This window comes from Kribbella sp. NPDC051620 (assembly GCF_044453825.1).
Classification (GTDB): Bacteria; Actinomycetota; Actinomycetes; order Propionibacteriales; family Kribbellaceae; genus Kribbella.
The window spans coordinates 477,840-534,673 of sequence record NZ_JBITDB010000003.1 but is presented as its reverse complement, the minus strand read 5'-3'; the positions used below and the strand labels follow the sequence as shown (position 1 = coordinate 534,673).

Here is a 56,834-nt window from a genome sequence, read left to right as displayed (position 1 = left end):
GTCTCCTCGGACAGCTCGCCGGCACTGTCGAACCCGACCAGCACGTACGCCGCCATCAGCGCCGAGATCAGCAGCGGTACGACATACCCGGTGCTGTTGTCGAGCCCGGTCGTGTGCAGGACGACCGACGGACCGCGCTCGGCGTGACCGGTCAGCAGGATGACCATCAGGACGACGCCGACGAGCTCGCAGGTGACGCCGACCGAGTTCACGATCGCCGTGACCCGGACGCTGACCGCGTTGAGCGTCGTCGTGACGACGAGCAACAGACAGCCGAGCAGTACTGCGTTCGAGGCCCCGTCGCGGGAGGCGAGCGAGGGGTCGGTACCGATCAGCTGGAAGCCGCTCCACACCGCCGGCAACACCACCTGCAACGCGATCGCGGCCGCCGCGACCGTGATGATCTGCGCGACGATCATCGTCCAGCCGGCGAACCAGCCGACGACGGCACCGCCCAACCGGCGTGACCACTGGTAGATCGCGCCCGACAACGGGTACCGCGCGGCCAGTTCGGCGAAGCACAGCGCGACCATGAGCTGCCCGGCCAGGACGGCCGGCCAGGTCCAGAAGAACGCGGTACCGCCGAAGCCGTACCCGAGACCGAACAACTGGAAGACCGTCGTCAGGATCGAGACGAACGAGAACCCGGCCGCGAAGGACGCGAACGTCCCCACCCGCCGGGACAGTTGCTGGTCATAGCCGAAGCTGCCGAGATCTTGGGCGCTGGTCCTGGAGCTGGCACTGTCGACCGCGGCGGGGTCGAGCGTTGCGGACATTCCGGCCTCCCGAAAGAGTCAGCCCGGAACGCGCACGGCAGCCCGGGGCCATCAAGGCCTCCCGGGCTTTTGTCCCGCCGTGGAACGGCTCCGGCGGACCGGTGCCGTCTCCCCTCTCGGACCAGTCCTCCGATGTACTGCCGGAGCGGAACCCTAGGGGCGCCCCGCCCTCGTCGGCGGGTCGTTTACCAGTCCACGACGGCCGTGTTTCACCCCAAGCCATCGCTCGTAACGTCCTGATGAACACAACCTCACGCCCGTCGCCCGGTCCTGAGAGCAGGTGTGAGGAGTGACGTACACGGACAGCGTCATCTGACGGGCGCGAAGCCCGCGGCCCGGCTCCTACCTTCCAGCTATGGACATGAAACTTGAGGTAGTGGTCATCCCCGTCAGCGACGTCGACAAGGCGAAGGCCTTCTACGAGCAGCTCGGCTGGCGGCTCGACGCCGACTTCGCCACCGAGAAGGGGTTCCGGGTCGTCCAGGTGACGCCGCCGGGCTCGGACGCCTCCGTCATCTTCGGCGACGGCGTCTCCAACGGCGAGCCCGGCTCGTTGCAGGGGCTGCAGTTGGTGGTCAAGGACATCGAGGCGGCGCGGGAAGAGCTGATCGCGAAGGGCGCCGACGTCAGTGAGGTCTGGCACGACGCCGACGGTGTCTTCCACCACGCCGGCGACGCGAACCGGGCAGCCGGCCCGGACCCCGACCGGCGCAGCTACGGTTCGTGGCTCTCGTTCAGCGACCCCGACGGCAACGGCTGGGTGGTACAGGAAGTGGTCACCCGGCTGCCAGGGCGCTGACCGGGGGCTGGGACGATGGGCGGCATGGCAACTACGGAGTACGACGTCATCGTGCTGGGCGCCGGCGCGGTCGGGGAGAATGTCGCCGACCGCGCGGTCAAGGGCGGTCTGACCGCGGTGATCGTGGAGAGCGAACTGGTCGGCGGCGAGTGTTCCTACTGGGCCTGCATGCCCTCGAAGGCGCTACTGCGTTCAGCCCAGGTACTCCGGGCCGCGCGACGCGTGCCGGGTGCCGCCCAGGCCGTGACCGGTGAACTCGACGTCCAGGCCGTGCTCGACCGGCGCGACGAGTTCACCAGCCACTGGAAGGACGACGGCCAGGTCGAGTGGGTCGACGGGGCCGGTATCTCGCTGGTCCGCGGTCACGGGCGGATCACCGGTGAGAAGCAGGTGACCGTCGGAGACCAGGTACTCACCGCACGGCACGCGGTCGTCATCTCGACCGGTTCCGACTCGCTCATCCCCGACATCCCGGGTCTGCGCGAGGCCGACCCGTGGGTGAGCCGGGACGCGACCAGCGTGAAGACGGTCCCGAGCAGCCTGGCGATCATCGGTGGCGGCGTGGTCGCCGTCGAGATGGCCTCGGCGTACGCAGGCTTCGGTACTGCGGTCACGGTGATCGCCCGCAGTGGGCTGCTCGAAGCGATGGAGCCGTTCGCCGGTGAGCAGGTGGCCGACGGACTGCGTGAGCTCGGCGCGACCTTGTTGCTCAACACAGGGACGAAGAGCGTGAAGCGGCTTGATGACGAGGTCGTACTGGAGTTGAGTGACGGTTCGACCGTCTCCGCCCAGGAGGTCCTCGTCGCGACCGGCCGTACCCCGCGTACCGGGGACATCGGCTTGGAGAACATCGGGCTCGAGCCGGGCAGCTGGCTCGACGTCGACGACACCTTGCTGGTTCGTGGCTTCGACTGGCTGTACGCCGGGGGCGATGTCAACCATCGCGCTCTGCTGACTCACCAGGGCAAGTACCAGGCTCGCGCGGCCGGTGATGTGATCGCTGCCCGCGCCAAGGGGAAGCCGGTGTCGGACGCGCCGTGGGGGACCCATGTGGCGACGGCGGACCACCAAGCCGTACCGCAGGTCACCTTCACCGACCCCGAGGTCGCGTCGGTCGGTCTCACCGCGGCCGCGGCGGAGAAGGCCGGCTACCAGACCCGCGTCGTCGACTACGAGATCGGCAACGTCTCGGGCGCCAGCGTGCACGCCGACGGCTACAAGGGCACCGCGCGGATGGTGGTGGACGAGCAGCGCAAGGTGATTCTCGGCGTCACCTTCGTCGGGCCGGATGTCTCGGACCTGTTGCAGGCGGCAACCATTGCGGTGGTCGGCGAGGTCCCACTCGACCGGCTGTGGCACGCGGTACCGGCGTACCCGACGATCAGCGAGATCTGGCTGCGTCTCCTGGAGACGTACGGCCGACCGTGACGTCTGCGGGGGATCGACGGGCGACCGTGAACCAGACGATGACCGCGCACAGCAGACCGGTGGCGATGAAGACGAACGAGCGAGGGTAGGAATCCGTCCGCGCGCCGCCGCAGATCGCGCCGATGGCGTCGCTCGGGCGGTGCCAGGCGAACGTCGCGACAGGTACGCCGAGGCCTGCTACGGCGAGAATCCACTGCCGGCGGAGGAGAGCGACGAGCAGGATCAGCGTCAGGCCGACGACGGTGGTGAGCTCTTCGAACTTGAGCGGTGGTGGGCCGACGGAGTACACGGTGTGGAAGATCAGCGCCGGATCGGCGTACCCGACGAGCAGGGAGTTCTCCGCGGACTGGCCCCAAGGGGTGCAGACGGCGACGACGTAGAGCGCCGCCAGCCGTTGAAGTGGAAGTTGACCGCGTGCGCCGGCGGGTCGATGTGCAGGGTCCAGTTCCAGACGTCTTGCAGATAAGGCGTCAGCGCCAGCAGCGCGAGCCAGAGGGCAGCCAGTTGGAGGCCGCGCCACCGTGGGCATCGCGGTAGGACTTGGGGTAGACGCGGAGTACCAGCCGATTCATGCCTGTGCCGTCCGCGGAGTGCGGTCGATGACGACGTGGGCCGCCTGCTGCATGCGCAGGGCTTCGCGCTGCAGGGCCGCGTTGCCCTCGTCGGTCAGGCGGTAGTACCGACGGGCCCGGCCGTCGACGATCTCCTCGCCGTCGGCTTGTTTGGTGGGGACCAGGGGTCGCGGGCCATTGACGATCGATTATCTGTTAGGTAACTTTCCTAACAATTCTCCCGACCCGCCCCCAGGAGTTGGTCACATGTCCAGACGGATCCGAAGTTCGGCAATCTTGTTGTCGCTAATGCTGGTGGTCGGCGTGAGCGTCAGCCAGGCCACCGCGGGGACCACAGCCGATGTGCTGTTGTCCCGGCAGAAACCAGTACTCACCTCCAGCAACGAAACCACCTCGCTGACCGGCGACAAGGCCGTCGACGGCAACCTGTCGACCCGCTGGGGCAGCACCGAGGGCATCGATCCGCAGTGGATCCGCGTCGATCTCGGGCAGCCGGCCTCGGTGACCCGGGTCAAACTGAGCTGGGAAGCCGCCTACGGCAAGGCGTACCGGATCGAGGTCTCCGATGACGGGACCAACTTCACCACGATCAAGTCGGTGACCAGCGGCAACGGCGCGACCGACGACCTGACCGGTCTGACCGGCCACGGACGGTTTGTCCGCCTGGTCGGGACGCAGCGCGGTACCTCGTACGGCTACTCGCTGTACGAGCTGGAGGTCTACGGCACCGCCGACTCGAGCGGTGACACCCAGGCGCCTTCGGTGCCGACAGGTTTGACGGCTACGGCCGTGACCGCGACAACCGCCAACTTGTCGTGGACGGCGTCGACGGACAACGTCGGCGTCAGCGGGTACGACGTACTGCGTAACGGGGTCGTGGTCACGACGGTCAGCGGCACGCAGTACAACGATTCCGGGCTGACGCCCACTACGTCGTACCAGTACTCCGTCCGTGCTCGCGATCTGGCCGGCAACCTGTCCGCGGCGAGTGCCGCGATCACGGTCACGACCGGCGCGGGTGGTACCGGGGCGTTCGTCCTGGCAGCGGCCGGTGACATCGCGGATCAGTGCACCGCGTCCTCGTCGGACTGCATTCACCCGAAGACCGCGAACCTGGTCGACCTGATCAAGCCGGCCAACGTGATCACGATGGGCGACAACCAGTACGACGACGCGCATCTGTCCGACTTCCAGAACTACTACGACAAGTCGTGGGGCCGGTTCAAGTCGATCACCAAGCCGATCCCCGGCAACCACGAGACCTACGCCGAGCCGTCGTACGACGGGTACGACCGGTACTTCGGGCCGGCGATCGCGAAGCCGCTGGGCAAGCGGTACTACAGCTGGGAGAAGGGCAACTGGCACTTCATCGCCCTCGACTCGAACGACTTCGTCAAGGAGTCCATGGTGGCCGCCGAGCCGGCCCAGCTCACCTGGCTGAAGTCGGACCTGGCCGCCAACACCAAGGGCTGCATCGCGGCGTACTACCACCACCCGCGCTTCAGTTCCGGCGATCACGGTGACAATGCGGGTGCCGCGCAACTCTGGGACGTCTTGGTCGGCGCGAAGGTCGACCTGGTGCTGAACGGTCACGACCACCACTACGAGCGGTTCCTGCCGCAGAACAAGAGCGGAGTGGCCGATCCGAACGGGCCGGTCGAGATCATCGGTGGTACCGGCGGCAAGGAGCTGTACCCGCCGAAGACCGCGCACCCGACGACCGCCAAGCTGCTCGAGACCTTCGGCGTGCTGAAGCTCTCGATGACCGACACCACCTTCCAGAGCCAGCTGATCGACCTCGACCGGCAGGTACTGGACAGCAGCCCGACCTACACCTGCCACTGACAGGCCGGGCTGATGTATCTCGCCGAGACTCGCGGTAGCAGTCCGTCTCAGACAGAACAGACCGGCCGGTTGTGGCGCCGGGTGCCGGCCAATGTGCTGGCCCTCGGTGTGGTCAGCCTGGTCACCGACATCTCCTCCGAGATGGTGACGGCGATCCTGCCGCTCTACCTGGTGATCGGGCTGGGCCTCAACCCCTTGCAGTTCGGTCTGCTGGACGGGCTCTATGCCGGGGCGACCGCAGTACTGCGACTCGTCGGCGGGCACGTGGCCGATCGCTGGCGGCGGCTCAAAGCCGTCGCCGGCATCGGCTACGGGCTGTCAGCGATCTGCAAGCTCGGGCTGCTGGCGGCCGGATCCTCGGTCGCGGCGATCGGGGGAGTGCTTGCGGTCGACCGGGCCGGAAAAGGTATCCGCACCGCGCCCCGGGACGCGTTGATCTCGCTGAGCACCGAGCCTTCGAAGCTGGGCCGGGCGTTCGGCGTCCATCGGGCACTGGATACGTTGGGCGCGTTTCTCGGGCCGCTGGTCGCGGCCGGCGTCTTGTGGGCGAGTCTGGGTGACTTCAACGCCGTCTTCGTCGGCAGCTTCTGCATCGCTTGCTGTGGGGTGCTGCTGTTGGTGATGCTCGTCAAGGATCATCCGCGCCTGGGACCGGCTACTGCTGTGCCTCTGCGGGGGATGCTTGGTTTGCTGAGCATCAAGGCCTTCCGCCGGACTTGCGGATGGGCGGCGATGCTCGGGCTCGTCACTATCACTGACTCCTTTGTCTACCTGGCGTTGCAGCGGCGGTGGGAGGTCAGTACTGCGCTGTTCCCGCTGCTGCCGATCGGTACTGCGGGGACCTTCCTGCTGCTGGCTGTCCCGCTGGGGCGGCTGGCCGACCGGGTTGGGCGGTGGAAGCTCTTCCTGGCTGGGCATGGGGCGCTGGTGCTCGCTTTGCTGTTGCTGTGCGGGCCGGTGAAGAGTCCGCTGCTTGCGGTGGTGGCGTTGGGGTTGCATGGCGCTTTCTACGCGGCTACTGACGGAGTACTGCCTGCTGCGGCCGGTCCTTTGCTGCCTGAGCACTTGCGGGCTAGTGGGCTGGCGCTGCTTCAGACCGGACAGGCGTTGGCCCGGATGGTGTCGGCGGTGTTGGTGGGCCTCGTGTGGACGCTGTGGGATCTGCGGCCGGCCTTGCTGGCTACTACGGCGGCTCTGTTGCTGGTCACGATCGCGGCCGCGGTCGTCCGGCCCTGGAAGGAAGCACGATGAAGAAGGTCCTCACCGGTGTGCTCGGCATCGTGTTGCTCCTGGGCGCCGGGGTCCTGTACGTCGTACAGGCGCGTGGTGGCGGGCCGGCGGTCAACGCGCGGCCGGTGATGTCGGGGCAGATGGCGATTGCCCCGGGCAACTTGTACTTCCGGAACCTTGCGTCGGGGCCGGATGAAGGGAAGCTGGCGGTGGTACCGGCCGGTGATCCTTCTGGTGCTCGGCAGGTCGGGGAGTTGCGTTGCGATCGGTTTGCGACGGCTCGTAGTACGAGTATCTGCCTGCGGTTGAAGCCTGGCTCGTTGCCGCCGTTCACCGAGATGCTGGTGCTCGGTCCGGACCTGAAGGTGAAGCACCAGGAAACCTTGCCCGGTACGCCGAGCCGCGCCCGGGTCTCGCCCGACGGGAACATCGTCAACTGGACCGTCTTCGTCACCGGCGACTCGTACTCGGCGACGGGCTTCTCGACCCGTACCGGGCTCTACGACCTTCGTAGCACGACTCTGCTCAAGAGCATCGAGGAACTGCCGGTCTTCGTCGACGGCAAGCGCTACTTCGCCTCGGACATCAATTACTGGGGCATCACGTTCGCTGCCGACGGCAACACCTTCTACGTGACGATGGGCAGCAAGGGAAAGACGTACCTGATCAAGGCCGACTACCACGGCTACCGAGGCAATGCGGTCGCCCAGAACGTCGAATGTCCGTCCCTGTCCCCGGACGGGCGGCGAGTCGCCTACAAACAAAAGACCGCCGACGGCAGTTGGCGGCTGGCGGTCCTGGACCTCACCAGCCACCAAGTCACCCACCCCGCCGAGACCCGACCCATCGACGACCAGCCTCTCTGGCGCGACAACGGGACGGTCCTCTACGCCCTCCACCACAACACAACCTCAGACATCTGGTCGGTCCCAGCCAACTCAACCGGCACCCCAACCTTGCTAGTCCCCGACGCCTCCTCCCCAGCGTCCGTCTGAACCAAATGCCCGACCGCCGGAAAGCCAGGGAACCTCTGGCCCGGGCCAGGCTGTCTACTAGGTGAGAGAGCCGGGTAGAGCGGGGGAGTTGTGGGCGGGGAAGACGATTTCGGTGACTATGTGGCGGCGCGCTGGGCGAGTCTGGTGCGGGCGGCTGTGTTGCTGGGGTGTTCCGTGGCCGAGGGTGAGGATCTGGTGCAGAGCACGTTGGAGCGGTGTCTGCTCAAGTGGGACAAGGTGCGGGTCGCGGAGGATCGCAACGCGTATGTGCATCGGGTGCTGATCAATCAGTTCATCTCGTCGAGACGCCGTCGCTGGACCGGGGAGCGTCCGGCGGAGGTGCTTCCGGAGTTGGCCGGCGCCGACCAGACCGAAGGGGTCGACGACTCCGATGCGGTGATGCGGGCACTGGACCGGCTGACCAGAGAACAGCGGACAGCCGTCGTACTCCGGTACTACGCACACCTCAGCGAGCAACAGATGGCGTCGACCCTCGGCGTCCCGACCGGAACGGTGAAGAGCCGGCTCGCCCGGGCGCTGAAGACGCTCGCCGAGGACCCGAACCTGGCAGAACTGCGAGGAATCTGATGCACGAATCCCAGTTGACCGAGCTGCTCGAACGAGCCGGCGACCGGACCGTCGTCGGGCCGCCGCCGATCGACGCGATGCGGGCAGGCGCCGCGCGACGCAGGCGCCGTCGTACGGCCGTCATCTCCTTGGCCGCCGCGGTGAGTGTGGTCGCGGCCGTCGGTGGAACCGCGCTGCTGGTGGCGCCGGGAGGGGAGAAGGTGCCGGCGTCGTCCAAGAGCACGTCGCCGAACCACAACAACCCGGTGCCAACGGCAACAAACGGCGTGCCGGCCGGGACCCGGCTGGTCGGGCTCGGGCATGTGGCCATCGCGGTGCCGCGGGAGTGGGGGACGAACCAGGCCCGCTGTGGCACTCCACAGACCGACACCGTCCTGATCAACGCGTGGATGACGCAGCTGTGCGCCGTTCCTCGGCCGGCCGGTGTGGAGAGCGTCGAGGTGGGGGATGGCGAGCCGGGGCCGGCCTACAGGTACGGCTTCAAACCGGACGAGGAGTTCCAGATCAACGGCGTCCGGGCCCAGCGGCAGCGGACAACCTGCAGGCCGAGCGTCGGCGGACCGCAGATCTGCCAGGGGATCGTGCTGCTGCCGTCGACCGGTGTCTGGTTCTCGGCGGAGTCGTCGACCAGCGCGGCCGAGGTCGATCGCATCCTCGAGCGGATCGTGGTGCTGCCGGACCAGGTCGGCGTACCGGAGCAGCACGGCGTGACCTCGAAGGACGACGGCAGCTCCGGACGGAAGTACGCCGATCTGCTGCGTGGGCTCGGATTGCGGGTCGAGACCAAGACCTTGGAGTCCCCGAACTACACGCCGGGCGATCTCCTCAAGGTCGAGCCCTTTCCCGGCACAATGCTGCCCCAAGGGGCAACAGTCACCATCACGGTCGTCGCCAAGCGCTGACCTCTGGGAAAATACAGTGCATGGCTGACTTCGTTCCGGGACTAGAGCTGAGCCGACTGTTCTACTCCGAGGCGGTGCGGCCGATCCTGGAGGCGAAGTTCCCGGTACTCCCGTACAGCGCGGCGTTGATCGGCCGCGGGTCGGAGGTGCTCGGGTTCGACGACGAGCTGTCGACGGATCACGACTGGAAGCCGCGGGTGCTGCTCTTCCTGCGCGAGGAGAACCCGGCCGTCGCCGAGACGTTGCAACGCGACCTGCCCGCGGAGTACCGGGGCCGGCCGGTCGATGCGGCGGCGCCCGGCGTACTGGGGTCGATCGGGGTGCACACGATCGACGGGTACTTCCGGGACGCCCTCAACGTCGACATCCACAACGAGCTGACGGCCGAGGACTGGTTGACCTTCCCCGAGCAGACGCTGCGGACGCTGACCGCGGGCGCCGTCCATCACGATGAGGCCGGGCTGCAGGACGTTCGCGACCGGCTCTCCTATTACCCGCGCGACGTCTGGCTCTATCTGCTGATCGCGGGCTGGTGGCGGGTGCATCCGGAGATCAACCTGGTCGGCCGGACCGGCTCGATCGGCGATGAGCTGGGGTCGGCGCTGATCGGTTCGCGCCTGGTCACCGACCTGATGCGGCTCTGTTTCCTGATGGAGCGGCAGTACGCGCCGTACTCGAAGTGGTTCGGTACGGCGTTTGGCCGGCTGGAGTGCGGACCCGAACTCCAGCCGATCCTGGTCGAGGTGCTCCACGCCAGGACCTGGCAGGAACGCGAGCGGGCGCTCAATGCGGCGTACGAGAAGCTCGGGGCGATGCACAACGCGTTGCAGCTGACCGAGCCGGTCACGATCGGCGTCGAGCAGCTGTGGAACCGGCCGTTCAAGGTCGCCTGGGCCGACTACCCCGGCTTGCTGGCCGAGCAGATCAAGGACCCGGCCGTGCTGAGCATCCTCAAGAGATGGCCGGTCGGCCCAGTGGACCAGTTCCGCGAGTTTCTGTGGCGCCCGCACAACCGCACCTTGTTGCTCCGCGTCTTCGACGAGGAATGACAGGAGCCCAGGCCAACCGACCTGGGCTCCTGCAAGTACTGCACGTTCAGGCGAAGGTCACTCGCCGACCATCGGGTCGCTACCGCTGCCCGTGTAGAGGAAGTGCGCCTCCGCGTTCTGCGTGGCCGGAGCGGTGCCGATCGTGTTGATAACCGTCTTCGAGCCCACAGCCTTGCTCATGGCGTACACGGTGAGTGTGTTCGCCGTGTTGTCGAAGGCAGTCAGCAGCGTGCCGTTGCCGCACCGCGAGGCGACGAGCTGGTCGTAGGCCTTGAAGCCGGTCGTGCGGACCGCCTTCAGGGTGCCCTTCAGCGGAGCGGTCACCGGCAGGTGGACCGTCCACAGGGCGCCGGCCTTGGTGGTGGCCAGCAGGGTGTCGTAGGTCGGCGACTCGGAGATCACGGTGATCGCCTTGAAGCCGTTGTAGCCCGGCGCGTGCCCGGCGGCGACGACCGGACCGGTCGGGCCGTTGACCCGGTACCGGTACAGCGAGCCGTTCGTGTTCAGGGCGTACAGGAAGGTGTGATCCTTCGTGGTGCCCGGCACGTAGTAATTGGCGCTGGTCAGGGAGTAGAAGCCGCCGTAGCCGCCGCCCAGGACCTTCGAGCTGGTCTTCGGGGTGTTCGAGCCGTTGTAGTACGTCTCGGCGCCCGCGTAGAGGTTGCCGGCCCGGAGCACGAAACCGGCGTAGTAGCCGACGCTCGGCGACGGCTGCCAGTAGTACCAGCTGGAACTGGCCCGGCCCGGGAACAGCTTGAACGGCGCGTACTTGGTCACGCCCACCGGCCTGGTGGCGGTGACCTTGTAGTTCCCGTTCAGCCCGTCAGCGGTGATGCCGCCGTAGTACGCGTAGCAAGCTGCCGCCACGGCCTTGGTCTGGGCCTGGGCCTGGGCCTTGGCCTGCGGGCCCTGCGCCGCGGTCCGGCCGGCCGCGTTGCGGGCCGGCTCGGGCTTGCCCTGCACGTCGGCGGTCGCCTGGCCGGCGGCCGCCGCCGCGGCGACCAGGCTCAGCCCGGCCACCACGGCAGCGAAACGACGAATTCTCATGCTGCGGTCTCCCTTTTACTACTCGCCGATCAGCGACGGGCTGCCGCTGCCCGTGTACAGGAAGTGGGTCACCCCGTTGTGCGTGGCCGGCGCGCTGCCGATCGTGTTGATGATGGTCTTCGAGCCGTTCGCCTTGCTCATCGCGAACACGGTCAGCGTCTTGGCCGTGTTGTTGAAGCCGGTGAGCAGCGTGCTGCTGCCGCAGCGCGAGGCGACGAGCTTGTCGTAGCTCTTGAAGCCGGTCGTGCGGACCGCCTTCAGGGTGCCCTTCAGCGGAGCGGTCACCGGGAGGTGGATCGTCCACAGCGCGCCGGCCTTGGTGGTGGCCAGGATGGTGTCGTAGCCGAGCGTCTCGGAGATGACGGTGATCGACTTGAACGACCCGTAGCCCGGCGCGCTCCCGTAGCTGGTGATCGGGCCGGTCGGGCCGTTCACGCTGTAGCGGTACAGCGAGCCGTTGGTGTGCAGGCCGTAGAGGAACAGGTGCGGCCGCGTGGTGCCCGAGACGTAGTAGTTGGAGCTCGTCAAAGCGGTGAAGCCGCCCCAGCCCGTGCCCAGCCTCTTCGAGCTGGTCACCGGCGGCTGGCCCTCGGGGCGCGAGTAGGTCTCCGCGCCGGCATAAAGGTTGGTGCCCTGCAGCACGAAGCCCGCGTAGTAAGTGACGGCCTTCGGCGTGCGCCAGGCGTACCAGGTCGAGCTGGAACGGGCGCCGAACAGCTGGAACGGCGCCAACGGGGCAACCCCAACCGGCTTGGTCGCGGTGACCAGGTAGCTGGAGTTCAGTCCGGTGGCGGTGATGGCGCCGGCCGCGACCTGGCAAGCTGCCGCGACGGCCTTGGTCTGCGGCGTCTGCCCCAAGGACTTCCCGGCCGTGGTGCGCGGACCAGGATCGCTCTGTACGCCCGCTGCGGCCTGACCGGCCGCGGCAGCCCCCGTGACCAGGCTGAGCCCGGCCACCGCAAGAGCAAAACGACGAATTCTCATCTGCAAGATTCTCCCTTAGTACTCGATGCCCCCCGAGGGCCTCTCGCACCGACGAATGTCGCCACACCCTATCGAGCCAGAGGTCTAAACCAGTTCGGGGTTGCCGCAAGCTGCAACGCCGCCACGACTGTTGCGCCCCGGTCGGCCGTTGCGCCGGCTGCCGTTCACCTGCGCTCCATCCAGGCGCAAGACGCTGCAATCCGCCCCATCGGCACGTCTCCCGTCCGATCGTCCGAGGGACACCTGATGCACCCGCCGGTACTCCGCGGGCCCACGGTCCTGCACACCGTGACCCGTGCCATCGCCATCCTCCTCCTCGCCCTGCCCGCGGTCGGTCAGCCGCAGAGTGCGCTCGCGGCTGACAAGCCGCCGTGGGAGATCAAGCCTGCCGCCGGCATCTTCGGCGCGAATCGCTCGAGCTTCAGCTACGCCCTCCCGCGCGGCGGCCAACTGCGCGACGGCCTGCTGATCGTCAACCGCGGCCGGACCCCGCTCACAGCGACGTTGCACGGCGCCGACGCCTTCACCGCCGACGACGGCAGCATCGAGCTGCGAAGCGCTGAGGCCCAGCCGCGAGATGTCGGCGCCTGGATCCAGCTGGCCGACACCACCGTGCGCGTCCCGGCCGGCCGCTCGGTCGACGTACCGTTCCGCCTCGCGCTCCCCGACACCGCCACACCGGGCGACCACCTGGGCGGCATCGTCACCCTGGTGCAGCAGGCCGGTACTACGGACCGCCTGACCACCACCAAAATCCGCCTCCAAGTCAGCGGCGAACTCAAACCGGCCCTGACCGTCGAAGACCTCAAGGTGCACTACTCCGGTACTCCGAACCCCTTCGGCGAAGGCAGCGTCGCCGTCACCTACACGGTCCGCAACACCGGCAACATCATCGTCGCGGCCCGTCAGTCAGCCGCTGTCACCGGTCCCTTCGGCGTCTTCACCGCCGGCCCGGGCCAACTCGCAGATTCACCCCAGCTGCTCCCCGGCGAAACCTGGCAGGTCGCCGCGTCGATCCCCGGAGTACCACCGGCCCTGCGACTGACCGGCACGGTCAGCGTCGTACCCGTCGCGAGGTCAGCCCCGCAACCCACCACAGCCGCAACCGCTCACGTCCTGACCATCCCGTGGACCCTTCTGCTCCTACTGATCGGCTGCGCAGGCGTCCTCACCCTCGCCCTCCTCAGCCGCCGCAACCGCAAACGCCCCGCCCACGCCCGGTGACTTCACTCGCAAAGGCCGCGAACCGCTTCGAGCTCGGCGTCGACAACGGCCAGCTGCGCGGTGACGGCGTCGTCCGGCGCATCGGAGGGGAACTGCAGCGTGAACTGGTACTCGCTGCCGTTGCCGTTCGGTAACACTCGGCTGTAGGCGCCCTGGCTCGGATCGTCGGCCGAGAGGATGTCGACGGTGCCGTGTTCGCGCGAGGACCGGACCACGATTCTCGCCTCGCCCTGGTCGTTCTCGATGATCCAGTGGTCGCCGTCCGGGCGGGCTGAGCGGGCGAACCCGGGGGCCCAGCGGGGCAGGGCGGCCGGGTCGGAGACGAGGTCGAAGACGGTCCCTGGCGAGGCCGCGATGGCGAGGGACCGGGTGTAGCTGCGTTTGAGATTAGTATGCACGTGCAGATCATATGCATCTGCTTACGATTGTTCAACGCCTATCATCCGAACCATGCAGCGCGAAGACCTGGGATCGCTGTTCGGGCGGATCACCCGGCGGCTGTACCTCGCCGAGGAGCCGTTGCTGCGCGCGCACGGGCTCTCGATGTGGGGGTACGGCGTCCTCACCCACCTGGCCAAGGAGCCGGGGATCAACCAGCTCGGGCTCGCCACCGCGATCGGGTACGACAAGTCGCGGCTGATCGCGTTGCTCGACGGGCTGGTCGAGGACGGGCTGGTCGTGCGCGAGCAGGATCCGGCGGACCGGCGCAACCGGCTGGTCCGGCTGACGCCGGCGGGTGAGGCGCGACTGGTCGCAGTACGGGCCGAGATCCGGGCAATGGAGGAGGAGTTGCTCAGCGAGCTCACCGCCGCCGAGCGGCGGTCGCTGATCGCGATCCTGACCCGCCTCGCCGACTAGTCCGGCGGCCGGGCCGGTCGCCCTCGGCCGAGGAATGCGGCTGCCCGGAAGAAGTTCCGGAACCGGGAGAGGGGTGTGCAATGCGTTCCGGGACAGTAGAGTCGCCGCTCGAAGCAAGCGCTTTCCCCGCCCAATCGAGGAGATATCGTGAGGCGATCCATCAGTGCGGCGGTCCTTGTCGCCGCGGCCGCCGGGAGCATGCTCGCGGCCGTCGGCCTGCCCGCGACCGCAGGCCGGCCGGCGTCGACGACGAGCCGGCCCGACCACGGCGCCGCCGTCACAGGCACCTACTCCAGCGGCCCGGCGCAAGCCTGGCAGCCGCTGCCCACCAGCTATGTCACCAGCGACCAGGGCGGTACGACGGACGCCACCGTCGTAGTCGACCCGAGCACGCTGCGCCAGCAGTACTCCGGTATCGGCTTCTCGCTCGACGAGACCAGCGTCTCCAACCTGTGGAAGCTGACGCCCGCCGAGCGCGACCGCGCGATCCGGCTGCTCGTGGACCCGAAGACCGGCGCCGGGCTGGACCGGTTCCGGCTCACCATCGGCAGCCCGGACCTGATCGAGCACCTGCCGTTCTGGTCGTACGACGAGCCGCCCGCAGGCGTCGAGGACTGGAACCTCAAGTACTTCTCGATCAAGCGTGACGTCGACCTGCACATCGTCGAGACGGCCAAACTGATCAAGCGCTACAACCCGCGCGCGACCTTCTTCGCCTCGGCGTGGAGCGCGCCGGCCTGGATGAAGACCAACAACCGGTTCACCGGCGAGGTCGCCCTCAAGCCCGGCAGCACGTCGTACTACCAGGTGGGCAAGCTGCGCGACGACTGCATCGACGTCTTCGCCCGGTACTACGTCAAGTACATCCAGGCCTACGCCAAGCAGGGCATCAAGGTCGACGCGCTGACCCTGCTCAACGAGCCGGGCATCGACGTCGTCTACCCCGCGATGGACATCAGCGTCGAGCAGCAGCAGAAGCTCGCGGTCGCGATCAAGCGCGAGGTGAAGCGGGCCGGCCTCGGCACCGATCTCTACGTGCACGACTTCAACTTCTGGGACTGGCGCGACCCGAACAGCACCGCGACGAAGAACTACTACCGGATCCTGAACGACCCGTTGGCCGCCAAGGCCGCCGACGCGATCGCGTTCCACCCGTACTGGGGTCACCCGACCGTCATGCGGGACGCGTACGAGCAGACCGGCAAGCCGGTGCACATGACCGAGACGAGCGATCTCAACCCGGCCACGATCCTGAACTACTTCCGGCTGGACGCCTCGTCGTACGTGATGTGGGCGCAGACCACCGACCAGGACGGCGGCACCCTGCACTGGACGCCGCTGCGTGACAACAACGTCGACTGGGAAGAGGTCGGCCGCACCACCAAGTGGCCGAACCGGCTCGTCAAGGTCGACACCACCACGCAGACCTTCACCGTTCGCGACGAGCTCTACGCGATGGGCCAGTTCGCGAAGTACCTGGGCAAGGAGCACACCCGGGTCGAGTCGAGCGCGACCTCGAACGGCATCGCCAACGTGGTCTACAAGGATCGCAGCGACAACTTCGTCGCGATCCTCGGCAACAGCAACCCCACGCCGTCGACCGTGCGCGTGGTGCTCGCCGGCAAGTCGTTCACCGCGACGGTCCCCGCCAACTCCTACGCGACGTACCGCTGGAAGGGCGACGTCCCGTCCCAGCACCACAACCACGCCCCGGTACTACGCCCCGTCGGGGACGTAGTCGCGGATCAATACGCCACAACCCAGGTGCAACTGTCGGCGACCGATCGGGACCGCGACAGGCTCGCCTTCTACGCCGTCGACCTGCCCGCCGGCGTCACTGTCGACGACCGCAGCGGCCTGGTGACGCTGCACCCGACGACCGCCGGCAAGCAGGACCTGAAGTTCCGGGTCACCGACGGCGCTGCGAGTGATGAGGTGACCGTCCACGTGACGGTGACGCCGCACGGTACGCCGGTCGGCGAGAAGGTCGAGGCGGAGGCGTACGTCGCCCAGCACGGCTGGACCGATGGCGGCGCCAACTTCGTCGAGAACAACGCGGCCGCGAGTGGCGGCAAGAACGTTGGCTGGACGGCGGCGGGCAACTGGCTCCAGTACCGGCTGGACGTCACCAACGCCGGCACGTACGACGTGGAGCTCCGCGTCGCGAACGGCACCGGCGCGACGGCTCCGGATGCCATCTCGCTGCGGGACGCGTCCGGCGCGGTACTGGCGAAGGTGTCGGTGCCGAGCACTGGCGGCTGGGGAACCTACCAGTCGATCCACACCCAGGTGACGCTGCCGGCCGGCGACCAGCTACTCACCCTGTTCTGCGAGACGGGCGGCTTCAACATCGACTACCTACGCCTGACCGCATAGCTCTCGCACTGGGTCCACCACTCGACGAACCGCGACCATTTGGCTTCCGCGCTTGCGTCGAGTGGTGCCCACGGGGACAGCGTCGGTAGTTCGCTCTTGCGGTAGGTCCAGTGGGCGATCACTCGGTCGTGCTGGATCAGGCTGCCGGGTCGAGTCGGTCTGCGACGGTCCGGGCTTCGGACTTCTTGACGCCGGACCAGTAGGCGAAGTCGTCAACGGTGGCCGGCCCGAAGGCGGCCGCGAACGAGCGCGCGAGGTCGCGCAATCCGGGCTGATGATCGGCCGGTTCTGGGGGCTCGGGGGCGGTGCGCCAGAGCCAGTACTGGCGGAGGGTGAGGAGGTGGACGGTCGGATCGCGCACGGGGTTTGTGCGTTGATGCCGGCGAGCTGTTCGACGAGCGCGACCAGGTCACCGGTGAACGGCTCGTCGAGAGATTGCCCTGACCACGGAAGGCGGCTGCTCGCCTTGGGATCCATGGGGTGATGGTAAGGAATGTGGGGGGCTGACCGATCCGCGGTGGGGAGTGGTCCGAAGTACCGGTATGACTACGAGGAGACGTCGTGCGCTGGCAGCGGTTGGTGGGGTGCTTGCCGCTGGTGCGGGGCTGGGCCTCGGTGAACTGACGGCGGCGCTGGCGGGTGGTACGTCTCCCGTAGTCGGCGTGGGGACGCAGTTGATCGACTTGGCGCCGGGTGCTGCCAAGGACTTTGCAGTCAAGAACCTCGGTACCGCCGACAAGCCGGTCCTGATCGGCGTGGTCCTGCTCGCGGTGACCGTTTTCGCTTTGCTGGCAGGCGCGATCGGAGCGACGAGACCCCGCGTCGCCGTCGCATTGACAGCCCTGCTCGGCATACTCGCGATCCTGGCGGCCGCCACCGGCCGGACACTCGCCCCCAACCACTTCGTCCAAGTCCTGCCCGGCATCATCACGTTGCTAGTAGCAACAATCAGCATCCTCCTCGTCCTCCGCATCCTCCACCCTCGCCCTGAGCTCGACCACCCTCACTCCGAGCTCGACCACCCTCACTCCGAGCTCGACCACCCTCGCCCCAACCAGAGCCGCGGCGAGGTCGATCCGCGCCGCGGCGAGGTCGATCGACCCCGCGTGGCTGGTGCAGGGGCGGCTGAGGGGCCGGTGGGGTTTGATCGGCGGAGGTTTCTTGGCACTGCGATGGCGCTTGGTGTGGCTGGTGCGGGCGGGCTGGGGGCGTCGCTGGTGATTCCGGCCGGCGTGAGTGAGGCGACGCGGCGGGGGATCAGGATTCCGGTGCCGGCCAGCCGGGCTCGGGCGATGCCGGCGGGGGTGGCCTCCGAGGTTCCCGGGGTGAGCCGGTTCGTCACGCCGAATCCGAGTTTCTATCGCGTCGACACGCTGCTGACCGTGCCCAAGGTCGATCCGCGCACCTGGTCCCTGCGGATCCACGGCATGGTCGATCGTGAACTCCGGTTGAGCTTCGCCGACCTCCTCGACCGGCGGCTGATCGAGCGCGACATCACCCTCACCTGCGTCTCCAACGAGGTCGGCGGACCGTACGTCGGCAACGCCCGCTGGATCGGCGTACCGATCGCCGACCTGCTCCGCGAAGCCGGCGTCCGAGGTGACGCCGACGCGATCAAGTCGACCAGCGTCGACGGACTGACGATCGGTACGCCGCTCAAGGCGCTCACCGACGGCCGGGACGCGATCCTCGCCGTCGGTATGAACGGCGAGCCGCTCCCCTTCGAGCACGGCTTCCCGGTCCGCATGGTCGTACCAGGACTGTATGGCTACGTGTCCGCGACCAAGTGGGTCGTCGACCTCGAGGTCACCAGGTTCGCCGACTTCAGCGCCTACTGGACCGACCGCGGCTGGTCCGTCGAGGCGCCGATCAAGACCTCGTCCCGGATCGACGTGCCGAAGGGATTCGCCCGGATCAAGGCCGGCCCGGCCGTCGCGGCCGGCGTCGCCTGGGCGCAACACCGGGGCATCGCCAAGGTCGAAGTACAGGTCGACGACGGCGAATGGCAACCCGCCAACCTCGCCGCCCAGGACACCATCGACACCTGGCGCCAATGGACGTTCCGCTGGACCGCAACCCCCGGCAACCACAAACTCACTGTCCGAGCCACCGACGCCACCGGCGAAGTCCAGACCGCCGACCGCGCAGCCCCCCGCCCCAACGGCTCAAGCGGCCTGCACAACACACTGGTAATGGTCGAATAACCAGATGGACGACAACCCGCGCCGGTTCCCCGAAGCCCTGCCTGTACTACGTGCCGCCGCACTCGACGCGGGTTTCGCGATGTCCTGCGACGAGCGCACCGGCAACCTGCTGACCGTGTTGGCTGCCGCCCGACCGGGCGGCCGGGTACTTGAGCTGGGTACTGGCGCCGGCGAGGGCACCGCCTGGCTGCTTGATGGGATGGATGCGGCATCACGTCTGGTCTCGATCGAGCTCGACCCGGCCGTCCAGGCGATTCCCCGCGCAAAGTTCGACGGCGACCCCCGGGTGACCTTCGCTACCGCTGACGGCGGGAAGTGGCTGGAGGCGTATGACGGGCCACCGTTCGACCTGGTCTTCGCGGACACCTGGCCCGGGAAGTTCACGCATCTCGAGCGGGCGTTGCAACTCGTAGTACGGGGCGGGACGTACTTGGTCGACGACCTGCTGCCGCAAGCCAACTGGCCGGAGGGGCACGGCGACGCTGTCGAGCGGCTCCTCGCTCAGTTGGACGAACGCACCGACTTCCACACCGTCCGGCTGACCTGGTCGACGGGACTGCTGCTGGCTGTTCGGTCTGCTTAGCGTTAAAACTTGGTTCGTGCTGCTGACGTCTTGACCTGCGTCCTGCGGCTTACTAGCGTGCGGGCACGGGTTTTAACGTCAATAATCGGCAGGGTTGGAGGCCGGGATGGCGCCGGTACCGCATGGGCACGTGACGCTGGTTCAGGTGGCCCGCTGGGCGGGGGTTTCGGCGCAGACGGTGTCGAACGCGGTCAACAATCCTGAGCGGGTGGCACCGGCGACTCGGGAGCGGATCCTGGCCGCGGTGGAGGAGCTGGGCTACGAGCCGAACCTGTCGGCGCGGGCGCTGCGCAACCGCAGCTCGTCGCTGATCGCGTTCAAGACCCGGCCGGCCCGGACCGACAAGGCCTCGCTGCTGATGGACGAGTTCCTGTACGCACTGAACGCCGCAGCGGCCGAGGCCGGCTATCACCTGATCCTGTGCCACGCCGAGGACGGCTCGGCGAACGAGATCAAGGCGTACCGGGATCTGCTGAAGATGACGTCGGTCGACGCGTTCGTACTGGCCGAGACGCACCGCAACGACGACCGGGTCTCGGCGCTGCGGTCGTGGGGCGTGCCGTTCGCGTCGTTCGGCCGGTCCTGGGACGGTGACGAGGCCACGTCCTGGGTCGATGTCGACGGCCGCGCCGGCACCCGGGCCGCGACGGAGCACGTCGCGGCGCAGGGTCACCGCCGGATCGGTCACATCGGCTGGCTGGCCGAGTCCGAGATCGGCGCCGAGCGTCGGGAGGGGTGGCTGGAGGGTTGCCGTGGGCGTGAGCTCGAGACGGACCTCCAGGCCGCGGTCCCGGACACCCTGGAGGCGGGCCGGCAGGCCGCGCACCGGATGCTCGACGCATCCCGCCCTGCGACGGCGCTCGTCTGTGCGTCCGACACGCTCGCGCTCGGCGTACTACGTGCGCTGCACGAGCGGGGGTTGCGCTCAGGGGCCGACGTCGCGGTCACCGGCTTCGACGACTCACCCACCGCCGCACTCGTGAGCCCCGGCCTCACCACTTTGCATCAGCCGATCGACGTCGTCGGCCGGCAGTTGATCCAGTCGATCGACAACCTGCTCGCCGGCGACCCCCGTGATCCGCAGCACGTGCTGCTGGAACCGGAACTGATCGTCCGCGGCTCCAGCCTCCCAGGACTATCAATGCAGCCAGGACCACCGAGGCAGTGAGGGGACACCGATGAGGACCCGAATGAAGTTGCTGGCAGCAATCACCGCCGGGGCGCTGCTGTTCCCGGCCCTGACTTCCTTGCCGGCGGCATCGGCCACCCCGTCCAACGCGTTCGTGGTCAACACGGAGAAGCTCGCGGGCGGTACCGGGGTCGCCGGGGTGATGGATCTGACCGCTTACGGCGATCTCGACTGGGTCCATCCGGCTGGTACGGGTACCGACCGCAAGGCCGGGGTAGCGCCGTCGATCACGGTCGACAACCTCGATCCCGCCGCCGCGCAGACCACCCTCGACGACAGCCCGCTGTCGTTCCGGTGGTCGGACGGGACCTCGACGACGTCGAGCACGGGGATCACCACGGGTGGGGTTTTCAACTCGGTCGGCAGCGCGGCTGGTGGCTACCGGATCTCGGTCGCGCCGGCGGATTCCCCGCGTCGGTTGGTGTTCGTGGGCGGCATCTGGCAGGCCCGTGGCACGGTCACCGTCGCGGCGGCGGACGGGAGCGGTTCGGCGTACACGACGCCGATCAGCGCCACCGACGCTGCTGTTGCCAAGCGGTACACGGTGACGATCCGGCCGGGGGAGGGCGTCGTCGTGACGACCAGGTTCACCGAGAAGGTCCAGCCGGCCGGGAACGTGTCGCTGTCCGCGGTGGCGCTGTCGCGGGTCGCCTCGGTGGATGGTCCGAGCTTCGCGGCCACGGCGCCGCCGGTCTCGATGGATCTGACCGGTGAGGGGCCGAGCGACTGGCTGCATCTCGATGGCTCGACGATCAACCGCAGCAGCGGCGTACCGGCCGGAAAGGCTCGACTGGCCGTCGCGAATCGGCAGGCCGGTGCCGCGATCGGTGCGCAGAACGACAACCCGGTGACGTACTCGTGGACCAACGGCACACCGACGGCGACGCAGGCGGGCACTCGGCAGGGCGGCATCTTCTTCGCCGACGGAGCGAACGTCGACGTGGATCTCGGCGGCTCGTACGGCTACGACCTCACCGTCCCCGCGGCAGCGAGCGGACGGACCGTACGGTTCGTTTCCGGCGCCTGGCGCGCGACCGCGACCGTCTCCGTCTACCTCAACGGCGCCACGACACCGAGCTTCGTCAGCAGCGATCTGGTCAGTACCAACGACGCGGTCACCCGGCTGTACGAACTCACCCTCGGCGCCGGTGACTCGGCCCGGATCAGCACGCAACTGCTCCGCAAGACGCATGCCTCTGGCAACGTCACCTTGGCCGGCGTCACCCAGGCGGAGACCTCGGCGGACGGGTTCCGGGAACTCACGCGAGTCCTGCTCGCGCGGGCCGCGTCGGCTGACTTCAATGCAGCCAGCGAGGCGGCACAGCAGCAGCTCGACGGCGAGATCACCTCGGCGACAGCAGTGATCGGAGATGCCTCAGCTCAACGGGACGAGCTGCGGCTGTCCTACCTGCTGCTCAAGGCTGCTTTCGACGAAGCTGGGTCGGCGGCGGCCGGAGCGGAGTACACGAACGTCACGAATCCGGGGCTCACCTCGTCGTTCGGGTGGGAGGGCGACCTAAATGCGCCGATCGCCTTCATCGACGGCAGCTACAAGCTTCGCAGCCGGGGCAATGCGGTGGTGACGTTCGGGGTCCCCAACATTCCCGGCAAGATCAAGTGGTCCAACGCCGAGGGGTATCTGCCCGCGTTCATCAGCGAGTACGCCAAGGACGGGCTGCAGGTGCGGGTCGAGAACTTCGCGGATCTGGTGGTGATCGGCGGGAACCGGTTCGAGGTCGCGTACTCGAGGATGACCGTGACGAACACGACGGCGGCTACCGCCCGGCTGCCCCGGGTGTCGAGCCTGCTGACGCCACTGACCGCGACGGCCGCGCCGACGGTGACGACGATAGGCGCCGGCCAGACCGTGGTGCGCGACTACGCGGTCGCAGCCGATCGGTTCGGAGCGAGCTACGACTGGCCGTCCGCGCTGCAGTTGCAGCAGGCGGGCTCGTTCAGCAAGCACTACAAGGACATGCGGAAGTACTGGAACACCAGGCTGGCGGCGATCGCACAGATCACGGACCTTCCGGACGAGCGGCTCGTCAACGCGTACAAGGCCGGCTACATCTACACGTTGATCATCCGGGACGACATCGACGGCGCGAAGCAGTTGCACGTCGGCGAGAACGGGTACGACGAGATGTTCGACCACGACACGATCGGCATCGTGGCCACGCTGCTGACGATCGGTGACTTCACCTACGCCCGCGACTACCTCGCCACGCTGCCGGCCCAGCTCCAGTACGACGACGCCAAGTGGAAGTACAGCTGGCCGTACGCGCTGTATCTGCAACGGACTGGCGACAAGGCCTTCGTCCGCAGCCAGTTCGAGACGATCAAGAAGAACACCCACATGGTCGAGACGGACCGGATCGACGGTGGTACCGGCATCATCAAGCAGACCTTGGCGATCGACTCGCTGGGCTACTGGACTATCGACAACTGGTCGGCGCTGGCCGGGCTCACGACGTACCGGTACCTGGCCACGGCGCTCGGCGAGACTGCCGAGGCGAACTGGGCCAAGGCGGAGTACGACGATCTTCTGCGGGTCGCGACGGCCCGGATCACCCAGACCATGCAGGAGCACAACCTCGACTACATCCCGATCTCGATGGTCGAACCCAACGAGACCGGGCCGCGCAAGGATCCCCGGGACGCGAACTGGGCGTCGATGTTCTTGTTCGGCCGCTGGGCCTGGGACGGGTACCTGTTCGGGGCCGAGCAGAGCGGGGTGATGCTCGACAAGATCGACGACACCTACACGCACGGCTTCGACCGTCGCAAGGACATCTCCGACACCATCTACAACTTCGGCGGCTACCCGCACGGGTACTACTCGAGCGCCTACAACGCCGGGTACGGAAGCTCGGCGCTGCGTGGTGAGCAGTATCGCGACCTGGGGATCAAGGCGTACCAGTTCATGATCGACAAGGCGCAGAGCGGGCCGTTCGGCTGGTGGGAAGGCGTCGGCTACCCGAGCGCGAACTCGCCCTGGGACATCGACCACGCGTCCGGCGGAGGCGGCTCAAACCAGCACATGTGGGGCCAGTCCACCGCCACCAAGGTCCTGTTCGACTCGCTGATCGCCGAGAAGTCCGACGGCACTTTGATCCTCGGCCGCGGCGTACCGGACGAATGGCTCGCGGACCGGCAGAAGATCGCCATCGACAACTACCCGACCACCGATGGCAAACGCGCCGGCTACCGCCTGACCGCCAACGGCAAGTACCTGTCCCTGGAACTGACCGGCGCCTCCGCCACCAGCTACAGCATCGAACTCCCGGCTCTCCGCAACAACATCGCCGCCGTCTCGCTCAAGATAGCCACCATCAACCAGCCCGCCGGCACCATCACCCTCCCCGCCGGCACGACCCGCGCAACCATCACCCTTCAACGCCCGATTCCGACACCGGGAGGGTGACGCCAACGGCATCCAGGATCGACGCGGTGACGGCCTCGGGCTGGGAAACGCTGAGCGCGTGGGATGCGCCCGGCACCTCGCGAACGCCCTTGGCCGCCGCCCGGTCGGCCAGGAAGCGGTGCAACGCGACTGGGATGTTGAGGTCCTGATCGCTGAAGACGAACCACGACGGGATCGTCTGCCAGGCAGGATTTCCGGTCGGTAGCCCGGCGGTCAGCGCCACCTCGGTGACTGGCCGCTGGGTGGCGCTCATCAGGGCTGCCTGCGCGGCCGGTACATCGGCGGCGAACTGGTGGTGGAAGGCCGATGGGCGGATGGCGAACTCGTTGCCGCCCGTCGCGACCGGGTAGGCGGCAAGGGTCTCGCCGAGAGTGCTGCCGGGGAACTTGCCGGACAGAGCGAGCGCTGATTCGCCCTGCGCGGGCGCGAAGGCGCAGACGTAGACAAGGCCGGCCACCTTGTCGCTTCCGGCGGCCGCTTCGGTGATGACCATGCCGCCGTAGGAGTGGCCGACGAGGATCACGGGCCCGTCGATGCCGGCGATGACGTCGCGAACGTAGGCGGCGTCACCCGGCACGCTGCGCAGCGGGTTCGCGACGGCGACCACCGGTACCTCGGCAGCCTGCAGGCGCTCGACGACACCGTTCCAGCTGGCGGACTCCGCGAAGGCTCCGTGGACGAGGACGACGGTCGGTTTCTGCTGGGTCATGATCGCTTCCTTCTGATCGGTGACGGCCGGGCTCCGCGTCCGGCCTGCTAGGCGTTAAGACCGGACAAGCACGCGCGGTGTGACACCGGGAGGCGCGCGGTGGCTACCATGTCCGGTGATGAACCTGATTAATCGAGAAAGATTAGTCTGGTTTATAGGCGAAATGCCGTCTTCCTGCTACCTTTGCGACGCATTGATCTGATTCATTCGTCGGAAAGAGCTCATGAAGATCACCCATGTCGAGACTCACCGGGTCCGGATTCCCGCCGCGAGCCCGCCGTTCCGCTGGCGTGCCGGTCTTGGCGGGAGCGCTCCGGACGCGACCGGTGCCGTGCTTCGGATCGGCACCGACGACGGCGCGGAAGGGGTGGCGCTGTTCGCCCGTCCCGGTGCTGCCGCCCAGCTGGAGGATCTCGTCGATCGGGTGTTCCGCGACGAGCTGATCGGTCAGGACCCGTACCAGCGGGAGTGGCTCTGGCACCGGATCTGGGAGCTCGACCGGATCGAGGAGCTCCCGCTTCCCACGCTCGGGTTGATCGACGTCGCGCTGTGGGATCTGGCCGGGAGGGTGGCCGGGCAGCCGGTCTGGCAGCTGCTCGGTGGCCACCGGCGCTCGATCCCGGCGTACGCGTCGACCTCGACCTTCGGCACGACCGAGGAGTTCCTCGACGTCGCGACCCAGTGCCTCGAGGCCGGCTACGCGGCGATCAAGTTGCACGCCTGGGGTGACGCACGCCGCGACGCTCAGCTGTGTGCTGCTCTGCGAGAGCACGTGGGTGACGACGTTCCGCTCATGTACGACGGCTCGGCCGGCTTCGACCTGCCCGACGCGATCCGGCTCGGCCGCGCGCTCACGGACCTGGACTACCTCTGGTACGAGGAGCCGATGCGTGAGTTCAGCGTCACGGCGTACGGGCAGCTGGCTCGTACGGTCGGCGTGCCGCTCCTGGTCGCCGAGACGTCGGACGGTGCGCACATGAACGCCGCCGACTTCATCACGGCGGGCGCGGCGACCTTCGGCGTACGGGCGAGCACCACCCTCCGCGGCGGGATCACCGGCGCGATGCGGACCGCCCACCTGGCCGACGCCTACCGGCTCCGCGCCGAGGTCCACGGCTCCGACATCCCCAACCAGCACCTCTGCATGGCCATCTCGAACACGACGTACTACGAGTCGCTGGTCACCTCGACCGACGTACGCCGCGAGGCCTGTGTCGACGCCGACGGTCTGGTCCACGCGCCGCTCGCTCCCGGCATCGCCCTGCCCCCGCACCTCGAATACCCAGCACCACTACGCCATCTCGTCGCCACGCCGTGACGACACCGATCCCCTGACGAAGGACCCGCCATGAAGCAACAACTCACCCTGGTCGCCGCGCTGGCCGCACTGACCGCGTTGGCCGGCTGCGCGAGCGCGGACACGACCGCCGCGCCGGCCACCTCGGCCTCGTTCAAACCGGTCGCGCAGGACGATGCCGCCACAGTCACCGTCTGGACCGACTCCACCCGGCTGCCGGCGGTACAGGCGTACCAGAAGTCGCACCCGGACAAGAAGCTGAACATCGTCACGTACGACGGCAGCGCCGACGGCTCCACCTACCTGCAGACCAAGGTGCAGCTGTTCGACCGGACCGGCTCCGGCTGGCCTGATGTCGTCTTCGCCTCGCCGACCGACGTCACCTGGGCCTCCGCGCCGACCGGTCCGAAGGCCCAGGCCTTCGCCGCGCCGCTCAACCAGGGCCTGGTTCCGCAGACGACGCTGGACAACTTCGCCAAGGGGTCGCTGGCGCCGTGCGAGTTCGGCGGCCAGACCTACTGCCTGCGCAACGACATCGCCCAGGTCGTCGTCTGGTACAACGCGGAACTGCTGAAGAAGTTCGGGTACGAGGTGCCGAAGACCTGGCAGCAGTACCAGGCCCTCGGCGAGAAGGTCGCGAAGGAACACCCCGGCTACCTGCTCGGCGCGGTCGGCGACACGAACTCCCACGAGTCGTACTTCTGGTCCAGCCAGTGCCCGGCCTTCAACCTCAGCGGCCCGACCACCCTGCGGACCGATCTGCAGGATCCGAAGTGCACCCGGATGGCGACCCTGCTCGACTCGATGATCGCCAACGGCTCGGTGAGCAAGGAAGGCTTCTTCGGGCAGAGCTTCGCGGCGCGCAAGGGCCCGAAGGTGCTGATGGCGATCGGCCCGTCGTGGTACGGGCAGTACCTGTTCAACTCCGCCTTCAAGACTCCGGCGGGACAGGTCGCGGCCGCGCCGCCGCTGACCTGGGACGGCGACCCGGCAGTTGCCACCGGCAACGTCGGCGGCGCGGTCTGGATGGTCTCCTCGCACACCGCGAACGTGAAGACCTCCACCGACCTGGTCACTTGGCTGACCACCTCCAACGAGAACCAGGCCGGCGCTCCGACGTACCCCGCCTATGCTCCGGCCGCGACCGCCTGGCTGGCGAACCCCAAGAACAGCCAGTACTTCGCAAGTGATGTCGGTCCCGCGTTCAAGGCTGCCGCCGACGCCGTCTGGACCGGCTGGTCGAACACCCGGTTCAGCGACGCGACCGCCTGGTCCAGCATCGTGCTGCCCGCCCTGACAGCGGGCAAGACCCTCACCGCAACGCTTCCTGCCTGGCAGACCGCCATCGAGAACGAGGCGAAGGCCGCCGGCTACACGGTCACCACGCGATGACCTCGGTCGAACTGCGGGCGGCGCGCGTTCCCACAGCGCGCGTCGCCCGGCGCCGCGGCCGGACCAACGGCTACGCCGGGTACTTCTTCGTCGCGGGGTACGCGCTACTGCTGACGGCGTTCGGAATCGTGCCGACCGGCTACGCGTTCTACCTGGCCTTCACCAACGACCGGGGACAGTTCACCGGACTCAACCAGTTCGTCAAAGTCGTTCAGGACTACCGCTTCGCCCCGGCCTTCGGCCACATCGCCGTTTATCTGGTGCTGTGGCTGGTACTGCTGCTGGTCCTCACCGTCGGGATCGCGGTCGTCCTCCGCGGCCGGATGCGACCGGCCTTGTCGGCAACTCTTCGCTTCTTGTACTACGTACCGGGCGCGCTGGCCGGAGTCGCGAGCGTGCTGGTGTGGCTGTTCCTGCTCGATCCTTCCGTCAGCCCGGCCTCCGGGCTCTTGAAGGCTCTGGGATTCGAGACCTTCTCGCAGGTGATTGGCCCCGGCAACCTGCCGCTGATCTTCGTGCTGATCGCCTTCTGGACCGGCGCCGGCGGCTGGATCGTCGTCATGTACGGCGCCCTCAACAACATCCCGGACGAGATCCTCGAGGCGGCCCGGATCGACGGCGCCGGGCCGTGGAAGTCGGCGCTGTTCGTCCAGATCCCGATGATCGGCCGGTGGATCGCGTACATGGCGATCCTGGCGTTCGCCGGCGGCACCCAACTGTTCGTCGAGCCGCAGATGCTGCAGACCGCCAGCCTCGGCCGCCTCGACCCGGCCTGGTCGCCCAACCAGTTCGCGTACGTGCTCGCGTTCCGCTACGGAGACTTCAACGGCGCGGCCGCGGTCTCCTTGATCCTGCTGCTTCTCGGTCTGATCTGCGCCGGCCTGCTGGTCCGCCGATCGGGCCTGTTCAAGGTGGATGCCTGATGACCGATCACCCGCTGCGGCAGACCTCCCGCGCGCTCTCCGTCGCAGTGCTCGCTCTCCTGCTCGCGCTACTCGCCGTCTTCTTCGTCCTGCCGGTGATCTGGCTGCTGCTGGCACCGACGAAGACAGCGTCGGAACTGGTGGCCGACGGGCCGTTCGCTTTCGGTGCCTTCGGCAACATCGCGACGGCCTGGCGGCACCTGACGTCGTTCGAGGACGGTGTCGTCTTCGTCTGGCTGAAGAACTCCGCGATCTACTCGGCCGGCTCGCTGATCCTCACCCTGGCGACCAGCGTCCCGGCCGGGTACGCGCTCGCCCTGACCAAGTTCCGTGGCCGTCGGCTGCTGCTGTCCGTCACGCTGCTCGTGATGATCATGCCGTCGGCGACGCTGGTACTGCCGTTGTTCCTCGAGCTGAACAGGTTCGGCCTGATCGGCACCGTCTGGTCGGTGATCCTGCCGTTCTCGTTCTTCCCGTTCGGCGTCTACCTCGTCTACATCTACTTCGCGACCAGCCTGCCCACCGAGATGCTCGAAGCCGCCCGGATCGACGGCGCCGGCGAGTGGCGCACCTTCACCACCATCGCCCTGCCGCTGGCCAAGCCGGTCGTCGCCCTGGTCGCCTTCTTCAGCTTCGTCGGCAACTGGAACAACTTCTTCCTGCCCTACCTGGTACTCCCCAGCAGCCAGCAGTTCCCGATCCAGGTAGGCCTCAACCAACTCCTCTCGACCACACCGTCCTTCAACCCGGTCGCCGGCGCAGGCCTCGACATCACCAGCCCCGAACTGGCCCTCTCCGTCATCATCGCCATCCTCCCCGTCCTGATCGTCTTCCTCTTCTCCCAACGAGCCCTGGTCTCCGGAATGCTCGCCGGCGCCACCAAAGGCTGACCACACTTCCGAAAGTTTCGGATCCTCAGTCCCAGCCCATTTCGCGGAATCGTTGCGTGGAGCCTGCCTGAAAGCCCTGACCTGAGGCCTTGACGAGCCTAATCTGGCGCTATTAGGTTCGTCAAAAGATTCAGAAAGTTTCGGCTGGTTCTGATCGGGCGGGCTGGTCTTCAACGAGGAGGTAGTTGGTGAACTATCGCAACGAACCTGAAGTGAGTGACTCAACAGCTGGGACGCCGCAGTTCTCCCGCCGGGCGCTTCTCGGCGCGGCAGCGGCGGCGGGAGTGACCCTCGGCCTCGCGAGACCAGCCTTCGCTGGCACGGTCGCCGTGGGGCATCCGGGCACAGCCGGTGGGGAGGTTCCGTTCGGGCCTGTCGTCGTGGCCGAACCAGCCGTTCCAGGTGGGCGCATCTCCTACGCTCGCGCTGTCCGGCTCAGCACCTCGCAGGCGGGCAGATCGCGAACCCTGCTTGCGACTTTCCAAGGCGCAACAGACCCCGGGTTCCCGATCTATCGCAGTGATGACGACGGCCGCACGTGGGCGAAGCAGAGCAATGTGCCCGACGCGAGCACGGCGTCCGGGGCGTATCGGCAGCCCTTCCTGTATGAACTGCCCCGCGCGTTCGCCGGCCTTCCGCAGGGCGCGCTTCTGTTCGCGTGCAACTGGCAAGGGAACCGGACCAGCACCAACATCCAGCTCTATGCCAGCACGGACGGCGGGCTCACCTGGAAGTTCCTCAGCACGGTGGCCCAGGGCGGACCGCCCGACACGACGAACGGCGCGACGCCGGTGTGGGAGCCGTTCCTGCTGCTGCACAAGGACAAGCTGATCTGCTACTACTCCGACCAGCGCGACCCGAAGTTCGGTCAGAAGCTCGCCCACCAGACCAGCACGGACCTGCGCACCTGGGGTCCTGTCGTCGACGACGCGACCGGAACGACGTACGACCAGCGGCCTGGCATGACCACCGTGGCGCGGCTGAGGGGGAACCTGTGGATCATGACGTATGAGTTCGGGACGCCGGACGACCCCGACAACCCCGATCAGGCCAACTACAGCTACCACGTGCACTACCGGATCGCGACGGACCCGGAGTCGTTCAGGTTCTCCGCGGACACCCCGCTCCTGGACCAGAACGGCGAGGCCCCGAACGGAGCTCCCGTCGTGTCGTGGTCGGACTCGGGCGGCAGGAACGGAACCATCGTGGTCACCGACAACGACCATCAGGACTTCTTCGTCAATCGTGACCTCGGCAGCCCCGGGGCGTGGAGGCGACTCTCGTCGCCGATGCCGGCCGGGTACAGCCGATTCACCATTTCACTGGACGGCCCCGGAAATCCTCGGAACCGTGGCCGGGTCTTCGTCATCACGGGAGCGCAGTACGGCAAACCCGGCGGCGTCGAGGCAGGCGTCATCTCGCTGGGCGGCTGACCCGTACGGGGCCGTGTAAAGTGTCGGGGACGGTCCCGAAAATTTCTGGTGGGAGTCACAGTGGCCAAGGCGGACCGCGTGAAGATCGCCGACATCGCGCGGGCCGCCGGCGTCTCGGCCCCGACCGTGTCGAAGGTTCTGAACGGCCGCGCGGAGGTGGCACCGGAGACCCGTGAGCGGGTCCGCGAGGTGCTCCGGTCACACAACTACCACCGGCGGCCCAGCGGCAAGCAGCCTCGGGCGGGGCTGCTCGACCTGGTCATCAAAGAGCTGGCGACGCCGTGGTCCGTCGAGATCATCCGGGGTGCGGAAGGTGCCTGCCGCGAGGCCGGCATCGGCCTGGTGGTCTCCGCTGTGCACAGCGCTCAATCTGATGCCCAGCGGTGGCTGGACAACCTTGCCGGGCGGCACTCCGACGGCGTTCTGCTGGCGGTCTCCGACCTGGGGTCCGCCGAACGCGAGCGGCTGGACGCCTTGGGGGTGCCGCTGGTGGTGATCGATCCGGTCGGCGATCCGGATCCGGACATCGCCTCGATCGGGTCGACCAACTGGGCCGGCGGCCTGGCCGCGACCGAGCACCTGGTCGAGCTGGGACATCGGCGGATCGCGATGATCGCGGGCCTGCCGGGCCTGCTGTGCACCCAGGCCCGGCTGGGCGGCTACCGCGCCGCGCTGGAACGCGCGGGGATCACCCCCGACCCTGAACTCCTGCGCTTCGGCGACCACTTTCCGCCGAGTGGCCGGGCAGCGGCGCTCGAGTTGCTGGACCTGGCCGAGCCGCCCACTGCGATCTTCGCCGGAACGGACCTGCAGGCATTCGGCGCCTACAAGGCCCTGCAATCGCGCGGTCTGCGCATACCCGACGACATCAGCGTCGTGGGGTTCGACGATCTGGCCGCCTGTGACTGGGTGACACCGCCCCTGACCACCGTGCATCAACGCTTGGTGGACATGGCGCGGATGGCGGTGCGGCTGATCATCGACGGTGGAAAGGATGGCGGCCCAGCCCGCCGCATCGAGCTCGCCACGTCACTCACGGTCCGGGAGAGCACAGCACCCCCTCGCCCCGACCGCGGCTGAACCCGCAACAACCGCAACCGCAGGCCTTCCCCTTATGGGGAAGGCCTGCGGTTGTGAGTCAGCTGGTGAAGTTGACCGAGTCGAACTGGTTGATTGCTGATTGGGTTGTGTCGTGGGAGGTGGTGAAGAGGCCGGCGTCCTGGGTTGCGGCGGCTGAGGGGAGGGTTACCGGGGCGCCGATCGGGACGTAGTTCTGGCCGTCGTAGGAGTAGGACGCGGTGAATGAGGTGCCGGAGCGGGTGAGTTTGACCCAGACCGGGCGGTAGCTGTCGACGGTTGCCCGGGCGTCGGTGTCGAGGTAGCCGTCGCCGTTGGCGTCCCATTCGAAGACGACGCCGTTGCGGGCAGTGGCGGCGACGACGGCATAGCCGGCCGAGGCTCCTGGTTTGGTCATGTCGTTGCGGACCATGATTCCGGACTTGGCCCAGGCGTTGGCGTCGTTGACCGAGACGACCCGAGTGGACGCGCTTGCCTGTGATCCGAAGGCGCCCGCCTGGTAGATGGCGCCGAACTGGTCGTCGTGCTGACCGCCGGCGCCCCAGACGTCGGCCCCGGCGGCCGCGATCCCGAAGGCTCCGCCGCTCTGGCCGAAGTACGAGCTGACAGCTGATGCCTTGGCGGTGCTGAACTCGGCGCCGACGGGTGCATCGACCGCACAGCCGGTGAAGCCGAACTGGTTCGCGTTCAGCGACGTCCGGTACTGCGGTGCGACACCCGCGGCGCAGATCACGTCACGAGCGCCGGCCGGCCAGTTGGCGCCGCTGATCTTGAGGTTGTTGATCAGCTTGTTGTTGTGGAAGGCGGCGTTGGGTGCGGAGACCCCGCCGGAGTTGTACCAGTTGTTCTGGATGACGTTGTCGCTGGTGTTGTTCCGCAGGCTGCCGGCGTTGGTGAAGACGAACGAACCGCCCTGGACCACATTGTTCTCGTACGTCATCGAGCGCGATCCCTCGTCGAGGTACAGGCCGACACCCGAGATGTTGAACAGGTAGTTCTTGTCGACCACGGTGCCGGGGCTCGCGGACAGGTTGTAGACCGATCCACCGTCGGCGAAGCGTGCCTTCGTGTTGTGCACGAGGTTGCCCTCGACGCGGTTGTCCTTGAGCGTGGTCGGCGTCGAGTACTTCGTGTTCCAGTTGTAGTAACCGCGGTCGACGTAGTCGTTCGAGCCGCCGGCGTCGTTGATGCCCCAGCCGTAGCCGGTGTCGATACCGTCGTACGGGACGTTGGAGACCTCGTTGTGCAGGATCTGGGCGTTGGTGACGTAGGTGCTGAGGATGCCGCTGTTGTCCTTGTAGTCCACGGCCACCCGGTTGATCGTGTTGTTCTCGATCAGGATGTCGTGATTGGTCATTCGCGGGTCGCTCGGGTGGTGCGCGTCCGGCAGTACGCCGCCGACCGCGACGCCGTGTCCGCTGTTCTCCACGAACTGGTTGCCGACCACATCGATGTCGCCGGCTCCGAGGCCGACCCCGGTCACGGTGGCGTTCGCGTCGTTCCCGATTCCCAGCGCCGACTGCCCGAGGTTGGTGAAGGTGTTCCCGGTGAACGAGATGCGGCTGGCGGCCGACACCTGTACCGCGGCGGGTTCCTGGTACCAGGAGGTGCGCGCCCGCTCGAACATCTCACAGCCGCGCGAGCAACTCGTGAACGCGTCGGCGGGCCGATAGTCGTAGGCGCCCTTGAGGAACAGCCCGTTCTGCTGGTCGGCATACCCGTCGACGGACGGGCCGAGCCAGGACGTACCGGAGAACTGGATCCCGTCGAAGGCGAGCCCGGTGACCGGCTCGTCGTACGTGCCGCCGATGCTGATCAGGGACTGCAGCCGGGGCAGTTCGACGTCGAGCTGGTTCGGGTCGACGCCGTCGGCCGGCTTGTAGTAGAGCTTGCCGCCGGTCGGGTCGATGTACCACTGACCGACCTGGGTGAGGAAGCTCAGTGAGTTGTCGAGGTACCAGCTCGGCCCCGCCAGGAAGGATCGCTGGACCGTGTCCCAGCCCCAGGTGTTGTTGTCCCAGGCCGGCTGCGCCATCGTGATCTCGGTCGCGCTGATGCTCTGCACCGGCGAGTACCGGTTGGTGAAGTCGCCCAGCGACTCGAACTCGATCCGGCTCTGGTCCGGAAGCGTCGCGAGATAGCTCAGGGCAGGGTTCTTGATGGTCAGACCGGTCGCCGTCGGGGTGACGTCCGCGTTGGCGACCCGGATGGCCGCGCGCGGAGCGATCACGCCGTTCACGTACAGCTGACGGGTGTCGAGGCCGCTCGGGGTGTCCGCCACCCAGATCCCGCGGCCCACGTCGGACTTGGACCAGCCGCTGACCTCCGACGCGCCGGTGATGACCGGGTGAGCGCCGGGTGCGGCGGTCCAGCGGATGGTGTGGTCGCCGCCGCTGTCCTCGGCTCCGAACCGGAGCGGCGCCGAGAGGCGGTAGTTGCCGTCGGCAAGTTCAATGGTCACGTCGCCGCGCTTCACGGCCGGCCGGATCACGTGCTGGGCTCGCTCGAGCGAGCACGGCTTCGCCTGGCTGCAGTGACCGGAGTCCTTGCCGTCAGGCGCCGTGTAGTAGACCGTCGCGGGCGCGGCCTGCGCACTCAGTGGGGTGAGCGCCGAGGCGATGACGGCGCCGGCGCCGAGTAGTGCGAGGACGGCCGAGCGTCGTCCTCGGGGCGTGGTCATCGAGCGTCGTCGTGCAGACGTCAATGTCATGTTGGATCGCTTCCTGTCGTCGGGGCGTCAGTACCCCGGGAACAGAGTTAGCATACGTATGATGTTTGCGACAATAGGTCGCGTCGACGTTGCCGTGGTGAGTTCGCCCGGGCCGGATCCGGGGCGAGACCGCTCGAGTGCAACTCCTCCCACAGCGATTCCGGTATGTCTTCCCCGTACCGGGCCACGGTGCTCCGGACGTGTTCCTCGGTGCGCATTCCGGTCACCACCGACACGACCGCGGGGTGACGCAAGGGGTATTGGACGGCGGCCGCGGGAAGGCTGACGCCGTGCCGTTCGCAGACATCGGCGACCTGGATGGCCCGTTCGACGACGGCTCTCGACGCCTGCCCGTAGTCGTAATGCGCGGTGCTGTCGACCGTCGCTGTGCTGAGCAGACCGGAGTTGTAGACCGCTGCGGCAACCACACCGACGCCACGCTCACGGGCGATCGGCAGCAGGTCGTCAAGGGCTGACTGGTCGAGGAGAGTGAACCGCCCGGCGACCATGACGACATCGACATCGGTACGCCGGACGAACTCGGCCGGCATCGCCGACTGGTTCATGCCGGCCCCGATGGCTCCGACAACGCCCTGCTCCCGCAGCTCGATCAGCGCTGCGACCCCGCTGGTCGAGGCGGTTTCCCAGTGGTCGTCCGGATCGTGCAGGTAGGCGATATCGATCCGGTCTGTACCGAGCCGTGCGAGTGACTGCTCCACGGATCGGAGGATCCCGTCGCGGCTGAAGTCCCAGACCCGCCTCCGCGTCGCTGGTACGGCGAACCCGTCGTCGTCGAGCCGATCGGCCGTCTCCGGGCTCTCCACGAGCAGGCGTCCGACCTTCGATGAGATGAGGACGTCGGCAGTGGCGCCGGCCAGGGCTTGTCCGAGCCGGTGTTCGGAAAGGCCCAGGCCGTAGTGCGGTGCGGTGTCGAAGTACCGGATCCCCGCGTCGAGCGCGGCCGTGACGGCGCGCGTCGAGACCTCGTCGGTGGTTGCCCTGAAGAGGTTTCCGAACTGGGCGGCGCCGAGCCCCAGTTCGGTGAGGTGGTGGCCGGTGCGCAGGCGTCGGGTGGGCAGTGGCGGCGTGAGTGCCTTCGGAAGGTTGTCCATGACCGCGACTGTATCGCCAGTCAACATACGTATTATGTTTGCCGGGATTCTGGGCTACGCTGCGAAAACCGAACGAGAAGGAGTGGAGCGATGCTGGCGGCGAGCTATGTAGGTGACCGGACGATGGTGGTCGAGGAGCGTGAACCTGCCGTTCTCCGGCCGGGAGAGGTCCGGCTCGCCGTGGCCTATGTCGGTATTTGCGGGACCGATCTGCACGTGTTCCACGGCGACATGGACAGTCGGGTCAGCAAGCCGGCGACCATCGGCCACGAGATGTCGGGCACCATCGCCGCCCTCGGCCCCGGTGTCGAGGGCTGGTCGATCGGCGATCCGGTGACCGTGATGCCGCTCGTGTGGGACGGGACGTGTCCCGCCTGCCGTGCAGGCAACGAGCACATCTGTCAGCACCTGGACTTCATCGGTATCGACAGCCCGGGCGCTCTGCAGCAGTACTGGAACGTCCCGGCGGCAACCCTGGTGAGGCTGCCGGCCGGAGTGTCGCTGCGAGACGCCGCGCTCGTCGAGCCGGTGGCCGTGGCGGTGCACGACGTCCGCCGGTCGGAGCTCAGCAGCGGCGACAAGGCTGTCGTCATCGGGGCGGGACCCATCGGCGTACTGATCGCGACCGTCGCTGTCGCGTTCGGCGCGGAGGTCGTGATCGCGGAGATCGACCCTGCCCGCAGGGCTGCCGCCGCCGAGTTGGGGCTTGCGACACTGGACCCCTCGTCCGTCGACCAGGCCGCCTGGGTCGAGGAGTGGACGGCAGGCGCCGGCGCCGACGTCGTGTTCGAGGTCTCGGGATCCGCTGCCGCTGTTCAGGCCGCTACCGGGCTGGTCAAGGTCCGAGGCACGCTCGTCGTGGTGGCCATCCACTCGCAACCGCGTCCGCTGGACCTTCATCGCGTCTTCTGGCGGGAGCTCCGGATCCTCGGCGCCCGGGTCTATCAGCGCCGCGATTTCGAGCGCGCGGCCGAACTTGTTGCCGATGGCAAGATACCGGTGGAGAAGCTGGTGACCGGCGTGGTGCCGCTGGCCGAGGTTCAGTCGGCTTTCGGAGTTCTCGAAGCAGGACAGGCGATGAAGCTCCTGGTGGAGTTGAACGCGTCATGAACCCGTTCGATCTGACCGGACGTCTCGCTGTGGTGACCGGAGCCAAGCGCGGGATCGGTTTCGCCGTTGCCGAGGCGCTGGCTGCCGCCGGTGCCGACATCATCGGGGTGTCGGCCACCCTTGATCCGTCGTCGTCGTCGGCGATCGGGGATCGGGTGCGCAAGCTCGGTCGTGAGTTCTCCGGCCATCGGGTGGACTTCGCCGACCGGGCAGCGGTGGTCGAGTTCGGCGAAGGGCTGGCGGCCGCCGACCGTCCGGTGGACATCCTGGTCAACAACGCCGGAACCATCCGCCGTGCTCCTGCTGCCGAGCATCCGCTCGAGTGGTTCGACGAGGTGCTGGAGGTCGATCTCACCAGCACGTTCGTGCTCAGCCAGATCCTGGGACGGCGGATGCTGCAGGGCGGGTACGGCCGAATCGTCTTCACGGCCTCGCTGCTGTCGTTCCAGGGCGGTATCAACGTGCCGGGCTACGCCGCCGCGAAGTCAGGTACGGCCGGACTGGTCCGCGCGTTGTCGAACGAGTGGGCGGGCCGCGGCGTGACGGTGAACGGGATCGCTCCCGGCTACATCGCGACCGACAACACCCAGGCTCTGCAGGATGACCCTGATCGCTCGCGGGCGATCCTCGAGCGGATTCCGGCGGGGCGATGGGGTGTCGCGCCCGACATCGGGGGAGCTGCGGTCTTCCTGGCTTCGGACGCCGCCGGCTACGTCTCCGGAACGATCCTCCCGGTCGACGGCGGCTGGCTCGGCCGCTGACGCGCTGCGGGATTCGCCGTTCCCAGGCATGGTGAAACGTCATACGTATGCTCTATAGTCACGAACCAAAATGCACTCCGCGTTGTTCCCCGGAGTCGAAGACAAGGACATCTGATGATCGGAATCAACACGGCGGTTCGCTCCCGCCGCAGGTTGGCGGTGGCCGGGCTCTGTGCCGCCACCGCGTTCCTCGTCCTGGCCGGCTGCGGCAGCAATGCCAAGGCGCAGGACGGTTCCCGCGGCTTCCCCGAAGCCAAGCAGGACGCCACGTCGACGATCACGGTCTGGGTGGACGCCGACCGTCAGGCCGCCGCGAAGGCGTTCCAGAAGGCCAACCCGGACACCAAGATCCAGGTGGTCGCCTATGACGGGTCGGCGAACGGGTCCAACTCGTTCCGCACGAAGATGCAGCTGTTCGACCGGGCCGGCAGCGGCTGGCCGGACGTCGTGTTCTCGACCCAGAACAACGACGCGGCCTGGGCCAGTCAGCAGAGTGGGGGCAAGCAGGCATTCGCGGCCGTGCTGGACAAAGGTCTGGTTCCTGGTGACACGCTCGCGAAGTTCACTGCAGGCTCGCTCAACCCGTGCACCGTGGAAGGCAAGGTGTACTGCCTCCGCAACGACCTCGCGCAGGCTGTGCTCTGGTACAACAAGAAGCTGATGAACCAGCTCGGCTACACCGTCCCGAAGACCTGGGAGGAGTACCAGGCACTGGGGGAGAAGGTCGCCAAGCAGCACCCCGGCTACATCATCGGTACCGCCGGCGACGCGTGGACGCCCGAGGTGTTCCTGTGGGCCAGCAAGTGCCAGGCCAACGACGTCACCGGTCCCAAGGCCGTCACGGTGAAGACCGACACGAACGAGTGCAAGCGGGCGGCGTCGATGCTGGACACGCTGCGCGGGAACGGAACCGTCCCCGTCGTGAGCGTCTTCACCCCGGAGTTCGTGAAGAAGTACTCCGGCAAGGTGCTCATGATGCCCGGCCCCGCCTGGTACGCCGGAGCGATCTTCAACAACCCGCAGTCCCTGAACGTGCCCCCGGGCCAGCTCGGCATCGCGGCGCCGCTGCCGTGGAAGGGGGACGACAAGCCGGTCACCGGCAACGTGGGTGGCGGAACATGGTTCATCTCCAGCCATTCCAAGAACCTCGACGCTGCTGAGAAGTTCGTCCAGTTCGTCACCACTGCCGACGACTACCAGGTCAACGTCGCACCGGGATACCCCGCCTATGCGCCGGCCGCTGAGAAGTGGGTCGCGAAGCAGGAGTCCAGCAAGTACTTCGCCACCTCGATGGAGCCGATCGTGACCGCCGCCTCGCAGGTCTGGGACGGCTGGGGCTACGGAATCTTCAGCCAGGAAGCGATCTGGGCGAAGACGATGACGACCGGGATCACCGGCGGCAAGTCGATTGTCGAGCTGCTACCGACCTGGCAGCAGGCGATCCAGAACCAGGCCAAGGTCGACGGATACTCGGTGAGCTGAATGACGATTGCTGCACCGAGCGATCCGCTGGTCGCCGGCGCCCCTGAGCGCCGGCGACCAGCGCCGGGCAACGGCCGGGCACCCGGGAGCACACGGATCGGCTACGTCTTCGTCTCGCTCTACGCGCTGCTCGCGCTGGCGTTCGGGGTCGGTCCTGCGTTGTACGCGGTCGTGCTGGCGTTCACCAACGCCGACGGCGGGTTCGCCGGTCTGGCCAACTTCACGAAGGTCGTCGGGGACTTCCGGTTCTGGCCGGCTGTGCTTCATGTGGCCGTCTACCTCGTCATCTGGCTGGTCATGCTCGTCGTCCTGGTGGTGGGCCTTGCCTTGCTGGTGCACGCCATCCGGTTGCGCTGGGCAAGTACTGCATTGCGTTTCGTGTACTACCTCCCCGGCGCTCTGGCCGGCGCGTCGAGTGTGCTGCTCTGGCTGTTCGTCCTCGATCCCACCGCCAGCCCGGTCAGCGGTCTGCTCCGGGCCTTCGGGTTCGACAGTTTCGTGGCGGTCATCCAGCCCGGGCACCTGCCGGCGATCTTCGCGATCATCGCGTTCTGGACCGGGGCCGGCGGGTGGATCGTGATCATGTACGGCGCCCTGAACAACATCAGCACGGAGGTGATCGAGGCGGCCCAGGTCGACGGCGCGAGCGTGGGACAGATCGCGCTCCGGATCCAGCTTCCGCTGCTGCGCAAGTGGATCGCCTACATGGGCGTCATGTCGCTGGCCGCCGGCACCCAGCTGTTCGTCGAGCCGCAACTGCTCAGCCAGGCCAGCAATGCCGTTGTTCCCAACGACTACTCGCTGAACCAGCTCGCGTACCAGTACGCGTTCCAGCAGAACGACTTCAACGGGGCGGCCGCGATCTCCCTGATCCTGCTGGTCGTCGCGTTGCTGCTGTCATGGGTGTTCGTCACCCGTGGCGGCCTTTTCGAGAGGGAATGAGGATGTCGAGTACTACCGTCGAACACCGCCTCGCGAACCTCCGGGGATGGAGCGGCCGGTCGGTCGCCGGCGTCGTGGTGACGCTGTGCGTCTTCTTCTTCGCCGTCCCGGTCGTCTGGCTGCTGCTCGCCGTCACCAAGTCCGCCAAGGCGCTGACCGTCTCGAACCCCTTCTCGGTCGGCTCATGGCACGACCTCGTCGCCAACTGGCACCAGCTGTTCGCCTTCCAGGACGGCGCGGTCACCACCTGGATCGGCAACTCCGCGATCTATGCGGTGGGCGCGCTGGTGATCACGCTCATCGTCGGCATCCCCGCCGGGTACGCGCTCGCGCTCACCGAGTTCAAGCTGCGCAGGGCCCTCCTGGTGCTGACTCTGGTAGTCATGCTGATCCCCAACACGGCGCTGGTGCTGCCGATCTTCCTGGAGCTGAACAGCGTCGGCCTGATCGGGAGTCCGTTGTCGGTGATCCTGCCGATGTCGTTCTTCCCCTTCGGTGTGTACCTCACCTACATCTACTTCTCGACCAGCATCCCGCGGGACCTGCTCGCCGCGGCCCGGATCGACGGCTGCACCGAGTTCCAGGTCTTCACCCGGGTGGCGCTGCCGCTGGCCGCGCCGATCGTCGCGCTGGTCGCCTTCTTCAGCTTCGTCCAGAACTGGAACAACTTCTTCCTGCCGTTCGTGATGCTGCCCTCCAGCGACGGCTACCCGATCCAGGTCGGGCTCACCTCGCTGCTGGCCGCGACGCCGGCCTTCAACCCGAGCTCGGCGGGATCGGACTCCATCCAGCTGCCCACCCTGGCGCTGGCCACGATCGTCTCGATCCTGCCGGTGCTGATCGTCTTCCTCTTCTCCCAGCGGTTCCTGGTCTCGGGAATGACGGCCGGAGGAACCAAGGAATGACCGCCCCGGCCCTCAAGGAGAACCCGATATGAAGATCACCGGATACCGCAGTCTGAGCACGGTTCACGACTGGGGGAGGGTCACCGGCGACGTCAACGGCGTACAGAGCGGCAACACCACGCCGGTCCCCGTGCTCATCGTCGAGACCGACGCCGGGATCGAAGGAGTCGGCCTCGGCCCGCACGCGGACATCGCGCGCGTCTTCCCCGCGGTCGAGGGCGAGGACCCGCGATCGGTCGTTGCCCTGTACGACCGAATGCTCGACTGGGTGTTCAAGACCGGTCATGCCGGACCCGTCTTCGGCACGATCGGAGCCATCGACACTGCCCTGTGGGACCTGAAGGCGAAGGCGGCCGAGGAGCCGTTGTGGCGGCTGCTCGGTGGGCGCGAACGCTTCGTCCCCGGCTACGCGTCCGGCCTCGAGTACGGCCTGACCGACGAGGAGCTCGCCGAACTGTACGGCCGGTTCGCGGACCGCGGCTTCAAGGCCGGCAAGCTCAAGGGCGGTCGCGATCTGGACCGGGACCTGCCCCGGCTGGAGATCGTCCGCGAGGTGCTCAGCCGCAACTCGCGCCGGCCGGCGCTGATGTTCGACGCGAACGAGTCGTGGAACCAGGCCCAGGCCGCCCGGTACGTCGCCGCCATCGAGGAGCGCGTCGATCTGACCTGGGTGGAGGAGCCGTTGCGCAGATGGGATGCGGCCGGATTGGCTGCCTTGCGCGGAAAGGTCCGGGCGGCGATCGCCAGCGGCGAGAACCTGACCGGGCTGGAGCAGTACCGTCCGCTGCTCGACGCCAAGGCCCTCGATGTGGTCCAGGTGGGCAACGTCTGGGGGATCACGCATTTCCTCCGGGTGGCGACGCTGGCGCATGGTCACGACCTGCCGGTGAGCCCGGTCGCGTACAACGCGAACCCGATTGCGCACGCGGCCGCCGCCGTACCGAATCTCCTGACCTACGAGGTCCAGGATCTCCATTTCCCGGTCGGCCTGGAGGTCGACCAGCAGTTCGACGACGGAGGGATCATCTTGGGCGACCGTCCAGGCATCGGCATTCTGGTTGACGAGTCCCAGCTCTCGCCGGGCAACTCCACGGCGGCCGCTCCCGCAGCGACAGGACCACACATCCGGCCGGAGCGCGCCGCTTTGCGGTTGGTCGCCGAACCGGACGTGATCGACGTTCCGGCAGCACCGTTGAGGCCGGTCTCGTGACCCGCGAACCGGAGCGCCGGGCATTCGTCGTCGGTGTGCGTCCAGAGAAGCGCGAGGAATACCTGAAGCTGCACAGCGCGGTCTGGCCGGGCGTCGAGCAGAAGCTTGTCGAGTGCAACATTCGCAACTACAGCATCTTCGTCTTCGGCGACATCCTGTTCGCGTACTACGAGTACGTCGGCGAGGACCACGACGCGGACATGCAACGGATCGCGGACGACCCGGTCTCGCAGGAGTGGTGGACGCACACCGATCCGTGCCAGGTGAGGATCGCCGAGGAACGCAATCCCGGTTCCCTGTGGCAACCGATCGACGAAGTGTGGCATCTCGGATGACGGTCGGCGTCGATGCCCACGTGCACCTGTGGGATCGGGCGCTGGACCCGCAGGACTGGATCGATCCGCAGAGCATGGCGCCGATCGCCCGGGACTTCGGCGCTGCGGACCTGAAAGCCATGCTCGCCTCGACCGGTCTCGAACGGGCGGTCGTGGTGCAGTCGAGCAACAGCCTGGGCGAAAGCGTCCGGCTCGCTCAACTGGATCCGTCAGTGGTCGCGGGGCTGGTCGGGTGGGTCGACCTCACCTCGGATGTCGATGCCCAGCTCGACCTGATCCGCCGGACCGCGACCGTCCCCGTCGTGGGCGTGCGCCATCTCGTACACATCGATCCGGATCCCGAATGGATGCTGCGGGACGACGTTGCCGCCGGTCTCGCGGCGCTCGAGCGACAAGGCCTTTGCTTCGACCTCGTCGTACGGGAGTGGCAGCTGGCTCAGGCGGCACTCGTGGCTGGTCGTCACGAAGGACTGCGCTTCGTGCTCGACCATCTGGGCGGTCCGCCGGCCCCGGGCGGAGACACAACGGCCTGGGCCGCCGGCCTGCGCGAACTGGCTCGCAGGCCGAACGTCGCCGTGAAGGTCTCGGGTCTCGTTTCCGGTTTGGCCGCGGGATCCTGGCAGGCCGCGGATCTGGCCGACCGGCTCACGTTCGCCCTCGAGGCGTTCGGGGTCGATCGCGTCCTGTACGGCTCCGACTGGCCGCTGGCCGAACTCGGCGGAGGAGCGGTGGCCTGGAAGGCTGCTGTGGACAGCCTGTTCGCGGGGCTGTCCGAGGCGGAGCGACTGCGGGTGTTCGGTGGCAGTGCCGCCGAGGTTTACAGCCTCTTCTGACCACGCTTCCGGCTGCGCGGCCGGGGAGCGTGGTCGGACGGCCGGCGTCGCTCCCACGACACGTGAATGTGGGAGTGCATCGCCTTCTCGGCAGCGGCCACGTCGTTGCGCGCGATGGCTTTGACGATTGCCTCGTGCTCCTTGAGCGTGAGCGCCACCGCGTCGGGCGGGTTGATGCCCTGGTACCGGGTGGATTCGACCGCTCGTTTGTAGACCTGCTTGGCGATGTTCTCAGCCAGCCGGTTGCCGGAGATCTCCATCACGGCGTAGTGGAAGATCACATCCGCCTGCCGGAACGAGTCCGTCTCCGACTCGCTCTCCCGCATGGCCGTCAGCGCGTTCTCCAGCCGTCTGAGCTCGTCCGCGGTGTGCGAGCCGGCCACCGCGCCGGCCATCGCGGACTCGAGGCTCGCGCGCACGACCGTCAGCTCGTCGAGCACGCCGAGGCTTTCGTCGTTGTCGATCAGCGCCGACAGCACCACTGGGTCGAGCATGTTCCAGTACCCGGGTGCCCGGACCTGGGTGCCCCGGCCCTGCGAGACGGTCACCAGACCCTTCTCCTCGAGCCGCTTCACCGACTCACGCAGCACCGTCCGGCTGACGCCGAAGTGGTCGCTCAGCGGACCTTCCGGGGGCAGCAGATCGCCCTCCTTCAACCGGCCGGTCACGATCAGATCCACCAGCTCGGCGACCACCGAGACCCCGAGCCGCCCCACCGGCAGCCGACGCGGCATCAACTGAGCAGCGGGAATCGAGTCCTTCACCATACGTATGATCTTACACACCATTCTATTCCAGGTAAGGCGAAACGATCTGCTTACCATTCGATGACGGAATTCAGGCGCATTCTGTAAGGTCGGGATAATGTCGCGGGTGGATATTCCGGATTACGGTGGCGAGGCATCTGAAGATGCCATCGATTTCCGCCTTTCACCGAGGAGTATCACGTGCGAACCCAGCAACGCCGGCGGGTGATCCGCGGCGGCCTGATCGGCCTGGCAGCGGTCACCACGCTCGTCTCCGCCATCGCCGTCCAGGCGAACGCCTCGACCTCACCGGCCCTCAAGAGCACTGCCGACGTACGGACGGCCGGCGGTGTCCTGCCGTCGAGCAAGATCATCCTGCCGAGCGCGGTCAAGGTCGACCTCACCAACGGCTTCGTCCGGCTGCCGCTGCACCGTGGCGAATTCGAGGGTCAGACGGTCTGGTACGTCCTGACCGAGGCCTCCGACCAGGGTGCCGCTGACGATCTCGGCCTCAACTACGCGCCGAAACTCGGCAACGCGTCGATCGGCTGCCCGGACTGTGTGCAGGACGTGACTCTGACAGCGGCGGCCGGCAACGTCTTCAATGAGGGTGTCGTGCACTTCCAGGGCATTCCGGACTTCAGCCCGGCCCGGGTGCTGAAGGCAGGCCCGACCGGGTTCCCGCCGGCCGAGGCGACGCCTGGTGCTGTCGGCGGAGCGAAGTACAGTCCGTTCATCCGGATCGCCGGATCACAGACGGTCTACAACGCGCCGATCGTTGCTGTGGGCAATGGTCCGTTCGATGTCGATCACCACACGAACACCGGCGACCGGGTACTGGCCGTTCACCCAGCCGCCAAGGCCACCGGGCCGGCGCAGTTCCATGGTGCCTCGGTCGATCTGCTGCTGGTCCGTGGCTTCGACTCCGGCAAGCGGATCCTGTACATCTCCACCGATGCGAGTGACGCGACCACCGCGGTGCTGGAGCGGGCCACCTACGTTCCCGCGCTCAACGGCACCGCCTTCGCCGGCGGCGACGACTTCCTGGGCAGCGTCCGAGAGCGGATCTTCCCGTTCGTCAACGGACAGACGGGGGCGCACAACCCGCAGGCTCAGGGTCTGTCGCACGTGATCCTGGACGGTCACGCCGCGGAGGACGCCTCCCTGAAGAACAAGGCGCTGCTGCAGGCGCTGCTGAACAACGGTGACGCGCTCAACGTGCAGGGCGACTTCCCGACGCTGACCGAGAACAACCGCCGCGCCGCGTACAGCCCGCTGTGGGAGGCGCAGTTCGGGGAGTGGACCCCGAAGGCGGTCAAGGCCGGTCTCAACACCCGGCAGACCGACGAGTTCCAGATCCTGAAGCTGGCCGCTCAGCGACCCGACCTGCTGACCGGCCCGGGTGGCGCCGAGTTCGGCAGCGTGAAGGCGCTGATCAACTGCCCGGTGATCGGCTACCTCGACGAGGAGCCGAACGAAGACCTGATCGCTCCGGTGCCCGGCTCAGCGGTCGACTTCCCCGGCGCCTACTTCCAGGGCTGACCTCGACTTCATGGGGGCTGCCGACGGGCAGCCCCCATGAATGCCTACGGGCTCAGTTCAGGCCGAAGGCTCGGGTGATGGTCTGGGTGATGCCGCCGCCGTTGCGCTGGGTGGCGGTGACTCGGATGGATAGGTAGCTGGATTTGGATGGGGCGTGGAGCCGGGTCTGCCAGGAGGCCTTGTTTTGCTTGAGGGCTTGCTGGTGCCAGGTGACCCCGTCGTCGTACGAGACCTCCAGCGCGACCGAGCTGACCGAGTCCTCGCGAGCGGTGCTGCCGAGGACCGCGGGCTTGATGGAGAAGAGCGAGCTGCGCTTCGCTCGGCCGGCGGCGTCCACGTCGGTGCCGTAGTCGAGTTGGGCCAGGGGCAGCGCCAGGTTGTCGGCCTCGCCGGAGGTGAACCTCCACTCGGTGTGCGTTGTGGTCGAGTACGGCGTGATGTCGGCCCTGCCCACCGTGTCGACGACGAGCCGGTACGGGAGCTTCTGCGGCGACAGGTCGCCGACGCCGAACTCCGGTCGTGGTCCGTTCTGCGCCAGCTTCTGGTCGCCTTGGCAGAGGGCGAAGCTGCGGGTCATCAGCGAGTCGCCGCTGTGCGCGGAGCCACCGTCACCGAAGCCGGCGATCATGCCGCCCATCGCGTTGCCGACCCGGTGCGGAACCTCGAACTCCATCATCCGCGGCCGGCTGATCGGACCGAACCACCGCTCGTTCTGGACGCTTCGCGGTTGGTAGCCGACGACGTCGGTGAAGGTTGCCCAACTGTCGGTCGAGGCGTACTGCTGCCACTTGACGCCCTTGCCCGCCGACACCCAGTCGGTCCGGTGCCCAACGGCCTGCTTCCTCGGGAACGGCGGCACCCGTACCATCCCGAAGCCGGCGTACGGGTACGCGGCCGGCCAGTGCTCGTACGACGGGCTGTCCTCACGGCTCTCCAGCACCCGCTGGCCGCCCGTCGGAGCGAAGTCGTTCTCGATCCGCGCGAGGCTGCCGGGATCCGTGGCCGCCGACGGGTCGTCCGGGATCCGGCCCTGGTGGTAGTCGACCAGGTCGTACAGGTACTTCGGAATCGGGTGCGCCTCGACGGTCAGGTCGGTCCGGCCGGCGGAGATCTTCTTGATCAGTGCCTCACCGTCGTCGAGGGTGAGCGAGGCGACCGGAATCGGTCCGGCCGCCCGACCGTCGGGGTCGCCGTACCAGTCGGTCAGGCGACCGTCGCCGTCGTTGACCACCAGCAGCATGGCCGCCCCGGCGTTGTGCGCCGCCGCGGCCTGGTCGACGGCTGTCAGGTCGCTGTTCCGGATGACCACGGCCTTGCCCCGTGCGGACAGACCCTGGTACTCGGCGGGCGTGCCGGTACCGGCGAAGACGGCAGCGACCTTCGTGCGGCCGTCGCGGAACGCGGGGGAGCCGGGCTGCACCAGCAGCGCGTCGTCGAAGCTGCGGCCGCCGTACGTGATCTTCAGCGGAGTCTGCTCGGCCCGGAAGCGGGTCGTGAAGACAAAGCTGCCCTGACGGACGCTGCTCTTGGTCGGGAGTGCCCACAGGCTGTCGTAGTCGGGTGGCGGCATCAGGATCTCGTGCAAGGCCTGCGCGTCGTCGGCCGTCGGCACGGTCGACGTGAAGGAGCGGAAGATGTCGACCCTGCTGGTGGTGACCGTCGTCGGCTGTGGCGTCGCGACCTTGACCTCACGCACGCGCGACGCGTCCAGTACGACGTCCCGGTCGCCGGTCAGGTTCACCTCGGGAGCGGTCAGCACCGCGAGACCCAGGGAGTGCGGGCCGTGGCTGCCTTCCATGTCCAGCGTGGACACGAGCGTGTACGTGCCAGGCGCCCAGCGGCTGGTGAGCTTGCCGTCCGGCACCCAGACCACGTTGGTCTTGCCGTCGGCGCCGGTGATCTCGACCTCGCCGCTGACGGGCTTACCGGATCGGTCCTTCAGGTGAACGGTCAGATTGTGCTTCTCGGGTTCGATGGCCAGCCCCACGGCCGTGTGCACCGTACCGGCTGCTGAGCGGGCGACGACCTGGGCGGCGTACTGGCCGGGCGCCAGGCCCTTCGGGTTCGCGACCACGCCGACGGTGGAAGTGCCATGGGCCGGCACCGTCAGTTGACCGGCAGCGATCGTGAAGATCCCGCTCGGGGCGGTGCCGTGGTCGGTCGAGAGTTGCAGCGTGATCGGGCGGTCGCTGGTGTTGCGGTAGGTGATCTGACGCTTGACCGGCGACCGGTCCGCTTTCGGTGACCAGGCAACGAGTCCCGCATCCACCGATCCGGTCGCGACGACCTGCGCGTGCAGGTAGGCGGCCGCAACGTCCAGCCGGCCGGTACCTGCCTGGTACGGCGTGTAGTCGGGGGTCAGTGCGGTCGTACTCATCAGCGCTTCCTTGATCTGCTGCCCAGTCCACTCAGGGTGTTGCTGGGCCAGCAGGACGGCAGCTCCGGCGACATGGGGTGCCGCCATCGACGTGCCGCTGTCGTAGCGGTAGTAGCCCTCGCCGCCGTCGTTCATCAGTTGCGAGCGTGCGGCCAGGACGTCCACACCGGGTGCGGACAGGTCGGGCTTGAGTCCGTCGTCGTTCATCCGCGGCCCGGCGCTCGAGAAGCCGGCCAGGACATCGGAGCCGTCCACTGCGGCCACGGTCAACGCGGCATCCGCAGTACCGGGGGCGCTCACGCTGTAGGGGTTGTTGCCCGAGTTGCCGGCGGCGATCACGAACAGAGCACCGGTCTCGGCGCTGAGCCGGTTGACCGCCTCGCTCAGCGGATCATCCTGGGTGTGCCATGCCGCCGTACCGAGGCTCATGTTGACGACCTTGGCGTGCTCGGTCCGCACGGCCCACTCCATGCCGGCGATGATGCCGGAGATCGGGCCGGATCCGGTGTCGCTCAGTACCTTGCCCACGACCAGGTCGGCGGCGGGGGCGACGCCGCGCTCCTTGCCGTCCGATGCTGCGCCAGTGCCCGCGACGGTGGAGGCGGTGTGCGTTCCATGGCCGTTGCGGTCCGCAACGTCCTGCCCGGCGACGAAGCTCTTGCTCGCCACGATGCGCTTGGCCAGGTCCGGGTGAGTGGCGTCCACGCCGGAGTCCAGTACTGCGACGCGCACGCCGGCGCCGGTCGCGCCCGCCTGCCACGCGGCCGGGGCACCGATTTGGGCGGTGCTGTCCGCGAGCAGCGCCTTCGCCTTGCCGTCGAGCCAGATCTTCTCGATGCCCGCGGCGAAAGAGGGTTCAGTTCCGGTGACCGGCGCCGACCGCCGCGCGTTTTGCTGGCCGGTGTCCGTGAGCGCCGACCAGAAGGCGGCGGCCAGCGACCGCTGGGTTCGCACTGCCGATCCGGCGACGGACGGAAGCTCGCGGGTGACAGTCGCTCCCGGCAGCGGCGTACGGGCTGACCGTGAGCGGGTGGCGGCGTCGGAGCTGGTGACGATCAGCGGCAGGTCGGTGGAGTGGGCATCGTCGTAGCCCTGGTCGAGAAGTTCGCTGAGGTTGAAGAGCTGCTTGTCGAGTCGGCCGGTCGCCACGAACGGCATCGCTTCGCCGGGATAGACGAAGGTGTCGCCGGCCTCGACCACGACCCGCACAGGTCCGGTGGCGCCAGGGGCGCGCTGGACGTCCTGGACCGAGACCGCCCGGCCCGGCCCTCGGACGACCGTCACCTTGTCGCCGGTGATCAATGTCAGTACCAGCGGTTCGTGCTGTGAGACGGCCACGCCGCTCGCGGTAGGTGGTGGGGGCTGGGCGCCGGCCGGCATGGGGACGGCCACGCCGGCGACAAGGAGCAGTGCTGCGACCGGCAGCAGCTGCCGGTGGCCAGGGGAACGACGCACGGTGTCCTCCGGAAGATTGGATGGTGACGGCATCCGATCAGCCCGGAAGACACGTGTAAACGAATTGCCCGTTTTGGTCAAAATCCGAAGTTTTTGTCCAAATTGGCAGTCCGGACCCATCCCCACGCCACCAAGTCCGCTACTACCGCGCCCAGCTCGGGTCTACCCGCGCCCGCTCGCCGGACTACGCCTTCAGGTCTTGCGGTTGCATAGGTTTATCGAATCGCGGCGGGCGGCTTATTCTGTGGCTCGGATCGCTGTCGTTGAGGAGCTGGCGTTGACTGTAGATTCACCTGATGAGCTCGCCGCGGTCATGACTGCGGCGGCTGCGGCGCTGGCAGGCCCGATGGACCTGGACACGACGCTGGAGCAGCTTCTGGCCAGTGCGCTCGACACGGTTCCCGGTATTTCTCAGGCCAGCTTGTCGGTCACCACGCGCGACGGCCGGATCGAGACGCTGGCGCCGACCGATGAGCGAGTGGTGCTGGCAGACCAGCTGCAGTACAAGCTTCGGCAGGGGCCGTGCCTCGAGGCGGCGTTATCCGAACCGGTGGTCGAGGCGGATGACCTGGCTTCGGACCCACGGTGGCCAGACTATGGGCCGGCCGCCGCCGGCCTGGGGTTCGGTGCGCAGATCGCGTTCCAGTTCCGCGCTGAGCCGCATGCGCGGGGAGCGCTGAATCTGTACGCGGACGAACCGCACAGCCTGGATGGTGAAACGCGGGCGCTGGGTGCGATGTTCGCCGGCCTGGTCGCGATCGCGATGGGCTGGGCAAAGCACGAAGAGACGATGAATGAGGCACTGGCGACCCGCAATGTGATCGGTCAGGCGGTCGGCATCGTGATGGAGCGCTACAAGATCACCCCGGAGCGGGCGTTCGCCTTCCTGGTCCGCAGCTCCCAGCACAGCAACACCAAACTGAAGACGGTCGCCGACCGCATCGTCGCCGACCTCATCACCGAAGCCACCCACCGACCCGGCTAGGGGTCGTGCCCGGCGGGCTCAGCGGGCCATTGCGAGTACGTCGCGGACCAGGCGACGGGGATGGTCGTCGTCCAGTGGCAGGGCGAAGATGACGTTGTAGTACAGGGGCGCGACGATGTGGTCGAGGATTTGCGCGACGGTCGGTGTCTTCTCGCCGCGTTCGGTGGCGCGCCGCACCATCTCCACCGCCTGCTCGTGGCGGGCGTCGGTGACCGCGCAGTTCGCGACGAGGTCGACGCGGGCCGCCACCATCGCGCGCAGGTAGCGGGCTCGCTCGGGACGGGCGATGTCGCCGGCGATGATGTCGGCCCAGTCCGTCAGGTCCTGCTCGAGGGATCCGGTGTCCGGTACGGACTCGCTGTCCCGGGTCAGGGCTGCGACGGCGACGTCCTCGAGTAGTGCGTTGACGTCGGACCAGCGCCGGTAGAGCGTCGTCGGGTTGACCCCGGCGCGCTCGGCGATGACCGGAAAGCTGATCTTGTCGGCGCCTTGGCCGACCAGCTCGCCGACGGCGGTGTAGATCGCGGTCAGCACCCGGTTGCTGCGACCTCCAGGGCGACTCGGTCGGTCAGGCATACCGCCATTCTAAGCAAAGAAGTTTGCTTTTACGAAGATCCGGGCGCTACTGTCCTTAGAGCAAAGATCATTGCTTTTGGGTGGAGGTTTCCCGTGTTCAGCCGCTCAGTCTCGTTCGTCGTTGCCGGGGCGGCCGGCGCCGCGACACTGACCGCCGCGTCGGCGCCGTCGCCGCTCTATCCCGTCTATCAGCGTCTGTGGGGGTTCTCCGCGTTCGTGCTGACGGTCGTCTTCGCCGTCTACGTCTTCGCGTTGCTCGGCGCCTTGCTGACCGTCGGCTCGCTCTCCGACCGGGTCGGTCGGCGCCCGGTCGCGTCCGGAGCGCTGGTGCTGCTCGCGCTGGGCATGGTGCTGTTCACGATCGCCGGAGGTACCGGCGGCCTCGTGGTCGCGCGGATCGTGCAGGGTCTTGCCGTCGGCGCTGCCACTGGTACGACGACGGCCATGATCATGGACTCGGCGCCGAACCCACGGTTCGGTTCGGTCGTCAGCAGCGCCGTACCGTCCCTGGGCATCGTGATCGGAGCCGTCCTCGCCGGCGCCCTCGTGGAGTTCGCGCCGCTGCCTCGCCAACTCGTCTTCTTGATCCTCGGCGTGGTCTACCTGGTGCTCGCAGCGCTCGTCTGGCTGATCCCTGAGGGCGCCCATCCGAAGCCGGCCGTGCGGGAGTCGCTCTGGCGGTCGCTGCGGCCGAGCGCCGGGCTTCCGGCGGCCGTGCGGCCGGTCTTCTTCGCCCTGGTTCCTTCGATGGCCGCGACGTGGGCGCTCGCCGGGTTGTACCTGTCGCTCGGGTCGTCCGTGCTCGGCGACGTCCTCGAGGTGCACAGTCATTTCGTCGTCGGCATCGTGCTCGGAGTGTTCTTCGCCGCCGGGGCGGTCGGCACCGTGGTCTCGTCAGTCTCGCCGACGCGTTGGCGCGAGTGGCTCGGGTACGGAACCCTCGCCCTCGGCGTAATGGTCACGATCGTGGCGATGCTGCTGACTACGTTGCCGCTCTACGTGGCCGGATCGGCAGTCGCCGGACTGGGCTTCGGCGCGGCGTTCCGCTTCGCCGTCCACGCACTCGGCGAGGCGGCGCCGGACAGCCGGCGCGGGGAGGTGTTCGCGACCATGTACATCGTCAGCTACCTCGCCTTCAGTGTGCCCGCACTGGCCGCCGGGCTCGCCGCCCAACGCTTCGGCCTCGAACCGACAGCCGTCGCGTACGGCGCCCTGGAAGTCGCCCTGATCCTGATCGCGACGGCCGCCGGAATCATCCGCGCCCACCAACAGGTCAGCGAGAGCTACGCGCATCGTGCGTAGTCGAAGTCGAGTTTCTGCCCCACCGCCGCCAGGACTGCGAGCGCGTCGGTCACGTCGCGGCTGCTGGACAACAGCGCGCCGACCAGGGATCCCGCGGATGTTCCGACGATTGCCGAGGCTCCTGCCAAATCGACGCCGGCGTCGCGCAGCCCGGTGAGCAGACCCGTCTGCCAAGCGACACCGACGGTTCCGCCGCCGCCGAGGACGACCGTGCGGGTGGGTGAACCATTTCGCTGAGAAGTCATTGCTGTTCCTTCATGATGCGATGTCGATACCGAAGAGGGCACAGGCGTTGCCTGCGGTGAACTTGTCGCGGTCTTCGTCGGTGGGGAACTCGGTGAGGAACTTTTCGATGTCTGTCCTGACCGGCCGCTGGAAGGGATAGTCGGTCGAGAACAACAGCCGATCGGGCGTGGTCACCTCCAGGGCATGGCGCAGCAGCGTGGGATTGAGCATTCCGGAGGCGGTGATGTGGATGTTGGAGCGGACGTAGTCCGACACCTTCCGGTCCAGACCCGCAATGCTGGAGAGACTGTCGGCGCGGTCGGTCCAGAACAACAACAGTTCGCCCCAGTGACCGAGTACGAGTTGCAGGTCGGGATGGCGATCGAAGGTGCCACGGACGATCAGGCGCAAGGCGGCGACCGCCGCCTCCAGATGCCAACCCCAACCGAAAGTCGCCAGGGCCAGATCGGTCGCCGGGTCGAAGCCGCTGTAGACGGTCTGACGGATCACGCGCGATGGAATCTGCGGATGGATGAAGATCGGTTGTCGCAAGGCCGCGGCGGTGGCGAACAGGTCGTCGTACCGCGGGTCGTCCAGCGGGATCTCGGCAGTCCGCCCGTACACCATCGCTCCGACGAACCCGAGACCGGCAGCACGTTCGAGCTCCGCGCGGGCGGCCTCTGGATCCGCCATCGGCAGAGTGGAGAAGGCCCGCAGCCGTGCGGGGTGCCGGCCGACGGCCTCGGCGGCGATGTCGTTGGCCCGCCTGCTGAGCGTTCGTGCGTCCGCTGGATCCAGTGGCTGGCTACCGGGTGGCGCCAGGGAGAGGATCTGCAGGTCGACCCCCTGGCTGTCCATCGCCGCGATCCTGGCGTCGCCGATGTCGTCGAGGCGCTCGAGATTGTCGCCCATCTCGTCGAACACGATGCTTGCGTCCCCGCGGTCCAAGGGGAGTGCCTTCACTGCCGACGTGAGCTCAGGCAGATTCCAGTGTTCTTCGATCGCGATCAAAACCACGGCGGGCCTCCGATCCGGTGCAGGCATTCTGCTCAACGCTGTTGAGTGAACCATACACGAATCGCTCAACGCTGTAGAGTGAAGTTGTGAACGAGACCTCCCGTGACGCCAAACGCGCCCGCACCGCACAGCGGATCCTTGCTGCCGCCAGGCAGGAATTCGCCACCCGTGGCTTCGACGGCGCGACGATCCGGGGCATCGCCGGAGTCGCGGGAGTGGATGCCTCGCTGGTGATGCAGCACTACGGCTCGAAGGCGGCCCTGTTCACCACTGCTGTCCAGCTGCCCAGCGACGACGCCGAGAGCGCCGCCGAGCACCTTCTGGAGGTACTCGCCAACCGGCTGCGCGATCTCCCACCGGAGACGAGTGCACTGGTCCAATCCATGCTCACAGTGCCGGAAGCCGCCGACTCGATGCGCGCCTACCTCGACGAACGCGTCGACAACCTCGCCAGATCACTGGACGGCGACGACGCACACTTGCGCGCCCTGCTCACAGTGAGCGGCATCCTCGGCCTGACGATCACCCGGCACTTCCTGAAGTTGCACGCCTTCGACGACGCCTCCGACGAATCGATACTGCAGGCCGCGCGCGGCTGGACCGCATACTTGTCCCGCGACTCGTAGCGGAACCATGTGAGGTGACGCACAGCTGCGATCGGTCAAAGGTGGCCGGAGAGGCCAGCTTGCCGGAAAACACAAAAGCCCTGGAACAGATTGCGACGTCTGCCAGGGCTTAAGTGTTGGTGCGCCGCCAGGGACTCGAACCCCGAACCCGCTGATTAAGAGTCAGCTGCTCTGCCAATTGAGCTAGCGGCGCATGTTCTGTTGTGCTTGCGAACGAAGAGGATCGTAGCAGGGGATTTGGGTGGAAGTGAAATCGGTTAGGTCAGGGGCGGAGGTCCAGGACTGCCATGGCTGCGTTGTGGCCGGCGATGCCGCTGACGGCGCCGCCTCGGCGGGCTCCGGAGCCGCAGATGAGGAGGTTGGCTACGTCGGTTTCGACGCCCCAGCGGCCGGACTCGGAGTCGTCCTCGGCCCAGGGCCATTGGAGGTCGCCGTGGAAGATGTGGCCGCCGGGCATGCCGACGGATTCTTCGATGTCGACGGGGGTTTTGGCTTCGATACAGGGGTTGCCGTCGGCGTCGCGGGCGATGCAGGGGTCGAGTGGTTCGGCCAGGTACGACTCCAGGCCGGCCAGGACGCGGCGTACGGATTCCTCGCGGGCCGCGTCGTTGTCGGTGGCAAACAAGCGGGTGGGGAAGTGGACGCCGAAGACGGTCAGGGTTTGGTGGCCTGAGGCAACTAGTTCGGGGCTGAGGATGGACGGGTCGGTGAGGGAGTGGCAGTACACCTCGGACGGCGGTACCGACGGCAGCGAGCCAAGAGCAGCGGACTGGTACGCAGCCTCGAGCTGGCTGTAGTCCTCGTCGATGTGGAAGGTGCCCGCGAAGGCCCGCCGCGGGTCGTCACCGGAACGCAATCGGGGGAGCCGGGAGAGCAGCAGGTTGATCTTGAGTTGCGACCCCTCAGGTTTCGGGCCGGACGGCTGGCCGCGCAGGCCGGACAACACAGTGGGAGCGACGTTGGCGAGTACGTAAGAGCAGTCCACCGAACGCTCTCCGTCACCACCCATCCAGGTCACGGCCGCGCGCTTGCCATCGGCTTCCACCGACGTCACGGAGGCGTTCACGACCACGGAGGCGCCCGCACGTCGAGCAGCGTCGGCGAGGGCGTCCGTCACGGCGCCCATGCCACCTACCGGCACTCGCCACTCGCCAGTGCCGTTGCCGATCAGGTGATAAAGGAAGCAGCGGTTCTGGATCAGGGACTCGTCGTGCAGCCCGGCAAAGGTGCCGATGACCGCGTCGGTCGCCACCACCCCCCGCACAGTGTCATTCACAAATAAGCGCTCCACGACCTCACCGAAGGGCCGCTCGATCAGCGCCTCCCACAGTGCAGGGTCGACCTGCTTGCGGAGCTCCGCAGCCGACGGGAGCGGCCCCAGCAGGGTTGGCGCGACTACACCGGCCAGCGACGCGACAGAGTTGTAGAAAGACGTCCAGGCCTCGTACTCCGAATCGCCCCCAGTCAGAGCCGCAAAGGAGGTTCGGGTAGCCGCCCCCTCGGGCCGCTCGACCATCAGCCCCAGGTCGCGCCCATCCCGGCGTACCGGAGTGTAGGACGCGACCGAGCGCGACCGGAGCTCCAGCGACAGGCCGAGGTCGGCGACGATCTTGTCGGGCAGCAGGCTGACCAGGTACGAGTACCGCGACAGGCGAGCGTCCACACCCGGGAACACCTGCTGGCTGACCGCTGCACCGCCCGTATGGCCCTGCTGCTCGAGTACGAGCGTGCTGAGGCCGGCACCGGCCAGGTACGAAGCCGCGACGAGACCGTTGTGGCCGCCGCCGACGATCACCACGTCGTAGAAGTTCTGCATCAGACCGGCCAATCCAGTTCGCGGTACGCGGCGTCCCAGAACATCCACTCGTACCTGGTGGTCGTGGCGAAGTGCCGGTGGCAACGGTCGCGCTCACCCGGGCCCACCTCGGCGCCGAGCCGGTCCGTCACCGCCAGTACCGACTCTACGACCGCATCGAACTCCTCGGATCCGTAAGCGGCGATCCACTCCGCGTAGACCGGGTCCGGCGAGGAGTGCTTGAGCAGCTCCCGCCCGACCTCGCGGTAGATCCAGTAGCAGGGCAGCACGGTCGCCACTGCCTCGGCGTACGTCCCGGTGGCGCAGACAGCGGTCAAGTAGGACATGTACGCCGTAGTGGTCGGCCCGGAGCCCACGGAGTCCACATCGGCGGAGGTGAGACCCAATGAGCCCAGGAGTGAGCTGTGGAGCTCCTGCTCGACTGCGATGGCGTCTGCGGCGTGCCGGGCGAACATACTGACCGCGTCCTCGTCCACCGCCCGGGCGGCGACCAGGGCCAGCGCACGGGAGTACGAGCGCAGGTAGTGACTGTCCTGGACGATGAAGTAGCGGAAGGCGCTGTGCGGCAGCGTGCCGTCGGTCAACCCGGTGATGAAGGGATGCCGGACGATCCCGGCGTACACCTCGGCGGCCCCGGACTCCCACAGCTCCTTGGAAAACGTCATCCCCAGCTCCTCAAGCTCGACTGCTGCCGACCCTAGTGCCACGACTGTCAGCTTTGACACGACGAATGTCACTTACCGGCCTTACCCTGGCGCCATGACGATGCAGGGGGATCTCGCCCGGGCCGCGATGCCGCCGGACACCGCGTTGCTGAGCCGGATCCGGGCCTCGGTGATCGGCGACGACCAGGTGATGCCAGGGCCGTACGGGCCGCGCCGGGTCACCTATGCCGACTACACGGCGTCCGGCCGGGCGCTGAGCTTCCTCGAGGACTTCATCCGCGAGGAGGTGCTGCCCCGGTACGCGAACA

The 56,834-nt window shown here is 67.6% G+C and carries 50 protein-coding genes, 1 tRNA gene, 1 pseudogene and 1 riboswitch (2 of these 53 cut by a window edge); of the genes and pseudogenes, 34 read left to right on the top strand and 18 right to left on the bottom strand.

From position 1 onward, the window contains the following. A protein-coding gene (locus ACIA12_RS15545) for an amino acid permease (RefSeq protein WP_396367637.1) crosses the window boundary here: on the bottom strand, positions 1-776 show its beginning. 778 nt of this gene lie to the left of the window's left edge; 776 of the gene's 1,554 nt are visible here — the first part of the coding sequence; its start codon is at positions 774-776; its stop codon lies off the left edge, out of view. A 56-nt stretch (positions 777-832) separates the two neighbouring features. Next, positions 833-944, bottom strand: a riboswitch (guanidine-I (ykkC/yxkD leader). A 187-nt stretch (positions 945-1,131) separates the two neighbouring features. On the opposite strand from ACIA12_RS15545, the gene ACIA12_RS15540 reads away from it, so the two are divergent. Beyond that, positions 1,132-1,575, top strand: coding sequence for a VOC family protein (locus ACIA12_RS15540; protein ID WP_363832254.1), 444 nt, complete (start codon positions 1,132-1,134; stop codon positions 1,573-1,575). A 24-nt stretch (positions 1,576-1,599) separates the two neighbouring features. Further along, positions 1,600-3,003 carry a dihydrolipoyl dehydrogenase family protein gene (locus ACIA12_RS15535; protein WP_396367636.1) on the top strand — a complete coding sequence of 468 codons (1,404 nt, stop codon included), beginning with the start codon at positions 1,600-1,602 and terminating at the stop codon, positions 3,001-3,003. On the opposite strand, the gene ACIA12_RS15530 is transcribed toward ACIA12_RS15535, so the two are convergent. Then, the gene (locus ACIA12_RS15530; RefSeq protein WP_396367635.1) at positions 2,957-3,532 is read right to left on the bottom strand and encodes a hypothetical protein; all 576 of its coding nucleotides are present in this window, start codon (positions 3,530-3,532) and stop codon (positions 2,957-2,959) included. The two genes, ACIA12_RS15535 and ACIA12_RS15530, sit on opposite strands and share 47 nt — an antisense overlap. A gap of 346 nt (positions 3,533-3,878) precedes the next feature. Between ACIA12_RS15530 and ACIA12_RS15525 the strand changes: the two genes are divergently transcribed. The 4 genes from ACIA12_RS15525 to ACIA12_RS15510 all read left to right on the top strand — a co-directional run bounded on the left by ACIA12_RS15525 (position 3,879) and on the right by ACIA12_RS15510 (position 8,233). Beyond that, positions 3,879-5,420, top strand: coding sequence for a discoidin domain-containing protein (locus ACIA12_RS15525; RefSeq protein WP_396367634.1), 1,542 nt, complete (start codon positions 3,879-3,881; stop codon positions 5,418-5,420). Between the two features lie 12 nt (positions 5,421-5,432). Then, positions 5,433-6,671 carry an MFS transporter gene (locus tag ACIA12_RS15520; RefSeq protein ID WP_396367633.1) on the top strand — a complete coding sequence of 413 codons (1,239 nt, stop codon included), beginning with the start codon at positions 5,433-5,435 and terminating at the stop codon, positions 6,669-6,671. Further along, positions 6,668-7,645 carry a hypothetical protein gene (locus ACIA12_RS15515; protein ID WP_396367632.1) on the top strand — a complete coding sequence of 326 codons (978 nt, stop codon included), beginning with the start codon at positions 6,668-6,670 and terminating at the stop codon, positions 7,643-7,645. The genes ACIA12_RS15520 and ACIA12_RS15515 overlap by 4 nt, the downstream gene beginning before the upstream one ends. Before the next feature lie 90 nt (positions 7,646-7,735). Continuing rightward, the gene (locus tag ACIA12_RS15510) at positions 7,736-8,233 is read left to right on the top strand and encodes a SigE family RNA polymerase sigma factor (protein ID WP_396367631.1); all 498 of its coding nucleotides are present in this window, start codon (positions 7,736-7,738) and stop codon (positions 8,231-8,233) included. A gap of 120 nt (positions 8,234-8,353) precedes the next feature. Here the strand turns inward: ACIA12_RS15510 and ACIA12_RS15505 are convergent, their stop codons facing one another. Continuing rightward, positions 8,354-8,593 (bottom strand): hypothetical protein, encoded by a 240-nt coding sequence (locus ACIA12_RS15505; RefSeq protein ID WP_396367630.1) that lies wholly within the window; start codon positions 8,591-8,593, stop codon positions 8,354-8,356. 29 nt (positions 8,594-8,622) lie between these two features. Here ACIA12_RS15505 and ACIA12_RS15500 point away from each other — a divergent pair, with 29 nt between their 5' ends. Continuing rightward, positions 8,623-9,135: a PASTA domain-containing protein gene (locus ACIA12_RS15500; RefSeq protein WP_396367629.1), complete on the top strand. Its 513-nt coding sequence runs from the start codon at positions 8,623-8,625 to the stop codon at positions 9,133-9,135. Positions 9,136-9,155: 20 nt separating this feature from the next. Then, positions 9,156-10,184, top strand: coding sequence for a DUF4037 domain-containing protein (locus ACIA12_RS15495; RefSeq protein ID WP_396367628.1), 1,029 nt, complete (start codon positions 9,156-9,158; stop codon positions 10,182-10,184). Positions 10,185-10,241: 57 nt separating this feature from the next. Here ACIA12_RS15495 and ACIA12_RS15490 read toward each other — a convergent pair whose 3' ends face one another. Further along, positions 10,242-11,231: a hypothetical protein gene (locus ACIA12_RS15490; RefSeq protein WP_396367627.1), complete on the bottom strand. Its 990-nt coding sequence runs from the start codon at positions 11,229-11,231 to the stop codon at positions 10,242-10,244. 18 nt (positions 11,232-11,249) lie between these two features. Continuing rightward, on the bottom strand, positions 11,250-12,215 hold the full coding sequence (locus ACIA12_RS15485; RefSeq protein ID WP_396367626.1) for a hypothetical protein: 966 nt from the start codon (positions 12,213-12,215) through the stop codon (positions 11,250-11,252). A gap of 246 nt (positions 12,216-12,461) precedes the next feature. Between ACIA12_RS15485 and ACIA12_RS15480 the strand changes: the two genes are divergently transcribed. After that, positions 12,462-13,439 carry a WxL protein peptidoglycan domain-containing protein gene (locus ACIA12_RS15480; RefSeq protein ID WP_396367625.1) on the top strand — a complete coding sequence of 326 codons (978 nt, stop codon included), beginning with the start codon at positions 12,462-12,464 and terminating at the stop codon, positions 13,437-13,439. 2 nt (positions 13,440-13,441) lie between these two features. Here ACIA12_RS15480 and ACIA12_RS15475 read toward each other — a convergent pair whose 3' ends face one another. Next, complete coding sequence (locus ACIA12_RS15475; protein WP_396367624.1) at positions 13,442-13,837, bottom strand: SRPBCC family protein; 396 nt, start codon at positions 13,835-13,837, stop codon at positions 13,442-13,444. A 52-nt stretch (positions 13,838-13,889) separates the two neighbouring features. On the opposite strand from ACIA12_RS15475, the gene ACIA12_RS15470 reads away from it, so the two are divergent. Beyond that, positions 13,890-14,297, top strand: a complete 408-nt coding sequence (locus ACIA12_RS15470; protein ID WP_396367623.1) for a MarR family winged helix-turn-helix transcriptional regulator — start codon at positions 13,890-13,892, stop codon at positions 14,295-14,297. A gap of 147 nt (positions 14,298-14,444) precedes the next feature. Beyond that, a complete protein-coding gene (locus tag ACIA12_RS15465) occupies positions 14,445-16,673 on the top strand; it encodes a carbohydrate-binding protein (protein ID WP_396367622.1) in 2,229 nt (742 codons plus the stop codon). Positions 16,674-16,809: 136 nt separating this feature from the next. Here the strand turns inward: ACIA12_RS15465 and ACIA12_RS15460 are convergent. Further along, positions 16,810-17,052, bottom strand: a pseudogene (locus tag ACIA12_RS15460) (DNA glycosylase AlkZ-like family protein); the annotation flags it as partial. Between the two features lie 163 nt (positions 17,053-17,215). Here ACIA12_RS15460 and ACIA12_RS15455 point away from each other — a divergent pair. From ACIA12_RS15455 to ACIA12_RS15440, 4 genes are all read left to right on the top strand, one after another. Further along, entirely contained in the window at positions 17,216-18,877 is a 1,662-nt protein-coding gene (locus ACIA12_RS15455) for a molybdopterin-dependent oxidoreductase (protein WP_396367621.1), read from the top strand. Positions 18,878-18,881: 4 nt separating this feature from the next. After that, entirely contained in the window at positions 18,882-19,460 is a 579-nt protein-coding gene (locus ACIA12_RS15450) for an O-methyltransferase (RefSeq protein WP_396367620.1), read from the top strand. A gap of 106 nt (positions 19,461-19,566) precedes the next feature. Continuing rightward, positions 19,567-20,628, top strand: a complete 1,062-nt coding sequence (locus ACIA12_RS15445; RefSeq protein WP_396367619.1) for a LacI family DNA-binding transcriptional regulator — start codon at positions 19,567-19,569, stop codon at positions 20,626-20,628. 10 nt (positions 20,629-20,638) lie between these two features. After that, a complete protein-coding gene (locus ACIA12_RS15440) occupies positions 20,639-24,073 on the top strand; it encodes a sugar-binding protein (protein WP_396367618.1) in 3,435 nt (1,144 codons plus the stop codon). Here the strand turns inward: ACIA12_RS15440 and ACIA12_RS15435 are convergent. Next, positions 24,036-24,782: an alpha/beta fold hydrolase gene (locus tag ACIA12_RS15435; RefSeq protein WP_396367616.1), complete on the bottom strand. Its 747-nt coding sequence runs from the start codon at positions 24,780-24,782 to the stop codon at positions 24,036-24,038. The two genes, ACIA12_RS15440 and ACIA12_RS15435, sit on opposite strands and share 38 nt — an antisense overlap. A gap of 223 nt (positions 24,783-25,005) precedes the next feature. Here ACIA12_RS15435 and ACIA12_RS15430 point away from each other — a divergent pair, with 223 nt between their 5' ends. The 6 genes from ACIA12_RS15430 (at position 25,006) to ACIA12_RS15405 (ending at position 31,797) form a co-directional block, all read left to right on the top strand. Next, positions 25,006-26,100, top strand: coding sequence for an enolase C-terminal domain-like protein (locus ACIA12_RS15430; RefSeq protein ID WP_396367615.1), 1,095 nt, complete (start codon positions 25,006-25,008; stop codon positions 26,098-26,100). A 30-nt stretch (positions 26,101-26,130) separates the two neighbouring features. Then, positions 26,131-27,471 carry an ABC transporter substrate-binding protein gene (locus tag ACIA12_RS15425; protein WP_396367614.1) on the top strand — a complete coding sequence of 447 codons (1,341 nt, stop codon included), beginning with the start codon at positions 26,131-26,133 and terminating at the stop codon, positions 27,469-27,471. Then, the gene (locus ACIA12_RS15420) at positions 27,468-28,394 is read left to right on the top strand and encodes a carbohydrate ABC transporter permease (protein WP_396367613.1); all 927 of its coding nucleotides are present in this window, start codon (positions 27,468-27,470) and stop codon (positions 28,392-28,394) included. The genes ACIA12_RS15425 and ACIA12_RS15420 overlap by 4 nt, the downstream gene beginning before the upstream one ends. Then, a complete protein-coding gene (locus ACIA12_RS15415) occupies positions 28,394-29,284 on the top strand; it encodes a carbohydrate ABC transporter permease (protein ID WP_396367612.1) in 891 nt (296 codons plus the stop codon). The genes ACIA12_RS15420 and ACIA12_RS15415 overlap by 1 nt, the downstream gene beginning before the upstream one ends. Positions 29,285-29,496: 212 nt before the next feature. Then, positions 29,497-30,717: a sialidase family protein gene (locus ACIA12_RS15410; RefSeq protein ID WP_396367611.1), complete on the top strand. Its 1,221-nt coding sequence runs from the start codon at positions 29,497-29,499 to the stop codon at positions 30,715-30,717. A gap of 48 nt (positions 30,718-30,765) precedes the next feature. Beyond that, complete coding sequence (locus ACIA12_RS15405) at positions 30,766-31,797, top strand: LacI family DNA-binding transcriptional regulator (RefSeq protein WP_396367610.1); 1,032 nt, start codon at positions 30,766-30,768, stop codon at positions 31,795-31,797. A 58-nt stretch (positions 31,798-31,855) separates the two neighbouring features. Here ACIA12_RS15405 and ACIA12_RS15400 read toward each other — a convergent pair whose 3' ends face one another. Together ACIA12_RS15400 and ACIA12_RS15395 are read right to left on the bottom strand one after the other, a co-directional pair. After that, positions 31,856-34,474 (bottom strand): hypothetical protein, encoded by a 2,619-nt coding sequence (locus ACIA12_RS15400; RefSeq protein WP_396367609.1) that lies wholly within the window; start codon positions 34,472-34,474, stop codon positions 31,856-31,858. A 77-nt stretch (positions 34,475-34,551) separates the two neighbouring features. Beyond that, positions 34,552-35,616, bottom strand: a complete 1,065-nt coding sequence (locus tag ACIA12_RS15395; protein ID WP_396367608.1) for an aldo/keto reductase — start codon at positions 35,614-35,616, stop codon at positions 34,552-34,554. A gap of 90 nt (positions 35,617-35,706) precedes the next feature. On the opposite strand from ACIA12_RS15395, the gene ACIA12_RS15390 reads away from it, so the two are divergent. From ACIA12_RS15390 to ACIA12_RS15355, 8 genes are all read left to right on the top strand, one after another. Continuing rightward, a complete protein-coding gene (locus ACIA12_RS15390) occupies positions 35,707-36,726 on the top strand; it encodes a zinc-binding dehydrogenase (protein ID WP_396367607.1) in 1,020 nt (339 codons plus the stop codon). After that, positions 36,723-37,487, top strand: a complete 765-nt coding sequence (locus ACIA12_RS15385) for an SDR family oxidoreductase (protein WP_396367606.1) — start codon at positions 36,723-36,725, stop codon at positions 37,485-37,487. The genes ACIA12_RS15390 and ACIA12_RS15385 overlap by 4 nt, the downstream gene beginning before the upstream one ends. Positions 37,488-37,601: 114 nt before the next feature. Beyond that, the gene (locus ACIA12_RS15380) at positions 37,602-38,969 is read left to right on the top strand and encodes an ABC transporter substrate-binding protein (protein ID WP_396367605.1); all 1,368 of its coding nucleotides are present in this window, start codon (positions 37,602-37,604) and stop codon (positions 38,967-38,969) included. Beyond that, positions 38,970-39,911 (top strand): carbohydrate ABC transporter permease, encoded by a 942-nt coding sequence (locus tag ACIA12_RS15375; protein ID WP_396367604.1) that lies wholly within the window; start codon positions 38,970-38,972, stop codon positions 39,909-39,911. Positions 39,912-39,913: 2 nt separating this feature from the next. Continuing rightward, positions 39,914-40,816 carry a carbohydrate ABC transporter permease gene (locus ACIA12_RS15370; protein WP_396367603.1) on the top strand — a complete coding sequence of 301 codons (903 nt, stop codon included), beginning with the start codon at positions 39,914-39,916 and terminating at the stop codon, positions 40,814-40,816. A 28-nt stretch (positions 40,817-40,844) separates the two neighbouring features. Then, positions 40,845-42,026 (top strand): mandelate racemase/muconate lactonizing enzyme family protein, encoded by a 1,182-nt coding sequence (locus ACIA12_RS15365; protein ID WP_396367602.1) that lies wholly within the window; start codon positions 40,845-40,847, stop codon positions 42,024-42,026. After that, complete coding sequence (locus ACIA12_RS15360) at positions 42,023-42,361, top strand: L-rhamnose mutarotase (protein WP_396367601.1); 339 nt, start codon at positions 42,023-42,025, stop codon at positions 42,359-42,361. The genes ACIA12_RS15365 and ACIA12_RS15360 overlap by 4 nt, the downstream gene beginning before the upstream one ends. Continuing rightward, positions 42,358-43,194, top strand: a complete 837-nt coding sequence (locus tag ACIA12_RS15355) for an amidohydrolase family protein (protein WP_396367600.1) — start codon at positions 42,358-42,360, stop codon at positions 43,192-43,194. The genes ACIA12_RS15360 and ACIA12_RS15355 overlap by 4 nt, the downstream gene beginning before the upstream one ends. Here the strand turns inward: ACIA12_RS15355 and ACIA12_RS15350 are convergent. Then, positions 43,179-43,961 carry a FadR/GntR family transcriptional regulator gene (locus ACIA12_RS15350; protein WP_396367599.1) on the bottom strand — a complete coding sequence of 261 codons (783 nt, stop codon included), beginning with the start codon at positions 43,959-43,961 and terminating at the stop codon, positions 43,179-43,181. The two genes, ACIA12_RS15355 and ACIA12_RS15350, sit on opposite strands and share 16 nt — an antisense overlap. Positions 43,962-44,141: 180 nt before the next feature. Here ACIA12_RS15350 and ACIA12_RS15345 point away from each other — a divergent pair, with 180 nt between their 5' ends. Then, positions 44,142-45,482, top strand: coding sequence for a hypothetical protein (locus ACIA12_RS15345; protein WP_396367598.1), 1,341 nt, complete (start codon positions 44,142-44,144; stop codon positions 45,480-45,482). A 52-nt stretch (positions 45,483-45,534) separates the two neighbouring features. On the opposite strand, the gene ACIA12_RS15340 is transcribed toward ACIA12_RS15345, so the two are convergent. Then, positions 45,535-49,314 (bottom strand): S8 family serine peptidase, encoded by a 3,780-nt coding sequence (locus ACIA12_RS15340; RefSeq protein WP_396367597.1) that lies wholly within the window; start codon positions 49,312-49,314, stop codon positions 45,535-45,537. 277 nt (positions 49,315-49,591) lie between these two features. Between ACIA12_RS15340 and ACIA12_RS15335 the strand changes: the two genes are divergently transcribed. Continuing rightward, positions 49,592-50,299, top strand: coding sequence for a GAF and ANTAR domain-containing protein (locus tag ACIA12_RS15335; protein WP_396367596.1), 708 nt, complete (start codon positions 49,592-49,594; stop codon positions 50,297-50,299). 18 nt (positions 50,300-50,317) lie between these two features. Here the strand turns inward: ACIA12_RS15335 and ACIA12_RS15330 are convergent, their stop codons facing one another. Then, complete coding sequence (locus ACIA12_RS15330; RefSeq protein ID WP_396367595.1) at positions 50,318-50,875, bottom strand: TetR/AcrR family transcriptional regulator C-terminal ligand-binding domain-containing protein; 558 nt, start codon at positions 50,873-50,875, stop codon at positions 50,318-50,320. A gap of 93 nt (positions 50,876-50,968) precedes the next feature. Here ACIA12_RS15330 and ACIA12_RS15325 point away from each other — a divergent pair, with 93 nt between their 5' ends. Further along, on the top strand, positions 50,969-52,177 hold the full coding sequence (locus tag ACIA12_RS15325) for an MFS transporter (protein ID WP_396367594.1): 1,209 nt from the start codon (positions 50,969-50,971) through the stop codon (positions 52,175-52,177). Here the strand turns inward: ACIA12_RS15325 and ACIA12_RS15320 are convergent. Next, positions 52,159-52,422 (bottom strand): patatin-like phospholipase family protein, encoded by a 264-nt coding sequence (locus ACIA12_RS15320; protein ID WP_396367593.1) that lies wholly within the window; start codon positions 52,420-52,422, stop codon positions 52,159-52,161. The two genes, ACIA12_RS15325 and ACIA12_RS15320, sit on opposite strands and share 19 nt — an antisense overlap. Positions 52,423-52,432: 10 nt before the next feature. Beyond that, positions 52,433-53,419, bottom strand: coding sequence for an amidohydrolase family protein (locus tag ACIA12_RS15315; RefSeq protein WP_396367592.1), 987 nt, complete (start codon positions 53,417-53,419; stop codon positions 52,433-52,435). Positions 53,420-53,505: 86 nt separating this feature from the next. Between ACIA12_RS15315 and ACIA12_RS15310 the strand changes: the two genes are divergently transcribed. After that, complete coding sequence (locus tag ACIA12_RS15310; RefSeq protein ID WP_396367591.1) at positions 53,506-54,045, top strand: TetR/AcrR family transcriptional regulator; 540 nt, start codon at positions 53,506-53,508, stop codon at positions 54,043-54,045. Positions 54,046-54,162: 117 nt separating this feature from the next. Here the strand turns inward: ACIA12_RS15310 and ACIA12_RS15305 are convergent. From ACIA12_RS15305 to tenA, 3 genes are all read right to left on the bottom strand, one after another. Beyond that, positions 54,163-54,238, bottom strand: a tRNA-Lys gene (locus ACIA12_RS15305). 69 nt (positions 54,239-54,307) lie between these two features. Next, entirely contained in the window at positions 54,308-55,861 is a 1,554-nt protein-coding gene (locus ACIA12_RS15300) for a phytoene desaturase family protein (RefSeq protein ID WP_396367590.1), read from the bottom strand. Further along, entirely contained in the window at positions 55,861-56,526 is a 666-nt protein-coding gene (gene tenA / locus ACIA12_RS15295) for a thiaminase II (RefSeq protein WP_396367589.1), read from the bottom strand. The genes ACIA12_RS15300 and tenA overlap by 1 nt, the downstream gene beginning before the upstream one ends. Before the next feature lie 94 nt (positions 56,527-56,620). On the opposite strand from tenA, the gene ACIA12_RS15290 reads away from it, so the two are divergent. Then, positions 56,621-56,834, top strand: partial view of an aminotransferase class V-fold PLP-dependent enzyme gene (locus tag ACIA12_RS15290; RefSeq protein ID WP_396367588.1) — the 5' portion only. The gene runs 1,511 nt beyond the window's last position; the window shows 214 of its 1,725 coding nt (coding positions 1-214); its start codon is at positions 56,621-56,623; the stop codon falls past the right edge of the window.

What these genes read in the sequence shown, in the direction of transcription:
- ACIA12_RS15540 (WP_363832254.1), top strand. Translation starts at nt 1,132, where the DNA reads ATGGACATGAAACTTGAGGTAGTGGTCATCCCCGTCAGCGACGTCGAC.
- ACIA12_RS15535 (WP_396367636.1), top strand. Translation starts at nt 1,600, where the DNA reads ATGGCAACTACGGAGTACGACGTCATCGTGCTGGGCGCCGGCGCGGTC.
- ACIA12_RS15530 (WP_396367635.1), bottom strand. Translation starts at nt 3,532, where the DNA reads ATGCCCACGGTGGCGCGGCCTCCAACTGGCTGCCCTCTGGCTCGCGCT.
- ACIA12_RS15520 (WP_396367633.1), top strand. Translation starts at nt 5,433, where the DNA reads ATGTATCTCGCCGAGACTCGCGGTAGCAGTCCGTCTCAGACAGAACAG.
- ACIA12_RS15515 (WP_396367632.1), top strand. Translation starts at nt 6,668, where the DNA reads ATGAAGAAGGTCCTCACCGGTGTGCTCGGCATCGTGTTGCTCCTGGGC.
- ACIA12_RS15500 (WP_396367629.1), top strand. Translation starts at nt 8,623, where the DNA reads ATGACGCAGCTGTGCGCCGTTCCTCGGCCGGCCGGTGTGGAGAGCGTC.
- ACIA12_RS15495 (WP_396367628.1), top strand. Translation starts at nt 9,156, where the DNA reads ATGGCTGACTTCGTTCCGGGACTAGAGCTGAGCCGACTGTTCTACTCC.
- ACIA12_RS15490 (WP_396367627.1), bottom strand. Translation starts at nt 11,231, where the DNA reads ATGAGAATTCGTCGTTTCGCTGCCGTGGTGGCCGGGCTGAGCCTGGTC.
- ACIA12_RS15485 (WP_396367626.1), bottom strand. Translation starts at nt 12,215, where the DNA reads ATGAGAATTCGTCGTTTTGCTCTTGCGGTGGCCGGGCTCAGCCTGGTC.
- ACIA12_RS15480 (WP_396367625.1), top strand. Translation starts at nt 12,462, where the DNA reads ATGCACCCGCCGGTACTCCGCGGGCCCACGGTCCTGCACACCGTGACC.
- ACIA12_RS15470 (WP_396367623.1), top strand. Translation starts at nt 13,890, where the DNA reads ATGCAGCGCGAAGACCTGGGATCGCTGTTCGGGCGGATCACCCGGCGG.
- ACIA12_RS15455 (WP_396367621.1), top strand. Translation starts at nt 17,216, where the DNA reads ATGACTACGAGGAGACGTCGTGCGCTGGCAGCGGTTGGTGGGGTGCTT.
- ACIA12_RS15450 (WP_396367620.1), top strand. Translation starts at nt 18,882, where the DNA reads ATGGACGACAACCCGCGCCGGTTCCCCGAAGCCCTGCCTGTACTACGT.
- ACIA12_RS15445 (WP_396367619.1), top strand. Translation starts at nt 19,567, where the DNA reads ATGGCGCCGGTACCGCATGGGCACGTGACGCTGGTTCAGGTGGCCCGC.
- ACIA12_RS15440 (WP_396367618.1), top strand. Translation starts at nt 20,639, where the DNA reads ATGAGGACCCGAATGAAGTTGCTGGCAGCAATCACCGCCGGGGCGCTG.
- ACIA12_RS15435 (WP_396367616.1), bottom strand. Translation starts at nt 24,782, where the DNA reads ATGACCCAGCAGAAACCGACCGTCGTCCTCGTCCACGGAGCCTTCGCG.
- ACIA12_RS15430 (WP_396367615.1), top strand. Translation starts at nt 25,006, where the DNA reads ATGAAGATCACCCATGTCGAGACTCACCGGGTCCGGATTCCCGCCGCG.
- ACIA12_RS15425 (WP_396367614.1), top strand. Translation starts at nt 26,131, where the DNA reads ATGAAGCAACAACTCACCCTGGTCGCCGCGCTGGCCGCACTGACCGCG.
- ACIA12_RS15420 (WP_396367613.1), top strand. Translation starts at nt 27,468, where the DNA reads ATGACCTCGGTCGAACTGCGGGCGGCGCGCGTTCCCACAGCGCGCGTC.
- ACIA12_RS15415 (WP_396367612.1), top strand. Translation starts at nt 28,394, where the DNA reads ATGACCGATCACCCGCTGCGGCAGACCTCCCGCGCGCTCTCCGTCGCA.
- ACIA12_RS15400 (WP_396367609.1), bottom strand. Translation starts at nt 34,474, where the DNA reads ATGACCACGCCCCGAGGACGACGCTCGGCCGTCCTCGCACTACTCGGC.
- ACIA12_RS15395 (WP_396367608.1), bottom strand. Translation starts at nt 35,616, where the DNA reads ATGGACAACCTTCCGAAGGCACTCACGCCGCCACTGCCCACCCGACGC.
- ACIA12_RS15390 (WP_396367607.1), top strand. Translation starts at nt 35,707, where the DNA reads ATGCTGGCGGCGAGCTATGTAGGTGACCGGACGATGGTGGTCGAGGAG.
- ACIA12_RS15385 (WP_396367606.1), top strand. Translation starts at nt 36,723, where the DNA reads ATGAACCCGTTCGATCTGACCGGACGTCTCGCTGTGGTGACCGGAGCC.
- ACIA12_RS15380 (WP_396367605.1), top strand. Translation starts at nt 37,602, where the DNA reads ATGATCGGAATCAACACGGCGGTTCGCTCCCGCCGCAGGTTGGCGGTG.
- ACIA12_RS15375 (WP_396367604.1), top strand. Translation starts at nt 38,970, where the DNA reads ATGACGATTGCTGCACCGAGCGATCCGCTGGTCGCCGGCGCCCCTGAG.
- ACIA12_RS15370 (WP_396367603.1), top strand. Translation starts at nt 39,914, where the DNA reads ATGTCGAGTACTACCGTCGAACACCGCCTCGCGAACCTCCGGGGATGG.
- ACIA12_RS15365 (WP_396367602.1), top strand. Translation starts at nt 40,845, where the DNA reads ATGAAGATCACCGGATACCGCAGTCTGAGCACGGTTCACGACTGGGGG.
- ACIA12_RS15355 (WP_396367600.1), top strand. Translation starts at nt 42,358, where the DNA reads ATGACGGTCGGCGTCGATGCCCACGTGCACCTGTGGGATCGGGCGCTG.
- ACIA12_RS15350 (WP_396367599.1), bottom strand. Translation starts at nt 43,961, where the DNA reads ATGGTGAAGGACTCGATTCCCGCTGCTCAGTTGATGCCGCGTCGGCTG.
- ACIA12_RS15330 (WP_396367595.1), bottom strand. Translation starts at nt 50,875, where the DNA reads ATGCCTGACCGACCGAGTCGCCCTGGAGGTCGCAGCAACCGGGTGCTG.
- ACIA12_RS15320 (WP_396367593.1), bottom strand. Translation starts at nt 52,422, where the DNA reads ATGACTTCTCAGCGAAATGGTTCACCCACCCGCACGGTCGTCCTCGGC.
- ACIA12_RS15300 (WP_396367590.1), bottom strand. Translation starts at nt 55,861, where the DNA reads ATGCAGAACTTCTACGACGTGGTGATCGTCGGCGGCGGCCACAACGGT.
- tenA (WP_396367589.1), bottom strand. Translation starts at nt 56,526, where the DNA reads ATGACGTTTTCCAAGGAGCTGTGGGAGTCCGGGGCCGCCGAGGTGTAC.